At 71.7% G+C, this 57671-nt stretch carries 48 protein-coding genes and 2 pseudogenes (1 of these 50 running past the window's edge); 30 read left to right on the top strand and 20 right to left on the bottom strand.

Annotated elements, in window-relative coordinates; all coding sequences use genetic code 11:
• Positions 1–957, bottom strand: the 5' portion of a protein-coding gene (locus tag ACH4VX_RS33030) for a pyridoxal phosphate-dependent aminotransferase (RefSeq protein WP_398372708.1). It extends 252 nt beyond the left edge of the window; 957 of the gene's 1209 nt are visible here — the first part of the coding sequence; it begins with the start codon at positions 955–957; its stop codon lies off the left edge, out of view.
• 83 nt (positions 958–1040) lie between these two features.
• Between ACH4VX_RS33030 and ACH4VX_RS33025 the strand changes: the two genes are divergently transcribed.
• On the top strand, positions 1041–1667 hold the full coding sequence (locus ACH4VX_RS33025; RefSeq protein ID WP_398372707.1) for a winged helix-turn-helix transcriptional regulator: 627 nt from the start codon (positions 1041–1043) through the stop codon (positions 1665–1667).
• Between the two features lie 51 nt (positions 1668–1718).
• Here the strand turns inward: ACH4VX_RS33025 and ACH4VX_RS33020 are convergent, their stop codons facing one another.
• Genes ACH4VX_RS33020 through ACH4VX_RS33010 form a run of 3 tightly spaced genes read right to left on the bottom strand, consistent with a single transcriptional unit; the run spans position 1719 to position 5353 of the window.
• Positions 1719–2528: a hypothetical protein gene (locus ACH4VX_RS33020; protein ID WP_398372706.1), complete on the bottom strand. Its 810-nt coding sequence runs from the start codon at positions 2526–2528 to the stop codon at positions 1719–1721.
• Complete coding sequence (locus ACH4VX_RS33015) at positions 2528–3802, bottom strand: VWA domain-containing protein (protein ID WP_398372704.1); 1275 nt, start codon at positions 3800–3802, stop codon at positions 2528–2530. Before ACH4VX_RS33015 ends, ACH4VX_RS33020 begins: the two co-directional genes overlap by 1 nt.
• A gap of 45 nt (positions 3803–3847) precedes the next feature.
• Positions 3848–5353: an IucA/IucC family protein gene (locus ACH4VX_RS33010; protein WP_398372702.1), complete on the bottom strand. Its 1506-nt coding sequence runs from the start codon at positions 5351–5353 to the stop codon at positions 3848–3850.
• 46 nt (positions 5354–5399) lie between these two features.
• On the opposite strand from ACH4VX_RS33010, the gene ACH4VX_RS33005 reads away from it, so the two are divergent.
• On the top strand, positions 5400–6950 hold the full coding sequence (locus tag ACH4VX_RS33005; RefSeq protein ID WP_398372700.1) for an IucA/IucC family protein: 1551 nt from the start codon (positions 5400–5402) through the stop codon (positions 6948–6950).
• Position 6951: 1 nt separating this feature from the next.
• Here ACH4VX_RS33005 and ACH4VX_RS33000 read toward each other — a convergent pair whose 3' ends face one another.
• A complete protein-coding gene (locus ACH4VX_RS33000) occupies positions 6952–9060 on the bottom strand; it encodes an MMPL family transporter (RefSeq protein ID WP_398372698.1) in 2109 nt (702 codons plus the stop codon).
• Between the two features lie 75 nt (positions 9061–9135).
• On the opposite strand from ACH4VX_RS33000, the gene ACH4VX_RS32995 reads away from it, so the two are divergent.
• Both ACH4VX_RS32995 and ACH4VX_RS32990 read left to right on the top strand, forming a co-directional pair.
• Positions 9136–9657 (top strand): MarR family transcriptional regulator, encoded by a 522-nt coding sequence (locus ACH4VX_RS32995; protein ID WP_398372696.1) that lies wholly within the window; start codon positions 9136–9138, stop codon positions 9655–9657.
• A gap of 27 nt (positions 9658–9684) precedes the next feature.
• Complete coding sequence (locus tag ACH4VX_RS32990) at positions 9685–10611, top strand: HipA family kinase (protein ID WP_398372694.1); 927 nt, start codon at positions 9685–9687, stop codon at positions 10609–10611.
• 3 nt (positions 10612–10614) lie between these two features.
• On the opposite strand, the gene aceB is transcribed toward ACH4VX_RS32990, so the two are convergent.
• Entirely contained in the window at positions 10615–12240 is a 1626-nt protein-coding gene (aceB, locus tag ACH4VX_RS32985) for a malate synthase A (RefSeq protein WP_398372693.1), read from the bottom strand.
• A 209-nt stretch (positions 12241–12449) separates the two neighbouring features.
• The gene (locus ACH4VX_RS32980; protein WP_398372691.1) at positions 12450–13067 is read right to left on the bottom strand and encodes an NTP transferase domain-containing protein; all 618 of its coding nucleotides are present in this window, start codon (positions 13065–13067) and stop codon (positions 12450–12452) included.
• 201 nt (positions 13068–13268) lie between these two features.
• Between ACH4VX_RS32980 and ACH4VX_RS32975 the strand changes: the two genes are divergently transcribed.
• Entirely contained in the window at positions 13269–13583 is a 315-nt protein-coding gene (locus ACH4VX_RS32975) for a DUF5955 family protein (protein WP_398372689.1), read from the top strand.
• A gap of 12 nt (positions 13584–13595) precedes the next feature.
• Here ACH4VX_RS32975 and allR read toward each other — a convergent pair whose 3' ends face one another.
• Positions 13596–14402: an allantoin degradation transcriptional regulator AllR gene (allR, locus tag ACH4VX_RS32970; RefSeq protein ID WP_398372687.1), complete on the bottom strand. Its 807-nt coding sequence runs from the start codon at positions 14400–14402 to the stop codon at positions 13596–13598.
• A 242-nt stretch (positions 14403–14644) separates the two neighbouring features.
• Here allR and allB point away from each other — a divergent pair, with 242 nt between their 5' ends.
• The gene (allB, locus tag ACH4VX_RS32965; RefSeq protein ID WP_398372686.1) at positions 14645–15985 is read left to right on the top strand and encodes an allantoinase AllB; all 1341 of its coding nucleotides are present in this window, start codon (positions 14645–14647) and stop codon (positions 15983–15985) included.
• A 32-nt stretch (positions 15986–16017) separates the two neighbouring features.
• The gene (gene alc / locus ACH4VX_RS32960; protein WP_398372685.1) at positions 16018–17133 is read left to right on the top strand and encodes an allantoicase; all 1116 of its coding nucleotides are present in this window, start codon (positions 16018–16020) and stop codon (positions 17131–17133) included.
• 132 nt (positions 17134–17265) lie between these two features.
• On the opposite strand, the gene ACH4VX_RS32955 is transcribed toward alc, so the two are convergent.
• Positions 17266–18030 carry an SDR family NAD(P)-dependent oxidoreductase gene (locus ACH4VX_RS32955; protein ID WP_398372683.1) on the bottom strand — a complete coding sequence of 255 codons (765 nt, stop codon included), beginning with the start codon at positions 18028–18030 and terminating at the stop codon, positions 17266–17268.
• Positions 18031–18173: 143 nt separating this feature from the next.
• Between ACH4VX_RS32955 and ACH4VX_RS32950 the strand changes: the two genes are divergently transcribed.
• Positions 18174–18800 (top strand): dihydrofolate reductase family protein, encoded by a 627-nt coding sequence (locus ACH4VX_RS32950; protein WP_398372681.1) that lies wholly within the window; start codon positions 18174–18176, stop codon positions 18798–18800.
• Positions 18801–18828: 28 nt separating this feature from the next.
• Here ACH4VX_RS32950 and ACH4VX_RS32945 read toward each other — a convergent pair whose 3' ends face one another.
• Positions 18829–19029: a hypothetical protein gene (locus tag ACH4VX_RS32945; protein WP_398372679.1), complete on the bottom strand. Its 201-nt coding sequence runs from the start codon at positions 19027–19029 to the stop codon at positions 18829–18831.
• A gap of 179 nt (positions 19030–19208) precedes the next feature.
• On the opposite strand from ACH4VX_RS32945, the gene ACH4VX_RS32940 reads away from it, so the two are divergent.
• Together ACH4VX_RS32940 and ACH4VX_RS32935 are read left to right on the top strand one after the other, a co-directional pair.
• On the top strand, positions 19209–20459 hold the full coding sequence (locus tag ACH4VX_RS32940) for a sensor histidine kinase (RefSeq protein ID WP_398372677.1): 1251 nt from the start codon (positions 19209–19211) through the stop codon (positions 20457–20459).
• A 58-nt stretch (positions 20460–20517) separates the two neighbouring features.
• Complete coding sequence (locus ACH4VX_RS32935; protein WP_398372675.1) at positions 20518–21192, top strand: response regulator; 675 nt, start codon at positions 20518–20520, stop codon at positions 21190–21192.
• A 13-nt stretch (positions 21193–21205) separates the two neighbouring features.
• On the opposite strand, the gene ACH4VX_RS32930 is transcribed toward ACH4VX_RS32935, so the two are convergent.
• Positions 21206–22228 carry a Gfo/Idh/MocA family oxidoreductase gene (locus tag ACH4VX_RS32930; RefSeq protein WP_398372673.1) on the bottom strand — a complete coding sequence of 341 codons (1023 nt, stop codon included), beginning with the start codon at positions 22226–22228 and terminating at the stop codon, positions 21206–21208.
• Positions 22229–22344: 116 nt separating this feature from the next.
• Between ACH4VX_RS32930 and ACH4VX_RS32925 the strand changes: the two genes are divergently transcribed.
• The 5 genes from ACH4VX_RS32925 (at position 22345) to ACH4VX_RS32905 (ending at position 30440) form a co-directional block, all read left to right on the top strand.
• Complete coding sequence (locus tag ACH4VX_RS32925) at positions 22345–23094, top strand: GntR family transcriptional regulator (RefSeq protein WP_398372723.1); 750 nt, start codon at positions 22345–22347, stop codon at positions 23092–23094.
• 551 nt (positions 23095–23645) lie between these two features.
• Complete coding sequence (locus ACH4VX_RS32920) at positions 23646–24794, top strand: ROK family glucokinase (protein ID WP_398372671.1); 1149 nt, start codon at positions 23646–23648, stop codon at positions 24792–24794.
• Complete coding sequence (locus tag ACH4VX_RS32915; protein WP_398372669.1) at positions 24791–25369, top strand: sugar kinase; 579 nt, start codon at positions 24791–24793, stop codon at positions 25367–25369. Before ACH4VX_RS32920 ends, ACH4VX_RS32915 begins: the two co-directional genes overlap by 4 nt.
• Before the next feature lie 98 nt (positions 25370–25467).
• Positions 25468–28371, top strand: coding sequence for a DEAD/DEAH box helicase (locus ACH4VX_RS32910; protein WP_398372667.1), 2904 nt, complete (start codon positions 25468–25470; stop codon positions 28369–28371).
• Positions 28368–30440, top strand: coding sequence for an SWIM zinc finger family protein (locus ACH4VX_RS32905; RefSeq protein WP_398372666.1), 2073 nt, complete (start codon positions 28368–28370; stop codon positions 30438–30440). The genes ACH4VX_RS32910 and ACH4VX_RS32905 overlap by 4 nt, the downstream gene beginning before the upstream one ends.
• A 284-nt stretch (positions 30441–30724) precedes the next feature.
• Here the strand turns inward: ACH4VX_RS32905 and ACH4VX_RS32900 are convergent, their stop codons facing one another.
• Both ACH4VX_RS32900 and ACH4VX_RS32895 read right to left on the bottom strand, forming a co-directional pair.
• Positions 30725–31309 carry a hypothetical protein gene (locus tag ACH4VX_RS32900; RefSeq protein WP_398372664.1) on the bottom strand — a complete coding sequence of 195 codons (585 nt, stop codon included), beginning with the start codon at positions 31307–31309 and terminating at the stop codon, positions 30725–30727.
• Between the two features lie 186 nt (positions 31310–31495).
• Complete coding sequence (locus tag ACH4VX_RS32895; RefSeq protein ID WP_398372662.1) at positions 31496–31855, bottom strand: hypothetical protein; 360 nt, start codon at positions 31853–31855, stop codon at positions 31496–31498.
• A 1138-nt stretch (positions 31856–32993) separates the two neighbouring features.
• On the opposite strand from ACH4VX_RS32895, the gene ACH4VX_RS32890 reads away from it, so the two are divergent.
• The 3 genes from ACH4VX_RS32890 to ACH4VX_RS32880 all read left to right on the top strand — a co-directional run bounded on the left by ACH4VX_RS32890 (position 32994) and on the right by ACH4VX_RS32880 (position 34940).
• Positions 32994–33332: a MerR family transcriptional regulator gene (locus ACH4VX_RS32890; RefSeq protein WP_398372661.1), complete on the top strand. Its 339-nt coding sequence runs from the start codon at positions 32994–32996 to the stop codon at positions 33330–33332.
• Between the two features lie 244 nt (positions 33333–33576).
• Positions 33577–33780: a cold-shock protein gene (locus tag ACH4VX_RS32885; protein WP_030242128.1), complete on the top strand. Its 204-nt coding sequence runs from the start codon at positions 33577–33579 to the stop codon at positions 33778–33780.
• Between the two features lie 506 nt (positions 33781–34286).
• On the top strand, positions 34287–34940 hold the full coding sequence (locus ACH4VX_RS32880; protein ID WP_398372721.1) for a hemolysin III family protein: 654 nt from the start codon (positions 34287–34289) through the stop codon (positions 34938–34940).
• A gap of 322 nt (positions 34941–35262) precedes the next feature.
• On the opposite strand, the gene ACH4VX_RS32875 is transcribed toward ACH4VX_RS32880, so the two are convergent.
• Complete coding sequence (locus ACH4VX_RS32875; protein WP_398372659.1) at positions 35263–36948, bottom strand: ribonuclease J; 1686 nt, start codon at positions 36946–36948, stop codon at positions 35263–35265.
• An 827-nt stretch (positions 36949–37775) separates the two neighbouring features.
• A complete protein-coding gene (locus tag ACH4VX_RS32870) occupies positions 37776–39602 on the bottom strand; it encodes a glycoside hydrolase family 3 protein (protein WP_398372657.1) in 1827 nt (608 codons plus the stop codon).
• Positions 39603–40386: 784 nt separating this feature from the next.
• On the opposite strand from ACH4VX_RS32870, the gene ACH4VX_RS32865 reads away from it, so the two are divergent.
• Positions 40387–40560, top strand: a complete 174-nt coding sequence (locus tag ACH4VX_RS32865) for a hypothetical protein (RefSeq protein ID WP_398372655.1) — start codon at positions 40387–40389, stop codon at positions 40558–40560.
• A 247-nt stretch (positions 40561–40807) separates the two neighbouring features.
• Here the strand turns inward: ACH4VX_RS32865 and ACH4VX_RS32860 are convergent, their stop codons facing one another.
• Entirely contained in the window at positions 40808–41455 is a 648-nt protein-coding gene (locus ACH4VX_RS32860; RefSeq protein ID WP_398372653.1) for an FG-GAP repeat domain-containing protein, read from the bottom strand.
• A gap of 75 nt (positions 41456–41530) precedes the next feature.
• Here ACH4VX_RS32860 and ACH4VX_RS32855 point away from each other — a divergent pair.
• Positions 41531–41931 (top strand): annotated as a pseudogene (locus tag ACH4VX_RS32855) (transposase); the annotation flags it as partial.
• Between the two features lie 39 nt (positions 41932–41970).
• On the opposite strand, the gene ACH4VX_RS32850 reads toward ACH4VX_RS32855, so the two are convergent.
• Complete coding sequence (locus ACH4VX_RS32850) at positions 41971–42936, bottom strand: glycoside hydrolase family 6 protein (protein ID WP_398372652.1); 966 nt, start codon at positions 42934–42936, stop codon at positions 41971–41973.
• 208 nt (positions 42937–43144) lie between these two features.
• Here ACH4VX_RS32850 and ACH4VX_RS32845 point away from each other — a divergent pair, with 208 nt between their 5' ends.
• Positions 43145–44158 (top strand): LacI family DNA-binding transcriptional regulator, encoded by a 1014-nt coding sequence (locus ACH4VX_RS32845; RefSeq protein ID WP_398372650.1) that lies wholly within the window; start codon positions 43145–43147, stop codon positions 44156–44158.
• A gap of 310 nt (positions 44159–44468) precedes the next feature.
• Here ACH4VX_RS32845 and ACH4VX_RS32840 read toward each other — a convergent pair whose 3' ends face one another.
• Positions 44469–46079: a glycoside hydrolase 43 family protein gene (locus tag ACH4VX_RS32840; protein ID WP_398372649.1), complete on the bottom strand. Its 1611-nt coding sequence runs from the start codon at positions 46077–46079 to the stop codon at positions 44469–44471.
• A gap of 345 nt (positions 46080–46424) precedes the next feature.
• On the opposite strand from ACH4VX_RS32840, the gene ACH4VX_RS32835 reads away from it, so the two are divergent.
• The 7 genes and pseudogenes from ACH4VX_RS32835 to ACH4VX_RS32805 all read left to right on the top strand — a co-directional run.
• A complete protein-coding gene (locus ACH4VX_RS32835; RefSeq protein ID WP_398372648.1) occupies positions 46425–48071 on the top strand; it encodes a glycoside hydrolase family 27 protein in 1647 nt (548 codons plus the stop codon).
• Entirely contained in the window at positions 48068–48277 is a 210-nt protein-coding gene (locus ACH4VX_RS32830; protein WP_398372646.1) for a hypothetical protein, read from the top strand. The genes ACH4VX_RS32835 and ACH4VX_RS32830 overlap by 4 nt, the downstream gene beginning before the upstream one ends.
• A gap of 608 nt (positions 48278–48885) precedes the next feature.
• A complete protein-coding gene (locus ACH4VX_RS32825) occupies positions 48886–51099 on the top strand; it encodes an MMPL family transporter (protein WP_398372644.1) in 2214 nt (737 codons plus the stop codon).
• A 96-nt stretch (positions 51100–51195) separates the two neighbouring features.
• On the top strand, positions 51196–52428 hold the full coding sequence (locus ACH4VX_RS32820) for a sensor histidine kinase (RefSeq protein WP_398372642.1): 1233 nt from the start codon (positions 51196–51198) through the stop codon (positions 52426–52428).
• Entirely contained in the window at positions 52425–53120 is a 696-nt protein-coding gene (locus ACH4VX_RS32815; protein ID WP_398372640.1) for a response regulator, read from the top strand. Before ACH4VX_RS32820 ends, ACH4VX_RS32815 begins: the two co-directional genes overlap by 4 nt.
• Positions 53121–53447: 327 nt before the next feature.
• Positions 53448–53615, top strand: coding sequence for a transposase family protein (locus tag ACH4VX_RS32810; protein ID WP_398372638.1), 168 nt, complete (start codon positions 53448–53450; stop codon positions 53613–53615).
• A 225-nt stretch (positions 53616–53840) separates the two neighbouring features.
• Positions 53841–53951 (top strand): annotated as a pseudogene (locus tag ACH4VX_RS32805) (3-oxoadipate enol-lactone hydrolase); the annotation flags it as partial.
• A 492-nt stretch (positions 53952–54443) separates the two neighbouring features.
• On the opposite strand, the gene ACH4VX_RS32800 reads toward ACH4VX_RS32805, so the two are convergent.
• Positions 54444–55043, bottom strand: coding sequence for an RHS repeat-associated core domain-containing protein (locus ACH4VX_RS32800; protein WP_398372636.1), 600 nt, complete (start codon positions 55041–55043; stop codon positions 54444–54446).
• A gap of 479 nt (positions 55044–55522) precedes the next feature.
• Here ACH4VX_RS32800 and ACH4VX_RS32795 point away from each other — a divergent pair, with 479 nt between their 5' ends.
• On the top strand, positions 55523–55963 hold the full coding sequence (locus tag ACH4VX_RS32795) for a DUF4158 domain-containing protein (protein WP_398372635.1): 441 nt from the start codon (positions 55523–55525) through the stop codon (positions 55961–55963).
• Here ACH4VX_RS32795 and ACH4VX_RS32790 read toward each other — a convergent pair.
• Positions 55864–56307 carry an Rrf2 family transcriptional regulator gene (locus ACH4VX_RS32790; protein ID WP_398372633.1) on the bottom strand — a complete coding sequence of 148 codons (444 nt, stop codon included), beginning with the start codon at positions 56305–56307 and terminating at the stop codon, positions 55864–55866. The two genes, ACH4VX_RS32795 and ACH4VX_RS32790, sit on opposite strands and share 100 nt — an antisense overlap.
• A 160-nt stretch (positions 56308–56467) precedes the next feature.
• Between ACH4VX_RS32790 and ACH4VX_RS32785 the strand changes: the two genes are divergently transcribed.
• On the top strand, positions 56468–56938 hold the full coding sequence (locus ACH4VX_RS32785) for a nuclear transport factor 2 family protein (RefSeq protein WP_398372631.1): 471 nt from the start codon (positions 56468–56470) through the stop codon (positions 56936–56938).
• The last annotated feature ends 733 nt before the right edge of the window (positions 56939–57671 follow it).

The following is a 57671-nucleotide window of genomic DNA, read 5'->3' as shown; positions in this document are numbered from 1 at the left end:
GGGGATCTCGTTCAGCTTCTCCCAGGCCACGTCCCGCTGTTCGCGCAGCCGTCCGCCGGGCGCGGTGAGCTCGTGGATGGACTGCCGGCCGCCGAGCGCGGCCTGGATGGCGTACTGGGCGGGCGCGTTGGGACACAGCCGCATGGAGGCCAGCATGGTCAGGCCCTCGAGGTAGTCCTTCGCGTGCTGCTTGGGGCCGGTGACCACCAGCCAGCCGGATCGGAAGCCCGCCACGCGGTAGGTCTTGGACAGGCCGCAGAAGGTGAGGACGACCAGGTCGGGGGCGAGGGCGGCGGCCGAGTGGTGCACGGCGTCGTCGTAGAGGATCTGGTCGTAGATCTCGTCGGCGAACACCATCAGGCCGTGCCGGCGGGCGAGGTCGAGGATGCCCTCGACGATCTCCTTCGGGTAGACCGCGCCGGTCGGGTTGTTGGGGTTGATGATGACCACGGCCTTGGTGCGGTCCGTGATCTTCGCGGCCATGTCGTCCAGGTCCGGGTACCAGTCGGCCTGTTCGTCGCACAGGTAGTGGACCGCCTTGCCGCCGGCGAGGTTCGTCACGGCGGTCCACAGGGGGAAGTCCGGTGCGGGGATCAGGACTTCGTCGCCGTCCTCCAGCAGGGCCTGTACGGCCATGGAGACCAGTTCGGAGACGCCGTTGCCGAGGAAGACGTCGTCGACGTCGACCTCCAGGCCCAGGGTCTGGTAGCGCTGGGCCACCGCGCGGCGGGCGGAGAGGACGCCCCGCGAGTCGGTGTAGCCGTGCGCCCGGGGAAGCATCCGGATCATGTCCTGGAGGATCTCCTCCGGTGCCTCGAAACCGAACAGGGCCGGGTTGCCGGTGTTCAGGCGCAGCACGCTGTGCCCCGCCTCCTCCAGCGCGTTGGCGTGCTCGATCACCGGACCGCGGATCTCGTAACAGACCTCGCTGAGCTTGCTCGACTGCCGGAACTCCATGCGCCGCTTCCCCTCACGTCGTGTTGCTTGGTTTTACCAAGTAGGAGCTTGGAAAGTCCAACAACATGTCTAGACTGCGTCGCATGTCACCACGCCGAAGCTACGACCAGTACTGTTCCGCAGCCCGCGCGCTCGACGTCGTCGGCGACCGCTGGACCCTGCTGATCGTCCGGGAACTCCTCGCGGGACCGCGCCGCTACACCGACCTGCACGCGGACCTGCCCGGCGTCAGCACGGACGTACTGGCCTCCCGGCTGAAGGACATGGAACGCGACGGCCTCGCCACCCGACGGCGACTGCCCCCGCCCGGAGCGGCGTACGTCTACGAACTCACCGCACGCGGGGGCGCGTTGCTGCCCGTGCTCCAGTCCCTCGGCACCTGGGGCGAGGCCGAACTGGGCGAGCGACGGCCCACGGACGCGGTACGGGCCCACTGGTTCGCGCTGCCCCTGCTGCGCGCCCTGGAGGGCGAGGGACTCGTCGAAGTCCACCTGGAGGAAGGCAGGTTCCACCTGCACGTCGGCGCCGGGGACGGTCCCGTGTACGGCGACGGACCCGCTCCCGGGGAACCCGACGCCCTGCTCTCCCTGGACACCGCCACCTGTACGGTGATCAGCCGCGGCGAACTGACCCTGGCCGACGCGGTCCGCGCGGGGCGGGCCGAGGTGACGGGCGAGGGCACGCTCGCCAAGGCGCTGCGGGAGGCGTGAGACGAAAGGCGGAAGGCCCGCACGGGGCGGGCCTTCCGGAAGGACGTCACGTCACGCGGTCGGCGGCACCCCGGGCGGACGCCCGGACCCCCGCGTCAGCCGGTAGCCGGCGACACCCGCCAGGGCGGCCAGCACACCGCCCGCCGCCGTCCACGTCCAGCGGTCGGACCACCAGCCGGAGGTCCAGCCGTCCTCGGGTTCCAGATCGGCCAGGACAGCGGTGGGCGAGTCGTCGTCGTTCTCCAAGTCCGACTCGGTACGTACCGCGATGCCCGGCACCAGCGGTTCGGCCAGCGCGCCGTCCACCGCCGCCGCGCCGCCCATGTCCTCGGACCCGACCCGCAGTTCGGCGTCCACCGGCTGACCCAGGTCGGCCGTGGACAGCCGCAGCGCCGTGAGACGGACGTAGTACGTGCCCGGCAGCGGGTCGTCGGCCCACGGCTCCGACCAGGCGCGGACCGTGCGCAGCACGCACTCCAGCTCCACGGAGGGCGCGTCCGCCCCGGCGGTGCGGGTCTGCGCGCCGTACTGGCAGGCCTGGCGGCGGCGCAGACCGTCGTACACGTCGATCTGCCAGGTCTCGGCCGCGTGGCTCTCCGGCAGTTTCACCGTCGCGTGGACGGTGGGGCGCTGACCGGCGTCCGCCGGGAACGACCAGTACAGGTAGTCGCCCGTGGAGGCACGCGCGGTGGCCGTCTGCCCCTGCTCGACCTCCGTCGCCGTACGGAACGAGGTGCCCGCGCGGGTGGGTGCCCCGTCGTCGTCCGACGCGCCGGGGGAGGGGGAGGAGTCGGCCGCGGCGGGGGCGGCGGCCAGCCCGAGCGTCAGCAGGGCGGCACTCAGTACACGTAGCGCGCGCATCAGTTGGTCCTCCAGACAGCGAGCCGCCAGCGTGACAGCCAGCCCCAGACGAGACCGGCGAGGAAGCCGGTGAGGATCAGCGCGCCGAGCAGCCACCAGCCCCGGCCGAGACCGAAGGAGGCCACGTCGTCCGCCCCGTCCGGACCGTCCACGACGTCGACCGTCAGTTCCAGCGGAAGACCGGGCGTGGTCTTCACCCCGGAGTCCGCCGAGAAGGAGTTGGTCACCGCCAGGCACACGACCTCGGCCGCGGGCTTGTCGCTGTCGTCGTCGTCCCGTTCGGGCTTCGGGTACCGCAGTCCGGTGGACAGCACGTCCGTACGGCCGTTGCCGGTGGCCTCGCCGCGCACGATCTCCCGGTCGTGCACGGTGACGGCCCGCAGCAGCACGCCGTAATCCGGGCGTACGGCGCGGTCCGCCGCCACGCTCACCGAGGCGCGCAGCTCCTGCCCGGAGAACAGTTCCACGCGGTACCAGCGCTGCTGCCCGAACTCCTCACGGTCGGTGTACAGACCGGACTTCAGCACCGGCGCCTTGTCGCACGAGTCGGCGCCCTGGGTGGCCACCGGCGTCACCACCGGCTCGGCCGCGCGGTCCACCAGCTCGTTCACCCGGTCGGTGAGCTCGTCCTGGTGCTCGACCGAGGTGTACGTACCGCCGGTCGCCTCGGCGATGCAGCTGAGCTGCCGGCTCAGTTTGGCGTTCGGCACCAGGCCCAGCGTGTCGATGACCAGGCCGATGCCCTTGGCCGCGATCTCCCGGGCCACCTCGCACGGGTCGAGCGGGGCGCAGGTGTCCTCGCCGTCACTGATCAGCACGATCCGCTTGGAGCCGTCGCCGCCGTCGAGGTCGTCGGCCGCCTTCAGCAGGGCGGGGCCGATCGGGGTCCAGCCCGTCGGTACGAGGGTGGCCACCGCCGTCTTCGCCTCGGTGCGGTCCAGCGGGCCGACCGGGTAGAGCTGCGCGGTGTCCTTGCAGCCCTCCTTGCGGTCGTCGCCGGGGTAGTTCGCGCCCAGCGTGCGGATGCCGAGCTCGACCTCCTCCGGCGTCGCGTCCAGCACCTCGTTGAACGCCTGCTTCGCCGCCGCCATCCGGGACTGGCCGTCGATGTCCTTGGCCCGCATGGAGCCGCTCACATCGAGGACCAGGTTCACCTTGGGGGCGTCCTGGCCCGTGGGTTCACCGGCGGCCGCCCCGGCCGGGAAGGCGAGCCCGGCCGTCAGTGCGGCGAGCAGGGCGCAGGCGCCTGCCACCGGCCGTTTTCTTCTGATCATCGGCGGATCCTATTGATCAGAGGTGTCATGCTCCAAAACGGGACGTCACCTGGACCCGTACCGCAGCGGATTGGGAAGTTCCGCCCATTGGTCCCCCGCCGTCCGCGGCGACAGCCGCATCAGCGTCAACGCCTTCGCCGGCAGCGGCTCGTCGAGCAGGGCGGTCAGGTCCCGGGTGCGCGGCAGATGCGGTACGGCGCTCTCCAGGGCCGTCCGCAGGGCCGGTCCCGACCCCGCCGTCCCCGCCAGCGCGCCGGCCACCAGAGAACCGAACAGCTTGCGCCGCAGGGTGCGTTCGTCGTCCGTGACCATGCGCGCGGGCAGTTGCCCGGGAAGTGGGACGCCGTGCCGGGCGAGGCGGGCGGGGCCGATCCGCAGATCGGCCAGATCGCGGTAGACCAGCCGTACCGGATCCCCGCCGGGCGACAGCACCACGAGCAGATTCTGGCCGTGCGCCTCCAGGGCCACCCCCAGCTCCAGCAGCCGCAGCCCGACCGTGAGCGCGAGCCGCGCGAATCGTCCCAGCCAGGCGGGGGAGCCGGGCAGTCCGGTGGTCGCCAGCGCCGCCACCGGGACGACCCGCTCCCCGGGCGCCGTGTACTCCTCCGGGGACTCGCGCAGCACCGCCGCGAGATCGGGGGACCCGGCCGCCACCGCGCCCAGCGTGCGGGTGATGTGCAGCAGCCCGTCCGTGCGCGCCGCCACCGCCTCACCGAAGTCCGACAGCACCGCCGACGCGGCCACCGACCCGAGCGAGATGTCCCGCACCGAGGACGTCAGCCGGGCGCTCAACGCCGTCTTGACGTGCGGTCCGCCGGGCAGCGCCAGGGTGCGCAACGCCATCAGCGGATGCGCCGCGAGCCGCCGCTCGCCCGTCCGCTTCAGCACGTGCGCCGCCTGCCAGGGATGCACCGGGACCACCACCCGCCCCGGCTCCCGCAGCCACCCCGGCCAGACCCCCGTCACCAGGCACCCGGCCTCCGGTACGGGCACCAGTGCCAGCTCCACGACCGGCCCGTGCTCGGGCCCGTGGGCGAGCTGCTCGGCCACCGAGAAGCCCGGTCTGGAACGGCAGTTGGGATGGAACGGATGCCCGTCGACCACCCGCTGCTCCCACTCCCAGTCCCGGGCGGGCCACTTCGGCGGGTGACCCGCCCCCGCCCGGGACAACGCCAACGACGCCACACTGTGCCCGAGTTCGGCGGCGAACACCGCCGAGTGCGGTACGGCGAGCTCCGTCATCAGCCGCGCCGGATCGTCGTACACCGCCTCGTCCAGCCGTACGGCGGTGACGTACGCACCGGTCGCATACGGATCCGCGTGCGGTCCGCGCAGCCGCCGGCCGTCCGCCAGCCGCAGGGCGAACCCCTCACGGTCCGCTTCCCGGCGGACGATCCACGGCAGCGGCTCGTGCGCGAGGCCACGCCACAGCCGGGTCAGCACGGCCGCGCGGGCGCCGGGCAACTCGTCGGCGTACCGGTGCACGAGGCCGGGCCGCACGACGGCCAACTCGTCGGCGACATCGGCCTCGGCGGTGGGGGGACGGTGCACGGGCGGGCTCCTCGGTGACGCGTGGAGTGGGGCGTACGGGTGGACGATGACAGACATACTGATCGTCCCCGCCCGGACAGACCGTAAGGAACCAGAGGAACGCGTGGACCTCATCACCCCGCCCGCGGACGACGACGCGGCCCGCCGCGCCGACGCGTACGCGGCGGTGCCGCTGTTGAACTGCCTGCTGCGCGAAGTGGCGCGGCCCGTACCGGGACCGGGGGCGCGCCCGACGTACCGCCTGCCCGGCACGGACCGCCTGCTGCGGGTGCGCGGCACCCGGCGCCCCGCCGAACCCGAGGTCCACGCGGCGGGCGCCTGGCACCGCGTCGGCCACACGGAGCTGGTGAAACTCGTCGCCGAGGAACTGCGCCGGCACACCGGTCTGTCCAACCACGAACTGCCCGCCGAGATGCTCGACAGCCGGGAGGCGGTGGCCGCACTGCTCGCCGCCCGCGCCCGGGCCACCCCGCCCGACGACCCGTATCTCCGCTCCGAGCAGGCCCTCGTCACCGGCCACACCCACCACCCCGCCCCCAAGGCGCGGGGCGGCGGCCCGGCGGCGGCCTGGCTGCCGTACGCGCCCGAGGCGCACGCCCGCTTCCCGCTGACGCTGCTGGGGCTGCGCGAGGACACGGTGGTGCAGGAGGGCGACACCGCGGCCCTCGACGTCCTGGGCACCGCACCGCCCGGCTACCGTCTGCTGCCCGCGCACCCCTGGCAGCTGGACCTCGCGGCCCGGGACCTCGCCCCCGCCTTCGCCGACGGCCGCCTGGTCCGGCTGGGCACGACCGCCTTCCCGGTGTGGCCCACGGCGGCGGTCCGCACCGTGTACGCGCCCGAGCACGACCTGTTCCTGAAGTTCAGCCTGGATGTGCGCATCACCAACGACATCCGCCGGCTGTGGCGCCACGACCTGCTGAGGCTCCGCGCGACCGACACGGCCGTACGCGACGCCTTCGCCGGGTCCGACGCGGTCTGGCAGAGCGACCGGGGGCACCGCACGGCGGACTTCGCCTACGAGCAACTGGCCGTGGTCGTACGCGACGGCCTGCGCGGCCACCTCCCACCCGGCGCGACCCCGTACCTGGCCGCCGCCCTGGTCGAGGGCTTCGACGGCAACCCGCTGGCCACCGCCGCCGCGCCGGCCGCCTGGTGGGAGGCGTACCTGTCGGCGGTGGTCCCCCCGGCCCTGACGGCCTTCGCGGAGCACGGCGTCGTCCTGGAGGCCCACCTGCAGAACACGCTGATCGCGGTGAACCCCGACGGCCTGCCCGTCCGGGCCCTCTACCGGGACGCGGAGGGCGTGAAACTCCTGCCCGCGGTGACGAGGGAGGCCGGCTGGCAGCGCCTGGTCTACTGCCTGGTCGTCAACCACCTCATGGAGATCGCCGCCGCCCTCGCCGAGCACCACCCCGGCCTCGATCCCTGGCCCGCTCTCCGCCGCGAACTGGCCCGGCACGACCTCCCCGAGATCCCCGCCCTCCTCACCGCCCCCACCCTCCCGGCCAAGACCAACCTCCTCCTGCGCTGGACCGCGGCGGACGGCGCGGACGCCCGCTACCGTCCGCTGCCCAGTCCGCTGGCCGACGGGTGAGTCAGCTCCGCTCCGCCTGCGGCGCACCCTCCGCGCCGTCGCGGGCCAGGGCCCCGGGCCACCACGCCCGGGGCCCGATGTCGATCACCAGCGCGGGGACCAGCAGCGAGCGGACCACGAGCGTGTCGAGCAGCACGCCGAACGCCACGATGAAGGCGATCTGCACCAGGAAGGCCAGGGGGATGACCATCAGCGCGGCGAACGTCGCGGCGAGCACCACACCGGCCGAGGTGATCACTCCGCCGGTCGTGGTCAGCCCGCGCAGCACGCCCCGCCGGGTGCCGTGCACGAGTGCCTCCTCCCGTACCCGGGACATCAGGAAGATGTTGTAGTCGACGCCGAGGGCGACCAGGAACACGAACCCGTACAGCGGGACCGACGCGTCCGTGCCGCCGAATCCGAGAAGGTGCTCGAAGACGAGTGTCGAGACGCCGAGGGTCGCCAGGAAGTTGAGTGCGACGGTCGCGACCAGCAGCACGGGCACGAGCAGGGAGCGCAGCAGCAGGACGAGGATCAGCAGGATGACGGCGAGCACGACCGGGACGATCAGGGTGCGGTCGTGGGCGGCGGTCTGCTGGGTGTCGTACTGCTGTGCCGTGTAGCCGCCGACCAGCGCGTCGGCTCCGGAGACCGCGTGCACGTTCTCGCGCAGCCGCTCGACGGTCTCCTTCGCGGCGTCGCTGTCCGCCGCGTCCTCGAGGGTGGCGTCGATGCGGACGCGCCCGTCGACGACCAGCGGCTCACCGGTCCCCGGCCGTCCCGAGGCGGAGACGGCGCCGGCCGAGTCCACGCCCTCCGTCTTCCTCGCCGCGGCCGTCACCTCGGCGCCGCGATCGGCGTCGGCGATGATGACGGCCGGGTTCCCGGACCCGCCGGGGAAGTGCTCGCCGAGCGTCTCCTGGGCGGCGACCGAGGGCGCGTCGTTCACGAAGATCTCGTCGAGCGGCACCCCCTTGGCGGACAGGGAGGGAGCGAAGGCCGCGAAGACGGCGAGGACCAGCGCGGTCAGCAGCCACACCCGGCGCGGCCGGCGGTCCACGGTCGCGGCGACCCGGCGCCACACGCCGTGCCCCTCCACGGACGCGTCCGACGCCTTCGGCCGGGCGGGCCAGTACGCGGCCCGGCCCAGCAGGGCCAGCACGGCCGGCAGGAAGGTGAGCGTGGAGAGCACCGCGCACACGATGCCGATGGCGCCGACCGGTCCGAGGGCGCGGTTGTTCGTGAGGTCACTGGCGAGCAGGGCCAGCAGCGCGAGCGCCACGGTGGCCGCGCTCGCCGTGATGGCGCCGAAGGACCTGCGCACGGCCGCCGACGCGGCCGCGTACCGGTCGCCGCGTTCGGCGAGTTCCTCGCGGAAACGGGCCGCGAGGAGCAGGGCGTAGTCGGTGGCCGCGCCGATCACGAGGATCGAGAGGATGCCCTGCACCTGGCCGTCGACCCGCACCACGTCCCGGTCCGCCAGCGCGTAGACGACGGCACAGGCGAGTCCCAGGGCGAAGACGGAACCGAGGATGATCAGGAACGGCAGCAGGACGCTCCGGTAGACCAGCAGCAGGATCAGCAGCACGGCGCCGAGCGCCACGCCCAGCAGCAGTCCGTCGATGCCCGCGAACGCGTCCGACAGATCGGCCTGGGTCGCGGCCGGGCCGGCGATCCGCGCCGTGGCTCCGGACACGCCGTCCGCCGCCCGGCGCACCTCGTCCAGCACCTCGGGCAGCTCGTCGCCCAGGTCGGGCTCGAGCTGGACGACGGCCTGCATGGCCTCCCGGTCCTCGGAGACCAGTGCCGGAGAGGGCCGGCCGACGACACCGGCGCTGCCGGCGAGGGCGCCGACCGCGTCCGAGGCGGCGGCCTGCTGGACCTCGGTGACGCGTCCGCCGTCCGCCGTCCAGACCACGACGGCCGGCATGGTCTCGGACTGGTCGAACGCCTCGCGGGCATCGAGGACCTGGGTGGACTCGGCGCTCTGCGGGAGGAAGACGGCCTGGTCGTTGGTGGCCACCTCGCCCAGCTTGCCCGCGTACGGCCCGAGTGTTCCGCCCACACCCAGCCAGACGATCAGCAGGGCGAGCGGGACGAGCCACCGGGCCCGGCTCGGTGCGTTCTTCATGTGGATCCCCATGAGCCGAAGAAGTAAGTCGATGATTAAGTATCTTAATTATCGAGTGATCTTATACTGGCCGACATGAGCGGTTCCGGTACCCCCTCGCCCCTTCCTCAGGCGGACGACCCGACAGGGCTGCAGTCCTTCGCCGTCCAGCTGCGCCGGATGAACAACGAGTTCAACCGCATCGCCCAGGAGTTCGCGCACGCGCAGGGCCTGCACCCCACCGACATGCAGGCCCTGATCGCGATCCTGGACGCCGACGCCGACGCCGACGCCGACGCCGACGCGCCGGACGAGCCCATGACACCCGGCCGCCTGCGCAAGCAGCTCAACCTCACGTCCGGAGCGGTGACCGCGTGCCTCGACCGCCTGGAGCGGGCGGGCCACATCCGGCGCGTCCGGGCGGCCGACGACCGCCGTGTGGTGCACCTGGAGTACGCGGAGCGGGCCAGGGGCCTGGCCAGGGAGTACTTCCGGCCACTGGCGCACGGCACCGACACGGCGCGCGGCCGCTTCACCCCGGAGGAACTGACGGTGATCGTGCGGTTCCTCACGGAGATGAACCGTGAACTCGTCCTCCTGCGACAGCACGCGAGCTGACGGAAGGCCGCGGGTAGGGTTCGGGACATGCTGACCGAGGTCACCGCCACCCGCTATGTCACACCGCTGCGTCAGGGTGGCTCCGTGCCCGGAGTCTTCGAGGCCGATGATCTGGGGACGTACGTCGTCAAGTTCACCGGGTCCGCGCAGGGGCGCAAGGCGCTGGTCGCCGAGGTGGTCGTGGGGGAGCTGGCGCGGGCTCTGGGGCTGCGCTTCCCGGAGCTGGTGCTGGTGCACTTCGACCCGGCGGTCGCGGACGGCGAGCCGCACCAGGAGGTGCGGGAGCTGCACGCGGCCAGCGCCGGGGTGAACCTCGGCATGGACTACCTGTCCGGTGCGAAGGACTTCACCCCCGAGATCGCCCAGGCCTTCCCCGTCGATCCGCTGGAGGCCGGGCGGGTCGTCTGGCTCGACGCCCTCACCGTGAACGTGGACCGCACCGTCCACAGTTCCAACCTGGTGGTGTGGCCGACCCTGGGCGTCGCGCCCCCGCGGCTGTGGCTCATCGACCACGGGGCCGCGCTCGTCTTCCACCACCGCTGGGAGGGCTCCGACCCCGGCAAGGCGTACGACTTCCGCCACCACGCCCTCGGCCACTACGGACCCGACGTACGTGCCGCCGACGCCGAGCTCGCGCCGAAGGTGACCGAGGAACTGCTGCGGTCCGTCACCGCGGAGGTCCCCGACGACTGGCTGGCCGACGACCCCCACTTCGCCACGCCCGACGAGGTCCGCGAGGCGTATGTGACGTACCTGCACGCGCGCGTGCGGGCGTCCGGGACGTGGCTGCCCACCGACTTCCCCGGCCGGGACGAGCTCGCCGAGGAGAACGCCCGGCGGGCGGCGAGGACGCGGCGGGGACGCCCCGACTGGCTGAAGCGGGTTCCCGACCTGCACGGCAAACCGGCGGCGGCCCAGGACTGGTCGGTGCACCTGGGCCGCTCGGAGACGTAGGGCTCAGCCCTTGAGCTGCTCGTACGCCGGCAGGGTGAGGAAGTCGGCGTAGTCCTCGTCGAGGGAGACCTTCAGCAGCAGGTCGTGCGCCTGCTGCCAGGTGCCGCCCGCGAACGCCTCCTCACCGGTCTCCGCGCGGATGTTCGCCAGTTCCTCGGCCGCGACCCTGCGGACCAGCTCGGCGGTGACCCGCTCGCCGTTGTCGAGGACGACGCCCGCGTTGATCCACTGCCAGATCTGGGAGCGGGAGATCTCGGCGGTGGCGGCGTCCTCCATCAGGTCGAAGATGGCCACCGCGCCGAGCCCGTTCAGCCACGCCTCGATGTAGCGGATGCCGACCTGGACCGCGTTGACCAGACCCGCGTACGTCGGCCTGGCGTCCAGGGAGTCGATGGCGATGAGGTCCTCCGCCTTGACGTTCACGTCCTCGCGCAGGCGGTCCTTCTGGTTCGGCTTGTCGCCGAGCACCCGGTCGAAGGACTCCATGGCGATCGGGACCAGGTCGGGGTGGGCGACCCAGGAGCCGTCGAAACCGTCGTTCGCCTCACGGTCCTTGTCGGCACGCACCTTCTCGAACGCCACCTTGTTCACCTCCGCGTCCCGGCGGGACGGAATGAACGCCGCCATGCCGCCGATCGCGTGCGCGCCGCGCCTGTGGCAGGTACGGACGAGGAGTTCGGTGTACGCGCGCATGAACGGGGCGGTCATCGTCACCGCGTTGCGGTCCGGGAGGACGAACCTGGCCCCGCCGTCACGGAAGTTCTTGACGATGGAGAAGAGGTAGTCCCAGCGGCCGGCGTTCAGGCCGGAGGCGTGGTCGCGCAGTTCGTAGAGGATCTCCTCCATCTCGTACGCGGCCGTGATCGTCTCGATCAGGACGGTGGCGCGGACCGTGCCCTGCTCCACACCCAGGTACTCCTGCGCGAAGACGAACACCTCGTTCCACAGCCGGGCCTCCAGGTGGGACTCCGTCTTGGGGAGGTAGAAGTACGGTCCCTTGCCGAGCTCGATCAGCCGCTTGGCGTTGTGGAAGAAGTACAGGCCGAAGTCGACGAGCGCGCCGGGCACCGGGGTGCCGTCGGCGTCGGTGAGGTGCCGTTCGTTCAGATGCCACCCGCGCGGGCGCATGACGACCGTCGCCAGCTCCGCGTCCGGGCGCAGGGCGTACGACTTGCCCGACCTCGGGTCGGTGAAGTCGATGTTCCGGGTGTAGGCGTCGATCAGGCTGAGCTGGCCGGTGACCACGTTCTCCCAGGTGGGCGCGGAGGCGTCCTCGAAGTCCGCGAGCCAGACCCTCGCGCCCGAGTTGAGGGCGTTGACGGTCATCCTGCGGTCGGTGGGACCGGTGATCTCGACCCGGCGGTCGTTCAGGGCCTCGGGGGCCGGGGCCACCCGCCAGGAGTCGTCCGCGCGGATCGCGGCCGTCTCCGGCAGGAAGTCGAGCGTCGACGTACGGGCGATCGCGTCGCGGCGCTCCGCGCGGCGGGCGAGCAGCTCGTCACGCCGGGGCGTGAACCGCCGGTGCAGCTCGGCCACGAAGGCGAGCGCCGCCTCGGTGAGGACCTCCTCCTGCCGGGGCAGGGGCTCGGCGTCGACGACGGCCAGCGGGGACGGCGCTGGTGCGGACATCGGCTGTCACTTCCTTCGGCGTGCGGGGCACCGGGTGCCCGTCGACCCGGGTACGGCGGTGGACGCCCGTACGGAAGCCGGGCGCTTCTGAGCAGTGGATAGTAGTTTCCTCATGGTGGAAGTTCAATGTTCTGTTGATGTCGAGATCCTCCGGGCCGGGGAAGGCGGCGCTCGTGCCTCCCCCACCGTTCACCCGCCGCCGACCCGGCTCATTCAAGGTGCGTCAGATCCGCCTCGGTGTCGATGTCGTACGCCTCGGCCACGTCGCCGCACTCGACGAGCGTGAGCTGTTCCGTGTGTTCCTCCAGGTAGGCGCGTGCCCCTCGGTCGCCGGTCGCGGTCGCGGCGATCCCGGCCCAGTGCGCGGCGCCGAACAGCACCGGGTGGCCGCGCACGCCGTCGTACGCGGCCGAGGCGAGCGACTCGGGGGAGTCGTGGGCGCCGAGCACCCGGGCCACCGCCTCCGGTCCGATCCCGGGCTGGTCGACCAGCGAGACCAGCGCGGCCCGCGCGCCCGTACCGGCCAGCGAGTCGAGACCGGCCCGCAGGGAGGTGCCCATGCCCCGCTCCCACGCGGGGTTGTCGACGAGGACGCAGTCCGGCAGGAGGGCGCGGGCGCGCACCTCGTCCGCCCGTGCGCCGAGCACCACGTGCACCCGCGCGCAGCCGCCCGCGTGGAGCACCCCCACCGCGTGCTCCACCAGCGGCCGTCCCCGGTGCGTGAGCAGCGCCTTGGGCCGCCCGCCGAGCCGCCGCCCGCCGCCCGCGGCCAGCAGGAGTCCCGCGACCTCCGTGGCGGCGTCCCCGCCCCTGTGATGTGTCGTCATGGGTCCTGCATACCGCACCCGTCGCGGGGTATCGGGAGGGCGCGAGGTGGATGCCCGGGGCCACCATGTCACGCTGCGGAGCAACTCGATGACGCAGCGGACTGGCGCGAGGGGGCCGGGGTGGCGTTTACTGGCGCGACCGGCCGGCGGGGCGCCGCGGCCGGTCGGGGAGGCGCACAACGACGTGCCAGGGGGAGGACTGTGTTGCGCAGCGTGGAGCAAAGGCGTGTGCCCGGCAGTCAGGTGGACCCACGGGTGACGGAGCTGCGCTCCGCCGTGTCCCGGTTACGCCGTCAACTCGCCGCCCATCCCGGGGACTTCCGGGACCGGAGCATCGCGGAGGAGGAACTCGCCGCGCTGGCGGGGGCGGCCGTCGCCGGCGACCCCGAGATCCCCCGGCTGCGCCGCTCCCTGCTGCTGATCGCGGGCGCGATCGGCTCGGTGAGCGCGCTGGGGCAGGGCGTGCGCGAACTGCGCGAGGCGGTGGACCTGTTCGGCCCGTCGCCACGCGGCTGACGCACGCCCTGATCAGGTGGTGGGGGTGGTGCCCTGCGTGGTGAGCGCCTCGGAGAGCTCCGCCGCGACCTGCTGGAGCACCGGCACGATCTTCTCCGTGGCCGACTCCGTGACCCGCCCCGCCGGGCCCGAGATGGAGATCGCCGCCGCCGTGGGGGAGTCCGGCACCGGCACGGCGAGGCAACGGACGCCGATCTCCTGCTCGTTGTCGTCCATCGCGTAGCCGAGGCGGCGTACGTCCTCCAGTGCCGCGAGGAAGCCGTCCGGTGTGGTGATGGTCCTGTCCGTCGCGGCGGGCATGCCGGTACGGCCGAGCAGGGCCCGTACCTCCTCCGGCGGGAAACCGGCCAGCAGGGCCTTGCCGACGCCCGTGGAGTGCGGCAGGACGCGCCGGCCGACCTCGGTGAACATCCGCATGGAGTGCTTCGAGGGCACCTGTGCCACGTACACGATCTCGTCCCCGTCGAGCAGCGCCATGTTCGCCGTCTCGCCGGTCTCCTCCACCAGGCGGGCCAGATGCGGCCGTGCCCAGGTGCCCAGCAGCCGGGAGGCGGACTCGCCGAGCCGGATCAGCCGCGGGCCGAGGGCGTAACGGCGGTTGGGCTGCTGGCGTACGTAGCCGCAGGCGACCAGCGTGCGCATCAGGCGGTGGATGGTCGGCAGGGGCAGCCCGCTGCTCGCGGACAGCTCGCTCAGGCCGACCTCGCCGCCCGCGTCCGCCATCCGTTCGAGCAGATCGAAGGCGCGCTCGAGGGACTGCACGCCGCCACTGGCGGCGGACCGGGCGGAGTCGGTGGTGCTGGCGCTGGACGTCGGCACGGCGCGTTCCTTTCGAGGCCTGGCAGGAAGGGCAGAAGCCTACCCGGCAGCCGGTCGACCGCCCGCTTGTGCATAGCCACGTTCTGCTTGCCGAAAGCATAATTCCGCTTTGTGGAATCGTCCAGAGGTGTTCGTCGGCCCGGACCGTACGGGAAGAGGCCCCTTGACGGGCCGGGAGCGCGGGTGAAGACTCCTTCAACAGAACGTTGAATCCATCCCGGCGGAAGGTCAGGAGGATCCGGGTGTCCGACGCCGAACCGATGCTGCGCTCCACGCGCGTCATCACTCCCGGGGGAACGCGCGCCGCGTCCGTCACGGTCGCCGACGGCACGATCACGGCCGTCCTGCCGTACGACGCACCCGTCCCCGAAGGCGCCCGCCTGGAGGACCTCGGCGACGACGTCCTGCTGCCCGGCCTGGTCGACACCCACGTGCACGTCAACGACCCCGGCCGCACCGAGTGGGAGGGCTTCTGGACCGCCACCCGCGCGGCGGCGGCCGGCGGCATCACCACGTTGATCGACATGCCGCTCAACTCCCTCCCGCCCACCACCACCGTCGACCACCTGCGCGCCAAGCGGCGGGCCGCCGCCGGCAGGGCCCACATCGACGTCGGCTTCTGGGGCGGTGCCCTGCCCGGCAACGTCAAGGACCTGCGCCCGCTGCACGAGGCCGGCGTCTTCGGCTTCAAGGCCTTCCTCTCACCGTCCGGCGTCGACGAGTTCCCGCACCTCGATCAGGAGCGACTGGCCCGTTCCCTGGCCGAGATCGCCGCCTTCGACGGGCTGCTGGTCGTGCACGCCGAGGACCCCCACCACCTCGCCGCGGCCCCGCAGCACGGCGGCCCGAGGTACGCCGACTTCCTCGCCTCCCGCCCTCGCGACGCCGAGGACACCGCCGTCGCACACCTCGTCGAGCAGGCGAAACGCCGGCGCGCGCGAGTGCACGTGCTGCACCTCTCCTCCAGCGGCGCCCTGCCCCTGATCGCGGCGGCCAAGGCGGACGGCGTACGCCTCACCGTCGAGACCTGCCCCCACTACCTCACCCTCACCGCGGAGGAGGTCCCGGACGGCGCCAGCGAGTTCAAGTGCTGCCCGCCCATCCGCGAGGCCGCCAACCAGGACCTGCTCTGGCAGGCCCTGGCGGACGGCACCATCGACTGCGTCGTCACCGACCACTCACCGTCCACCGCCGACCTCAAGACGGACGACTTCTCGACCGCCTGGGGCGGCATCTCCGGCCTCCAGCTCAGCCTGCCGGCCGTCTGGACCGAGGCCCGCGGCCGCGGCCACGGCCTGGAGGACGTCGTGCGCTGGATGTCGACGCGCACGGCCCGGCTGGCCGGCCTCGACACGCGCAAGGGCGCCATCGCGCCCGGCCACGACGCCGACTTCGCCGTCCTCGCCCCCGACGAGACCTTCACCGTCGACCCGGCGGCGCTCCAGCACCGCAACCGCGTGACGGCGTACGCGGGCAGGACCCTGTACGGCGTCGTGAAGTCCACCTGGCTGCGCGGCCGACGCATCGTCGCCGACGGCGTGTTCACCGAACCGAAGGGCCGACTGCTCACCCGCTCCCACTGACACCGATTTCCGAGAGGCAGGACCGGATCACCGTGACGGCGATCGAGAGCTTCACCGGCGACGCGCCCCCCTACGGCGGCGGTGACCCGTACGCGGACTACCGCACCGCCGACTTCCCCTTCACCCACCTCGCCGACCTCGCCGACCGCCGGCTCGGTGCGGGGGTCATCGCCGCCGACGACGAGTTCTTCGCCCAGCGCGAGAACCTGCTGCTGCCCGGACGCGCCGAGTTCGACCCCGAGCGCTTCGGGCACAAGGGCAAGATCATGGACGGCTGGGAGACCCGGCGCCGGCGCGGCACCCGTGCCGACCACCCGTGGCCGGCGGCCGAGGACCACGACTGGGCGCTGATCCGGCTCGGCGCGCCCGGAGTCGTCCGCGGGATCGTCGTGGACACCGCCCACTTCCGCGGCAACCACCCACAGGCCGTGTCCGTCGAGGGCACGTCGGTGGCGGGCTCCCCGTCGCCCGAGGAACTGCTCTCGGACGACGTGAAGTGGACGACGCTGGTCCCGCGCACCCCGGTGGGCGGCCACGCGGCCAACGGCTTCGCCGTCGCGGTCGAACAGCGCTTCACCCACCTGCGCCTCAAGCAGCACCCCGACGGCGGCATCGCCCGGCTGCGCGTGTACGGCGAGGTCGTGCCCGATCCGGCGTGGCTGGCGGCGCTCGGCACCTTCGACGTCGTCGCGCTGGAGAACGGCGGCCGGGTCGAGGACGCCTCGGACCGCTTCTACTCACCGGCCACCAACACCATCCGGTCCGGCCGCTCCCACAGGATGGACGACGGCTGGGAGACCCGGCGCCGCCGCGACCGGGGCCACGACTGGATCCGCTACCGCCTGGTGGCCAGGGCGCGGATCCGCGCCCTGGAGATCGACACGGCGTACCTGAAGGGCAACAGCGCGGGCTGGGCGTCGGTCTCGGTGAAGGACGGCGACGACGCCGACTGGCGGGAGATCCTTCCCCGCACCCGCCTCCAGCCCGACACCGACCACCGCTTCGTCCTCCCGGAACCGGCGGTCGGCACGCACGCGCGCGTGGACGTCTTCCCCGACGGCGGTATCTCCCGGCTGCGCCTGTTCGGCTCCCTGACCGAGCAGGGAGCGACCGCCCTGGCGGTCCGCCACCGGGAACTGGGCGGCTGACCCGCCGAGAACGCGCGGGGGCGCACCAGCCGTTGCAGTGCCGGTGCGCCCCCGCGCGGGATGTACGACGGGTGTCACGTGCCGTGCCACGGCGGGTGTCACGTGCCGTGCCCTGCTACCCCACGTCGGGTGTCACGCCGCGTGTCCGCCGTCCACCGAGAACTCCGCGCCGGTGATGTACGTGGCCCCCGCCAGGTGGGCGATCGTGTTCGCCACCTCCTCCGCCTCGCCGAAGCGCCCCAGCGCGGTCATCGTCGCCTGGCCGGACGCGTAGGGGCCGTCCGCCGGGTTCATCCCGGTGTCGATCGGGCCCGGGTGCACGATGTTCGCCGTGATCCCACGCTCGCCCAACTCCCGTGCCAGAGCCTTGGTCAGACCCACCAGCGCCGACTTGCTCATCGCGTAGAGCGTGCCGCCGGGACCGGGCACACGCTGGGTCATGCAGGTACCGATGGTGATGATCCGGCCCCCGTCCGTCATATGGGCGACGGCCGCCCGGGAAGCCAGAAAGGCACCCCGCACATTCACCGCGAGCACCCGGTCGACGTCGGCGAGGGACAGCGTCTCCACCGGGCCGAGCACGCCGAGGCCCGCGTTGTTCACCAGGATGTCGAGCCGGCCCAGCTCCCGCGCGGCGGCCGTCACCGCCCCGGCGGCGTCCTCGGGGTCACCGGCGTCCGCACGCAGGGCCACCGCGCGGCGCCCCAGCGCCTCCACGGCCCGTACGACGTCCTCGGCCGCCTCCTTGCCGTTCACATACGTCACTGCCACGTCCGCGCCCTCCCGCGCGAGCCGCAGCGCCGTCGCCGCGCCGATCCCACGGCTGCCGCCGGTGATCAGGGCCACCTTGCCGAGCAGGGCCTTCTCAAGCTTCTTCACAGATGTGTGGGTTGTCATGTGTCCATCCCAGCGCCCCCGTCCCCGGCACGCTGGCGGCGAACGGACGTCGACCTGGCGTACGACCGATGAGTTGCGGGCACCGCCGGGGTCTGAGCTGATGACGTCACATCCGCCCGCTCACCGAAAGACAGGAACCCGTCATGGGCAAGCTCGTAGTCACCACCTTCGTCACCCTCGACGGCGTCTACCAGGCCCCCGGCGGCCCCCAGGAGGACACCAGGGACGGCTTCGAACAGGGAGGCTGGAGCGTCCCCTACGGCGACGAGGACTTCGGCCGGTTCGTCAACGGGGTCTTCTCCCGCGTGGGCGCCTTCCTCCTCGGCCGTCGTACGTACGACATCTTCGCCTCGTACTGGCCGAGGATGACCGACCCCGCCGACCCGGTCGCCGGCAAACTGAACGCGCTGCCGAAGTACGTCGCCTCCGCCGGCCTCACCGACCCCGAATGGGCCGGCACCACGGTGATCCGCGGCGATCTCGCCAAGGAGGTCACCGCCCTCAAGGAGCGCACCGACGGCGAGCTCCAGCTGCACGGCAGCGGTGCCCTCGCCCGGTCCCTGTTCGCGCTCGACCTCGTGGACACCCTGCACCTGCTGACCTTCCCGGTCGTCCTCGGCGCCGGGCGCCGCCTGTTCCCGGAGGGCTCGATGCCGAGCGCCTTCCGGCACACCGGCGGAGAGATCACCGCCGCCGGCGTGTCCATCCAGACCTACGACTTCTCCGGCCGCCCCGAGTACGGCACGTACGAGCTCCCGGAGAACGCCTGACACCGGCCCGCACGGCGGACGCCGGCGGTCAGCCGGGCTTCCGGCTCTCCGCGGCGGCGAACAGGGCGCCGCCCAGCACCAGCAGGGCGATGCCCGCGTAGACCTCGTAGCCGTCGAGGAACCCCACCCGCTGCACGAACCCCCAGTGCCAGTCGGTGAACCCGGACACCAGACCCGCCACCCCCTGCACCACGGCGAGGAAACCCATGACCTCCAGCAATTGCTTCATGCCACCGACTCTCGCCCCGCGGACCCCCCACCCACATCGGCCGCGGGACGAGTCCTTCCCGACGGAAGACCGCGATCCGCGCCGGCCGGAGCGCCGAAAGTCTGCGATGCCGCGACTTCGGTAGGAGATCCCGTCCGTGAGGCGGCGCGGGGAGGCGCCCTCGCATAGATTCGTCGACCGTGACTGGTGACAAGGCGGCGCAGACCGCCCCGGTGTTCACGGGGCGCCGATGGTTCTTCCCGTCCGCCCTCATCCACGAACTCGACCCCGACGCGGCCCGCTCCGGGCGGCGGCCCCGGCGCACCGCGCGCGACTGGGTCGTCGACTTCGCCTGCTTCCTGCTGGCCGTCCTGGTGGGCCTGCTGGGCGCCCGGACGCTCAACGGCAACCACGACATCCCGCACGCGCTGGCCGTCGCCGACCAGGTGCTCGGCGCACTGTCGTGTGCCGCGATCTGGTTGCGCCGGCGGTGGCCGCTCGCCCTGGCCGCCGCGATGGTCCCGGTCGGCTTCGTCTCGGAGACCTCCGGCGGCGTGGCGCTCATCTCCCTGTTCACGCTCGCCGTGCACCGCCCCTTCCGGTACGTGGCCTGGGCGGGCGGTGCCCAAGCAGTGCTCGTCCCGCTGTACTTCTGGTGGCGGCCCGATCCCGACCTGCCGTATCTCGCCTCGGTCGTCCTCTTCGTGGTGCTGGTGGTCGCACTCGTCGGCTGGGGCATGTTCGTACGGTCCAAACGGCAGCTCATGCTGAGCCTGCGGGACCGGGCGCGGCGGGCCGAGACCGAGGCGCGGCTGCGGGCCGAGCAGGCGCAGCGGCTCGCGCGGGAGGCCATCGCGCGGGAGATGCACGACGTGCTCGCGCACCGGCTGACGCTGTTGAGCGTGCACGCGGGTGCCCTGGAGTTCCGGCCCGACGCCCCGCGCGAGGAGGTCGCGCGGGCGGCCGGCGTCATCCGGGAGAGCGCGCACGAGGCGCTGCAGGACCTGCGGGAGATCATCGGCGTACTGCGGGCCGGCGACTCCGACGACGCGGGCCGGCCGCAGCCGACGCTCGCGGCGCTCGACACCCTGGCCGCCGAGTCCCGGCAGGCCGGCACGAAGGTCACCCTGGACCGGCGGGTCACCGACCCGGCCGGCGCCCCCGCCTCCGTGGGCCGCACCGCCTACCGGATCGCCCAGGAGGGCCTGACCAACGCCCGCAAGCACGCCCCCGGCACGGAGGTCACCGTGTCGGTCACCGGCGGCCCGGGGGAGGGCCTCACCGTGACCGTGCGCAACCCCGCGCCGGAGGGGGACGTACCGCACGTGCCCGGCGCCGGGCAGGGTCTGATCGGTCTCACCGAGCGGGCGACCCTGGCGGGCGGCGCCCTGGAACACGGGCCCACGCCCGACGGCGGGTTCGAGATACGGGCACGGCTGCCGTGGGGCTGAACCGGGTTCGGCCGCTCCGTCTGTCCTCGCTCCGCCCGGCCGTGATTACGTACGGCCCATGACTGCCATCAGAGTGCTCCTCGTCGACGACGATCCGCTGGTGCGGGCCGGGCTGTCCTTCATGATGGGCGGCGCGGACGACATCGAGATCGTCGGTGAGGCCGCCGACGGCGGCGAGGTCGAGGCGCTCGTCGACCGCACCCGGCCGGACGTCGTCCTCATGGACATCCGGATGCCGACGGTGGACGGCCTCACCGCCACCGAGTCGCTGCGCCGACGCGAGGACGCCCCGCAGGTCGTGGTGCTCACCACCTTCCACGCCGACGAGCAGGTGCTGCGCGCGCTCCGCGCGGGTGCCGCCGGGTTCGTCCTCAAGGACACCCCGCCCGCCGAGATCGTCGCCGCGGTGCGCCGGGTCGCGGCCGGTGATCCGGTGCTGTCGCCCACGGTCACCCGGCAGCTGATGGCACACGCGGCCGGCACCGCCGCCGACACGCGGCGCACGCGCGCGCGTGCGCGCGTCGCCGGCCTCAACGACCGTGAACGCGAGGTCGCCGTCGCGGTCGGCCGGGGCCTGGCCAACGCCGACATCGCCGCGGAGCTCTACATGAGCGTGGCCACCGTCAAGACCCACGTCTCCCGCGTCCTGGCCAAGCTCGGCCTCAACAACCGCGTGCAGATCGCCCTGCTGGCCCACGACGCCGGTCTCCTGGAGGAAACCGAGGGCCACTGAGCCCTCCCGTGCGTCAGGTGTACGCCGCCGTCGCCCCGCTCAGCAGCTCCGTCGGCCGGACCGGTCTGCGCTCCCGCCGGGACAGCTCGCACGCCTCCGCGATCAGCAGCGCCTGAAGGGCCTCCCGCCCGTCGCACGGGTTGGCCCGCTCGCCCCGCACCACCTCGACGAACGCGATCAGTTCGGCCTCGTAGGCGGGCCCGAACCGCTCCAGGAACCCGGTCCACGGCTTGTCCGCGGCCGGCGGCCCGGTCGGCTCGGTGGACGCGATCGGCGTACGGTCGTCCAGGCCGACGGCGATCTGGTCCCGTTCCCCGGCGAGCTCCATGCGGACGTCGTAGCCGGCGCCGTTCAGCCGGGTCGCCGTGACCGCGGCGAGCGTGCCGTCGTCGAGGGTGAGGAGCGCCGCGCCGGTGTCGACGTCGCCCGCCTCGCGGAACATCGCGGGCCCGGCGTCGGACCCGGCCGCGTAGACCTCCGTGACCTCCCGGCCGGTCACCCAGCGCAGCATGTCGAAGTCGTGGATCAGGGTGTCCCGGTACAGCCCGCCGGACTGCGGCAGGTACCCGGCCGGCGGCGGCTCCGCGTCACCGGCCATCGCCCGTACGGTGTGCAGCCGCCCGAGCCTGCCCGAGCGCACCGCCTCCCGCGCGCCCGTGTAACCGACGTCGAAACGGCGCTGGAACCCCATCTGCAGGACGGTCCCGGCCGTCTCGACCTCCGTGATCGCCTGTAACGTGCCCGCCAGGTCCAGGGCGATGGGCTTCTCGCAGAACACCGGCAGCCCCGCGCGTGCCGCCCGGCCGATCAGATCGGCGTGGGCGGACGTGGACGCCGTGATCACCACGGCGTCCACTCCCCAGGTGTAGATCTCGTCCACCCCGGGTGCCGCCGTCTCGCCGAGCCGGTGGGCGAGGGCCTGGGCCCGCGCCGGATCGACGTCCGTGAGGATCAGGGAGCCGACGTCGCGGTGTCTGCTGAGTGTGTGGGCGTGAATGGTGCCGATACGGCCCGTACCTATGACCCCGATGCGCATGGAAACAAAGTGGGGCCCGCGCCGCTCCCTGTCAATGCGCATGTCCGGACAACCGAACTACACAACTTCCCGTCAACAGCGCACGGGGCTACGCTCGGCCCGTGCCGAAACCAGAAGTGGACCCGACCGTACAGCTGGAGCTGAGCGTGGACCGCGGCTCCCCCGTGCCGTTGTACTTCCAGCTGTCCCAGCAGCTGGAGTCCGCCATCGAGCACGGCGTGCTGACCCCCGGCACCCTGCTGGGCAACGAGATCGAGCTCGCCGCGCGGCTCGGCCTGTCCCGCCCGACCGTCCGCCAGGCCATCCAGTCCCTCGTCGACAAGGGACTGCTGGTGCGCCGCCGCGGGGTCGGCACCCAGGTGGTGCACAGCCAGGTCAAGCGCCCCCTGGCGCTCAGCAGCCTCTACGACGACCTGGAGGCGGCCGGCCAGCGCCCCGCCACCAAGGTGCTGGTCAACACCGTCGTGGCGGCGTCCGCCGAGGTCGCGGCCGCGCTCGGCGTGGCCGAGGACAGCGAGGTGCACCGGATCGAACGGCTGCGGCTCACCCACGGGGAGCCGATGGCGTACCTGTGCAACTACCTGCCGCCCGGCCTGCTCGATCTCGGCACCGGGCAGCTGGAGGCCACCGGCCTGTACCGGCTGATGCGGGCCGCCGGGATCACCCTGCACAGCGCCCGCCAGACCATCGGTGCCCGTGCCGCCACCGCCGGCGAGGCCGAGCGGCTGGGCGAGGAGGCCGGCGCCCCGCTGCTCACCATGCAGCGCGTGACCTTCGACGACACCGGCCGCGCGGTGGAGTTCGGGACCCACACCTACCGGCCCTCCCGCTACTCGTTCGAGTTCCAGCTGCTTGTACGGTCCTGACAATCCGACGCGCCGTGCGCCCTGTGCCGTCATAATGTCAGGACAATGTGACCGGCTTTTGGTCCCCGCGCGGGGACACCCGGTGCCCGTGTTCAACAGTGGGGCGTTCGGGGCCGGTGTGATCACCGGCCCCTTGCATACGCAAGAGCATGGAAGGAAGGGCAAGTCCTCGGGTCACGGTTTCCGGCCCGGGCGGACGTCGCTCCGGCGGAGCGCCGGGTCTCCCGCTCACCGGACGCGGCGGTACCGGCGGCAAACGGGCGGTGGCCGCCCGCGCGGCGGCGACGGCCGGGGGAGGGCGGCGGTGAACACCCCGCCGGACCTTCGCGACGATCACCCACGCGGGAGACGGCGACGCCTTGCGGGACAACGTCCGCCTCCTCCGCGCCACGCACCGCAGCGCGCCCGACAGGGGTGCGGGGCCGTGCGGATGCGCCGCTCCACCGCGCGGGCGCGACCAGCCCCGGCGCACCCGCACCCGACAATGATCCGCACCACGCCCCCGGGATCTGTTCGGCACCCGGCGGAGCCGTGCGGCACAATCGCACACGATGAGCACCTACCGCGACTTCACCGCTCCCATCGGCTCCCGCAGCGCCCCGGTCCTGAGAACCGTCGGCACCCGGGAGCGCCGCTCCCACCTGACGGCGCCCCGTGTCCCGACGGTGGGCATCGACATCGGCGGCACCAAGGTCATGGCGGGCGTCGTCGACGCCGACGGCAACATCCTGGAGCGGCTGCGCACGGAGACCCCGGACAAGTCCAAGAGCCCCAAGGTCGTCGAGGACACCATCGTCGAACTGGTGCTGGACCTGTCCGACCGGCACGACGTGCACGCGGTCGGCATCGGCGCGGCCGGCTGGGTCGACGCCGACCGCAACCGCGTGCTGTTCGCCCCCCACCTGTCCTGGCGCAACGAACCGCTGCGCGACCGGATCGCCGGCCGCCTCGCCGTCCCCGTCCTGGTCGACAACGACGCCAACACCGCCGCCTGGGCCGAGTGGCGCTTCGGTGCCGGCCGCGGCGAGGACCACCTCGTCATGATCACGCTCGGCACCGGCATCGGCGGCGCGATCCTGGAGGACGGGCAGGTCAAGCGCGGCAAGTACGGGGTGGCCGGCGAGTTCGGCCACATGCAGGTCGTCCCCGGCGGCCACCGCTGCCCCTGCGGCAACCGCGGCTGCTGGGAGCAGTACAGCTCCGGCAACGCGCTGGTCCGCGAGGCCCGCGAGCTGGCCGCCGCCGACTCACCGGTCGCCTACGGGATCATCGAGCACGTCAAGGGCAACATCGCAGACATCAGCGGCCCCATGATCACCGAGCTGGCCCGCGAGGGCGACGCCATGTGCATCGAGCTGCTCCAGGACATCGGGCAGTGGCTCGGCGTCGGCATCGCCAACCTCGCCGCCGCCCTCGACCCCTCCTGCTTCGTCATCGGCGGTGGCGTCTCCGCCGCCGACGACCTGCTGATCGGTCCCGCGCGGGACGCCTTCAAGCGGCACCTCACCGGTCGGGGCTACCGTCCCGAGGCCCACATCGTCCGCGCCCAGCTCGGCCCCGAGGCCGGCATGGTCGGCGCCGCCGACCTCGCCCGGCTGGTCGCCCGCCGCTTCCGCCGCGCCAAGCGCCGCCGGGTCGAGCGGTACGAACGCTACGAGCGGTACGCGGAGGCCCGCCGTACCACCCAGGAGTCGCTGTGAGCGACGAGTTCCCCCAGCAGGCGGTTCTCCCGGGCGCGCCCCGCCCGGCCGAGGACCGGCGGCACATGATCCGCCGCAGGGCACTCACCCTGCTGATCATCGTGCTGCTCATCGGCATCCCGGCCGGGTATCTGGTGATCTCCGCGAACCAGAGCAGGGCCAGCGGCAAGGACAAGGAGGCGAAGTACTCCGCCACCGGCCTCACCGAGGGCTGGCCGTCGAAGGTGCAGCGCCGCCTCTACCAGGTGCCCGTACCGCACCCCGCCTGGTGGGTGGCCTCCTACGAGACCAACAACTGGAGGACCAGCCGCCTCTACGTCGAGTTCGAGACCACCGACGCGGGTCTGAGCGCCTTCCTCACCAGTCTGGGCGTGCAGCAGAACGACCTGGAGCAGGACGAGGTCACCATCGGCGAGCGCGACCGGGACATCACCGGCTGGACCTTCGACGGACCCGGCACCTGGTCCGGCCTCGTCCACGAGCAGAAGGACCCGGCGCCCACGCACGACGTCGTCGTCAACCACGACAAGCCGGGCTACCCGAGGGTGTACGTCGTCTCCCGCACCGTGCCCTGAGCCCGCCCGTCCCACCGGTCGCCGGGACCGATTGTCAGACCTCGCCCGTAGAGTCGGGGACGACTGATCCGACGGACGGGTGGGAGGTGACAGGACGTATGAGTGAGCGGACCGTGACGGCCGGGCGGGACACCGCCGGGCCCGGCGGCGCGGACGGGACGGACGTCCCCGTCCGGCTCGCGGCCGTCTTCCTCCCGGCGCCCCTCCCGCGCGAGGGACGCGTCGCCTTCTACGACCCGGAGGGCGGCTCCGACGGCGAAGGGCTGCCCGGATCCCCCGACGCCTCCGTACCCGCGCCGCGCACCGACCTCACCGTCGTCCGCCCGCACGGCACGGGGGTGCGGCGGCGGACGGCCCCGGCGTTCTCCCTCCCCGTCGACGAGGCCCTGCCGCTGCTGGTCCGTGCCCGGCACGATCCCGCGGCCCACCCCGCCACCGCCTGCTGGGGCGCCGCCGCCCTGCACGCCCTGCGGCTCACCGCCCGCGGCCGGCTGCTGCCCGGCCTGACCGCCACCGGCCACGACGCCTGGCGCGCCGGCCCGCTCGACCCCGACGACGTGGCGCACCTGCGCGCGGTGGCCGCCGCCCTGCCCCACGAGGGCCATGCCGTCCCGCTGCCCGGTCCCGGCCCCCTCCGGCTGCCCCGGCCGGAGGGGCTGGTGCGCGCCTTCCTGGACGCGGTCGCCGACACCCTGCCCCGCACCCCGGCCGCGCCGTACGCCTCGGGGCTGCCGTTCGCCGCGCGGAAGGCGCAGCGGCTGCCCGACGCCCACGACTGGGCCGCCGAGGTCGCCGCCGGCATGGACGCGGGCGTACGGATCTCGCTCCGCCTGGACCTGTCCGCGTACGACCTCTTCGACGCCGGTGAGGGAGCCGGCGGGGACGGAAGCACCGCGCGGAGCGCGGGAGCCGCGATCGTGCAGGTGCACAGCCTCGCCGACCCGACCCTGGTGGCCGACGCGACGGCCCTGTGGACGGGTGCGGCGGACAGCTCCTTCGGCCCCCGCGCGCGGGTGGACGCCGCCCTCGCGGTGCGTCGCGCGGCCCGCGTCTGGCCCCCGCTGGACCGGCTCTCCGACCAGGACGTGCCCGATGTGCTGGCCCTCTCCGAGGAGGAGCTGAACGAGCTGCTGGGCATGGCGGCCACCCGGCTCGCCGCGGCCGGGGTCGCCGTGCACTGGCCCCGGGACCTCGCCCAGGACCTGACCGTCACGGCGGTGGTCCGCCCCGCGCCCGGCTCGGCGACCGACGGCACCGGCTTCTTCGAGAGCGAGGACCTGCTGCGGTTCGGCTGGCAGCTCGCCCTCGGCGGCGACCCGCTCACCGAGGCCGAGATGGACACCCTGGCCGAGGCCCACCGTCCCGTCGTACGGCTGCGCGACCAGTGGGTGCTGGTCGACCCCGCCCTCGTCCGCAAGGCCCGCAAGCGGGACCTGGGGCTGCTCGACCCGGTCGACGCGCTGTCCGTCGCCCTCACCGGCCACGCGGAGGTCGACGGGGAGACGGTCGAGGCGGTGCCGGCCGGTGCCCTCGCCGCCCTCCGCGACCGCCTGACCGCCGGGGTACGGCCCGCGCAGCCGCCGCCCGGCCTCGACGCCACCCTGCGCGACTACCAGCTCCGGGGCCTGGCCTGGCTGGACCTCATGACCTCCCTCGGTCTCGGCGGCTGCCTCGCCGACGACATGGGCCTGGGCAAGACCGTCACCCTCATCGCGCTGCATCTGAAGCGGGCCCGCACCGAGCCGACCCTGGTGGTCTGCCCGGCCTCGCTGCTCGGCAACTGGCAGCGGGAGATCACCCGGTTCGCGCCCGGCGTCCCCGTGCGCCGCTTCCACGGCCCCGACCGTACCCTGGACGACCTCGACGGCGGCTTCGTCCTCACCACCTACGGCACCATGCGCTCCGCCGCCCCGGACCTGGCCGGGCGGACGTGGGGCATGGTCGTCGCCGACGAGGCACAGCACGTCAAGAACCCCCACTCCGCGACCGCGAAGGCACTGCGCACGATCCCGGCCCCCGCGCGGGTGGCGCTCACCGGCACCCCCGTGGAGAACAACCTCTCCGAGCTGTGGGCCCTCCTCGACTGGACGACCCCCGGACTCCTCGGCCCGCTGAAGTCCTTCCGCGCTCGGCACGCGCGCGCCGTGGAGACCGGCGAGGACGAGGAGGCCGTCGAGCGCCTCGCCCGCCTGGTCCGCCCCTTCCTCCTGCGGCGCAAGAAGTCCGACCCCGGCATCGTTCCCGAACTGCCGCCCAAGACCGAGACGGACCACCCCGTACCGCTCACCCGTGAACAGGCCGCGCTGTACGAGGCCGTGGTGCGCGAGTCGATGCACGCCATCGAGAGCGCGCAGGGCATGGGCCGGCGCGGACTGGTGCTGAAACTGCTGACCTCGCTCAAGCAGATCTGCGACCACCCGGCGCTCTATCTGAAGGAGGAGCACGCGCGCGCCGGAGGCGACCGGCTCGCGGCCCGTTCCGGCAAACTCGCCCTGTTGGACGAGCTGTTGGACACCCTGCTCGCCGAGGACGGCTCAGCCCTCGTCTTCACCCAGTACGTCGGGATGGCCCGCCTGATCACCGCGCACCTCGCCGAGCGCGCGGTTCCCGTCGACCTCCTCCACGGCGGTACGCCGGTGGCGGAGCGGGAGCGCATGGTGGACCGCTTCCAGAGCGGCGCGACCCCGGTCCTGGTGCTCTCCCTCAAGGCCGCCGGCACCGGCCTGAACCTCACCCGCGCGGGTCATGTCGTCCACTTCGACCGCTGGTGGAACCCCGCGGTGGAGGAGCAGGCCACCGACCGCGCGTACCGCATCGGCCAGACCCAGCCCGTCCAGGTCCACCGCCTCGTCACCGAGGGCACGGTCGAGGACCGTATCGCCGAGATGCTGGAGTCCAAGCGCGCCCTCGCCGACGCGATCCTGGGGTCCGGCGAGTCGGCCCTCACGGAGCTGTCCGACCGCGACCTGTCCGACCTGGTGTCCCTGCGGAGGCCGGCATGACCCCCCGCCCCTCCGACGAGGCCCGCGAGGCCCTGCGCGCGGCCCGCGCACGGACGACCCTCGAACCGACGGCCACGGACACGCTGGAGCACCGGCCCACTCCTGATCAGCCGACCGCCGGACAGTCCGACCGCCTCCGCCGGCCCGACGCCCGGGAACCACGCCCGGGTGACGTGGCCCGCGAGGCGCTGCGGCAGGCGATACGGGCCCGGCACGGTACGGCGGGGCCCGCCGACGCCGCAGACCCGGACCACGAGGACACCGACGCACCGGCAGCGCACCCTCCCGCGGAGGACGCGACGGCGGAGGACGTGGCAGCGGAGGACGAGGCACCCCGTGAAGAGCGGCCGCACGGCGACGGACCGCCCCCTGCCGACCCGTCGACCGGGGACACGGCGGCCGTCGGCGATGCCGCCGGACACCGCGTGACACCGCGCCCCGGGGACATCGCGCGGGAGGCGCTGCGCTCCGCGCGCGAGGAGGCGCTGCGGGCGCGCCCGGCGCCCGGCGACCGTGCGACGGGCACCGAGCCCGGTGAACGACACGCTCCGTCACCCCGGGTCCCGCGCACGACCCGCGGCGACCGGGCCGCCGACGCCCGGGTCCGTGAGCTACGGGAGTCGCTCACGGACGCCTTCCGCATGCCTGAACCGGATCCGGACACCGACGTCACCCCCGGCCCGCCCGGCACTCCGGCGTCCCCCGACAACTCGCGCTCGCACAGCGGCCCTTCGACCCCCGGAGCCCGAGACGGGGCCTCCGCGGGCGCCGCACCGCCCGCACCCGTCACCCCCCGCTCCATGGCCGCCCCCGCCCGCGACGGCGACCTGCGCCGCACCTTCCCGGCGTTCCCGCCCCGAGCCTCGGACCGCGAGGGCTTCGCCGAGACCTGGTGGGGTGACGCATGGGTCACGGCGCTGGAGGAGGGGGCGCTCGACGCCGCCCGACTCGCCCGCGGGCGCGGGTACGCCGAGCAGGGACATGTCGACGCCATCACCGTCACGCCGGGACTCGTGCTCGCGTATGTGCGGGGCAGCCGCCCGCGGCCGTACCGCGTGCAGGTGCGGCTGCGGACGTTCGCGGACGCCGACTGGGAGCGGTTCCTGGACGCCGCCGCCGACCGTCCCGGCCACATCGCGGCGCTGCTGGACAAGGAGATGCCCCAGTCCCTCGCCGACTGCGGGGTCCCGCTGCTGCCCGGTCCCGGCGACCTCGCCCCGCAGTGCAGCTGCCCCGATTCCGGCCACCCCTGCAAGCACGCCGCCGCCCTCTGCTACCAGACGGCCCGGCTGCTCGACGCCGACCCGTTCGTGCTGCTCCTGCTGCGCGGACGCGGTGAGCGCGAGGTGATCGACGCGCTGTCCCGGCTCAGCGCCGCCCGCGCGGCCCGCGCCGCCCAGGGGAAGGAACCGGAACCCCTGCCCGGCATCCGGGCAGCCGATGTCCTCGCCCGACGCGACCACGCCCTCCCCCCGCTCCCGGCCCCGCTGCCCCCGCCGCCGCACCCCGAGCAGCCGCCCGCGTATCCCGCGTCCCCGGGCGGACCGGACCCGTTCGCGCTGGACCAGCTGGCCACCGACGCCGCCGCCCGCGCGCACGCCCTGCTCACCACCGGCCGTGACCCGGTCGGCCGGCTCACCCTCTGGCAGGACGCGGTGCGGCTCGCCGCCGCCCGTCCCGGCTCCGGCCTGACCGCGGCGACGCGCGCGCTGTACTCCTCCCTCGCCAGAGCCGCCGGCCGCACCCCCGCCGAGCTGGCGCGCGCGGTCGCCGCCTGGCGCCAGGGCGGTCCTGCCGGCCTCTCCGTCCTCGAGGAGCCCTGGGACCCTCCGGCCGGCCGCTTCGACCGCGCCCGTCCGCTCCTCCTCGCCGCCGACCTCCCCGCCTTCCGCCCCTGGCACAACCACCTCACCCATCCCCGGGGCCACGTCCAGCTCCGCCTCGGCCGCGACCACCTCTGGTACGCCTACGAGTCCGAACCGGACCACGACGACTGGTGGCCCCGCGGCACCCCCGACCCGGACCCCGTGGGCGCCCTGACCGGTCTGGACACACCTCACGACCTGTGAACCGGCCTGCTGGTGCCGGGAGGTGCCGTGGCCGTCAACGAAAGCGCATCAGTCGCCCCGCGAGTCCGCACCGGGCGGTGCGGGCAGTTCGCCCGCGCGGGCGACCAACCCTCCGCACCCGCGAGGCCGGCCGTCGGACGCGGGGCGTCGCCGGAGGTGAAGCGACCCGAGGCTTTTGCGGGATCCTGTCAGTGGTGCCGTCCGTACACCCGGCGCCGGCGCACACGCCGCGATCGGGCGGTGGTGCCCGGACCGTGCCCGGACCGTGCACCACCGCACCGGCTTCACCGGGCGGAAGCCGCCACCTGCTTGCGCGCGGCAGCGATCTCCTTGCCGTGCTGCTCCTTGATGCCGGTCAACCGGCTCCTGTCATCGGCGATCTGCTCGTTCTGGATCGCGGACTCCACACCGAACCAGATCTTCACCAGATCCGTCTGCTTCTTGCAGTCGATGTCGTCGACCGCCAGAGCGATGGACTCCTGCGACGGCACCCCGTCGTCGGTGACACCCTGGTCCATCGCCTTGTACGGATCGGCAAGTCCCGGGTGTCCCTTGCCGTCCATGCACGAAGACCACGCGGCGACGGCCTTGACGACCTTGTCGTCCTTCATCGACTGCATCAGGCTGTCCCCGGCGAGCTGCGCCACGGTGATCGGGTCGGCCTCTTCCACACCGAGTTGGCCCTTGGACCAGCCGATGCAGCCGCCCGTCCTCAGCTTCTTCCCGTTGTACTCCGCCCGCGCCGGCTTCATGCCCTGGCCAGGGGCGGCGAACGGCTCTCCCGCCTTGGCTCCCTCGGGGGCCTTGACCGGTTCGGGCATGGTGTGGCCGGTCAGGACCTCGACCTCGACACCGGACAGATCACGCATGGTCTGCTCGGTGTGCTCCTGCAGCGCCGGGGGAGCTCGTAGCCGTACTTCCGTCCACCTCACCCGTGACCGCGACGGCCGAAGCCGGGCACGCGGTGCGCCCCCGGCCGGCGCGCGCCGGCCGGGGGCGCACCGCGTGCGACTGGTCCCCGTCGTCGTGTTCGCTCAGTGGTCGGAATAGGTCGCTCAGTGGTCGGAATAGCTGAAGTCGCCCACGGTCCAGGCGCTGACGTCCTCGATCGCCACCCGGTACATCCCGCCCGTCTCCGGGATCCCCACCGGGCCCTGCAGGATCCGGGCGACATGGAAGTGCAGATGGGCGGGCGGCTCGTCCTTCTTCACGGGGGTGCCGAAGACGGCGGAGAACTCGCCCAAGCGGGCGGAATCCGTCAGCACCTCCGACACCCTCTGCCTCCAGACCGCTTCGGGAGCCAGTCGACCGGTGATGACAGCACCACCGGTGACCACGGTCAAGGACATCTGATTGTTCTGCCCGGATTCCACCAGGGTGGCGATGTCAACTAGCAGCTCGTCAGGCTTCGGCATGAGGCAGAGTATATTTACCGGCCGTCCGGCTGCTTGCCCGGTATCGCCACCGGGCAGGACGAGCACTCACGGACTTGCCGCCGGAGGCTCGGCGGGTGCCCGAGGCGGCGCAGGCGAGGCGGTTGACCGTGCTCGGCCCGAGACTCCTGCCCACCCCTGCGCCCCGCCCCTCCACCCGCCGACCCGGCAGAGCCGCAGGGCTTGCCCAAGGGGACCGCGAGGACCACAGCCGACGCCTGGCGGCACGCTGCCGTGAGCCCGTGAGCCCGTGAGCCCGTGAGCCCGTGAGCCGTGAGCCCGTGTCCCGGCGGCCCACGGTCTGCTCGAGTCCGGGGGCCGTGGGACGAGGAAGCGGATCCTCGTCAGGGCGCTGACGCGGCAGCGGGAGCGTCGGCCTGCGGATCGCGGTACCTGCGTGCACGCTTCCACGAGTTGCTCGATCATCCCGGGATCGTCGGGGGCGGCGCAGGCCCTCGTGCCACGTCTGTCACCGGCAGACCTGCGGGGCGTCACGGCCGGAGACGTCCGTGCCGGCCCAGGCGGGTTTCCTCATCCTCGAGCGCGCGGAAATCTATGCCAGCCAGAGTAGACATTGGGTGGTGTTGTGGTTATGGTTTCTCTCGTAGCCGAGATCCGGAAAGGCCCGGCAGAGATGAACTGCCGGGCAGCAGTACACGCAGTTGCAGTGCGCAGGACGGTGCGGTGGTGGAGTTCCGAAGCCAGAGCGGTTGCAGGACGGTGACGGGACTGACGACCGGACCGGGTGGCCCGCAGTGATCAGGGGCTGCCGTGAGCAGTAGTTCCGTAAGTGCAGTTCGCAGTACCAGCAGTACCAGCAGTATCGGCAGTACGCAGTTCCCGTCAGTGAGTAGTTGATCAAGAGGGAAGAACGGAGGAGCCCCGCGCCATCAGGATCGCCCGGGAGGAAGTCCTGGACCCGGGTACCGCAGGACATCGATAGTGAGGTGGTCTCCGGTCGAGCAACCGCGATCCCCGCAAACCCGACAGCATTCAGGTCGGGGCTGCGAAAACAGAGGGCCGGCGCAGTATCAAGGCCGGCCGATGGTGTAGCAGTTCCTTCGGGGTCCTGGTGCCGTACGGCACCAGGACCCCTCCACGCGTTCCACAGAGAGGTGCAATGACCGCAGACGACTCGTACGGCCGTCTCGACGACGACGACTACCCCGCCTACACCATGGGCCGGGCCGCCGAAATGCTCGGCACCACCCAGGGCTTCCTCCGCGCCATCGGAGAAGCCCGCCTCATCACTCCACTCCGCTCCGCAGGCGGACACCGCCGCTACTCCCGCTACCAGCTGCGCCTCGCCGCCCGTGCCCGGGAACTCGTCGACCACGGCACCCCCATAGAGGCCGCCTGCCGCATCATCATCCTCGAAGACCAGCTCGAGGAAGCCCAGCGCATCAACGCCGAATACCGCCGTGCCGCCGAATCGGTGAACCCGACGGCAGCAGCATGAAATGAGCGTGCCCGTCCGCGTCGGCGGGCACCGCACGCACGGTCGCGGTGTGCGATGTGATCGTTTCCTGTGGTGACGCGGTGTGCGGGCGTGTAGCGTCTGCGTCAGCTGTCGTGGTTCGGAGTTCTCTCTTGCCCGCGCCTTTGGTGTGGGCGTTTTGCTGTGCTGTGCCGCAGGGACCAGGGCGATCACCTCCGCCTGCCACATGGAGTGGGAGGCGTTCATCGACCGGAAGGCATGAGACATGGCAACAGGTACTGTGAAGTGGTTCAACGCGGAGAAGGGCTTCGGCTTCATCGCCCAGGACGGCGGCGGCCCGGATGTCTTCGCGCACTACTCCGCGATCAACTCCTCGGGCTTCCGTGAGCTCCAGGAGGGCCAGGCCGTGACGTTCGACGTCACCCAGGGCCAGAAGGGCCCGCAGGCCGAGAACATCACCCCGGCCTGACCTCGCAGCCCTGCTCGAGGGATCGCGCACACTGCGTCCGGTGACCGCCTCCACCCGTGCGGGCCCTGCCGCCCACCCGGGCGGAGGCGCCCGCTCCCGGGCCGGGCGTGCACAGGATCAGGGGTCGTGCAGCAAAGGCTGCGCGGCCCCTGATCCGTTGAGGCGCGGGGCCAGGCCCGATCGGCGGCAGCGTCGACGGGGCTGGAGTCCGCACGGTGACGAACCGGCCCATGCCCGGCGACGCGGCCCCGGGGTTCTGGACCGGCCTCCCCTGACGCTGCCGGAGTGAGGCCTTTTAGCATGACGGCATCGCTACCGGTGAGGCCCAGTTGCCCGAGGGAGGACGAGAGGCTGTGTCCCGCGACGCCGCTGAAATCGAGTATGGTCACGTCGCCCCAGTGCGTGGAGAGCACCGTCCAATGCGTGGAGAGCACCGTGAAGACGAGCCACCCGGCGGATCACAAGGTGGCCACGCGGGGGAGGAGGCTCACTCGGTTGCCGCTCTGGTGGAGCGGGCGGCCGACCTGGCCGAACCGATCAAGCCGAGGTTGCGTGGCTGGCTCCATGCCGGAATGGTCCCCGCCGCACTGATCGCGGGCGTCGTACTCATCTGTCTGGCCCGTACTCCGCAGGCAGTCCTGGCCTGTGCCGTGTACGCGGTCACCGCCTGGCTGCTGTTCGCGACGAGCGCCATATACCACCGTGGCACCTGGGGACCGCTGGGCGAGGCTCTTCTGCGACGACTCGACCACGCCAACATCTTCCTGATCATCGCCGGCACCTGCACTCCCCTGGCCGTGCTCCTCCTCCCGCCGGAACAGCGGTCCGTGCTGCTGTGGATCGTATGGGCGGGCGCGTTGGCCGGCATCGTGTTCCGGGTCCTGTGGGTCGGAGCCCCGCGCTGGCTGTACACCCCGTGCTACCTGGCCCTGGGGTGGGCACCGGTGCGCTACCTGTCCGACTTCCTGCACACCGGCGGAGCGGCCGTGGTCGTCCTGATCGTTGTCGGCGGTCTCCTCTACAGCGCGGGCGCGGTCGTCTACGCCCTCCAGCGCCCCGACCCCTCACCCCGCTGGTTCGGTTACCACGAGGTCTTCCACGCGTTGACCGTGGCGGCCTTCACCGCGCACTACATCGCCATCTCCATGGCCGCCTACTGACCGCGACGGCTTTCGGGCCTGCGCCGCTCGGCACACACGGTGCCGTGTACCGGTCCGTGACGGGCCGGGCGGTCGTCGGGGCATCGCCCCGCGGAGAAGGACGAGACAGCGGCCTTCAGCCGACCTGCGACGGCGAACCGCTCGCGAAGGACGAGAAGGCGGTCCTCGCGCCTCCGGTCCTCGGGAGGTGTTCCCGAGGACCCATCATGTGGAGCGCGTCGCCACCCCGGTCTCCCCCCGGGCGGCTGCCGGCCCCCGTACCCGACGTCGACCCCCTGCGGGGCCGCGACCGGAACCGGGGGCCGCGCCGCCGGGCCGTGGCTCAGGCGTCGATGATGACAGGAATGATGAGGGGCTTGCGGCGGTGGGTGCGGAACGCCCAGTTCGCCACGGCGCGGGCAAGGAGCTGTTCGAGTTGGCGCGCGTCCCCGACGCCTTCCTTGGCCGCGGTGGCCAGGGTCTTCTCGATGACGGGGACGACCGATTCGAAGGTCGTGTCGTCGTGGACGAAGCCGCGGGCCAGGAAGTCGGGGGCCTCGGCGAGGGCGCCGGTGTCCGCGTCGACGATCGCCACCACCGTGACGACGCCTTCCTCCGCGAGGGTGAGGCGGTCCTTGAGGGAAGCTTCGGTGGCGCCACCGACTTCCATGCCGTCCACGTAGACGTTGCCCGCGGGGACCTTGCCGGTGATGGACGCGCGCCCGCCGACGAGGTCGACGACGACGCCGTCCTCGGCGATGACGACACGTTCGGGGGAGACACCGGTGCGGATGGCGAGGTCGCCGTTGGCCCGCAGGTGGCGCCATTCGCCGTGCACGGGCATGACGTTGCGGGGTTTGACGATGTTGTAGCAGTAGACGAGTTCGCCGGCGCTGGCGTGCCCCGAGACGTGCACCTTGGCGTTGCCCTTGTGGACCACGTGGGCGCCCCACCGGGTGAGTCCGTTGATCACCCGGTAGATGGCGTTCTCGTTGCCGGGGATGAGGGAGCTGGCGAGCAGGACGGTGTCGCCCTTGCCGATGCGGATCATGTGGTCGCGGTTGGCCATCCGGGACAGCGCGGCCATCGGTTCGCCCTGGGAACCGGTGCACACCAGGGTGACCTTGTGGTCCGGGAGCTTCTCCAGCTCCTTCGTGCTCACGACCAGACCGGACGGGACCTTCAGATAGCCCAGGTCACGGGCGATGCCCATGTTGCGGACCATCGACCGGCCGACGAAGGCGACCTTGCGGCCGTGCTGGTGGGCGGCGTCCAGGACCTGCTGGATGCGGTGCACATGGCTGGCGAAGCTGGAGACGATGACCCGGCGCGGCGCGGTGCGCATCACCTGCTCGATCGCCGGGTTCAGCTCACGCTCGGAGGTGGTGAACCCGGGCACCTCGGCGTTGGTGGAGTCGGTGAGGAACAGGTCCACGCCCTCCTCGCCGAGGCGGGCGAAGGCGCGCAGATCGGTGATGCGGTCGTCGAGAGGGAACTGGTCCATCTTGAAGTCGCCGGTGTGCAGCACCATCCCGGCGCCGGTGCGGATCGCGACCGCGAGGCTGTCCGGGATGGAGTGGTTGACCGCCACGAACTCGCAGTCGAAGGGCCCGAAGCTGCGCCGGTCGTCCTCGCGCACGCGCACCGTGCGCGGCCGGATGCCGTGTTCCTTGAGCTTGGCCTCCAGGAACGCCAGTGTCAGCTTGGAGCCGACGACGGGAATGTCGGACCGTTCGCGCAGCAGGTACGGCACGCCGCCGATGTGGTCCTCGTGTCCGTGGGTGAGTACGACGGCCACGATGTCGTCCAGCCGGTGCCGGATCGAGGTGAAGTCCGGCAGGATCACGTCCACACCGGGTTGGGTCTCCTCGGGGAACAGCACGCCGCAGTCGACGATGAGCAGTTTGCCGGCGTGCTCGAAAACGGTCATGTTGCGGCCGATCTCACCCAGGCCGCCCAGGGCGACGACCCGCAGCCCTCCTTCGGGAAGGGGCGGGGGGGATTTCAGCTCGGGGTGCGGATGACTCATACCCTGACGTTACCCGGAGAGCGGGCGGGGTGATCCACTGCCTGTGTGATCTCTCCTTCCCCGTGCCCCGACCACACGGCCTGTCCGACAGCTACGGCACCCACGACGCCGCTGATCCGCTGGGCCGGATCGGCCCGGTCGCCGTGACCGCACCGCCGCGGCTGAAGGAGGTGCCGACCGCCGGCGACGAGTGGACCCGGCTTCCACGCCGCCCTCGTGGAAGCCGCCGGCGCCATCAGCACACCGCACGAGGCGTGGGAGAAGAACGAGGCGACCACGCACCACATCGTGATGCTCCTGGACCGTACGAGCCCGTCGGCAGCATCGGCCCTGCCCCCGCCGGTCGGCATCTCCGCCGTGAACCCCCACGACAGCCAAACCCCGATCCCGCCGCCTGCGGCGCCGGGCCGCCTCCGCGGAGGAGAGCCCGGCAGCCTCCACGCCGAAGTGTTCCAGCGCCTCGGCGGAGGGAAGGGCGTACCAGGGCTGGATCCCCGTTTCCTCGGGCAGGTGCGCTGCCATTGGCCCATGCTGTCCCCACGGCGCCACCGGGCCAAGGGCGCCACACGGCCGCACGACGACCGTACCCTGCCGGCGGATGTGCGGCCCCCGCCACAAACCGTGACGGCAGCGGACGGGGATGCGGGGAGGAGCCCCGTACGGTCCCTGTCCCCGCTTGCCCCCGCTCGCGTCCACGTGTGGTGATCGCCAGGGAGGCGTTTCACCTGATCCTTCGTCCACCGGCACCTCGACCCGGCGGCCGCGTGCTCCGGGCGCCTGCACGTGTTCCGCTCCCGGCCGTCCACCTCGGTACGGGGACGCGGACGTCAGTGGTCGTACGACAGGCCGTGCCCGGAGCGGAAGAGGACCTCGGTCGGGTCGTCGGCCCGCTGGACGGGCACGGGCAGCTTGCCGCGTGGCTCGACCCGGCCGGCGATCACCCGGGCGGCGGCGCGCAGTTCGACCTCGGTCCAGCAGTAGGAGACCAGTGAGGCCGGGACGTCGCCGAGGTGGGCGATGTCGTAGGGGTTGCGCACCGCGAGGTGGACGACGGGGACGCCCGTCGCGAGCAGCCGGGACACCAGGGTGCGCTGGGCGCTGGTGGCGCCGACGTTGTCGGTGGTGACCACCACCGCGTCCCGTCCCCGTGCGGCGGCCACGGCCTCGTCGATCTTCGCCGCGTCGGGCGCCCGGCCGGTGGCGAGGTGGATGGTGTCGTAGCCCAGCTCGTCGAACGCCTCGGCCAGCTCGGGCACCGTGGTGCGGGTGTCGTCGGTCGGGAAGGCCGGGCTGGCGCCGACCACGAGCAGCTTCCTCTGCCCGCGGCGCAGTGGGAGCGCCTCGTCCTCGTTGACCAGCAGGGTGGTGGTGCGCTCGGCGATCCGGGCGGCGGCGCGCCGGTGCCTGCGGGCGCCGACGACCCGGTCGACCTCCTTCGGGGAGACGTAGGGGCTGCCGCTGAGCAGGCCGACCTTGTCCTTGACCCGCAGGATGCGCAGGACCGACTCGTCGAGCCGGTCCTCGGTGATCTCTCCGCTGCGGACGGCGGCCAGGACGCCGTTGTAGGCGACGTCGATGTCCGGCGGGAACAGCAGTTGGTCGGCGCCGGCCTTGAGGGCGAGGACGGGCACGCGGTCGTCGCCGTACTTGGTGCGCACACCCTGCATGTTGAGGGCGTCGGTGACGATCACGCCGTCGAAGCCGAGTTCGTCGCGCAGCACGCCCTGGAGGATCGTGGGCGACAGGGTGGCCGGTTCGTTGCTGGGATCGAGCGCGGGGACCTGGAGGTGCGCGGTCATGATCGAGTCGACGCCGGCGGCGATCGCGGCCTTGAAGGGCGGGGCGTCGATGCGGTCCCACTCCTCGCGGGTGTGGGTGATCACCGGCAGTCCGGTGTGGCTGTCCTCCCCGGTGTCCCCGTGGCCCGGGAAGTGCTTGGCGCAGGCCACGACGCCGACCTGCTGGTAACCCGTCACCTGGGCCGCCACCATGCGACCGACCTCGCGGGGGTCGGCGCCGAAGGAGCGGACGTTGATGATGGGGTTGGCCGGATTGACGTTGACGTCGGCGACCGGGGCGAAGTTCTGATGGATGCCCAGGGCGGCGAGTTCGGTGCCCGATATCCGTCCGGCGGTGCGTGCGTCGGAGGGTGAGCGGCCCGCGCCGAGCGCCATCGCGCCCGGCAGCTGGGTGGCGCCGCTGCCGATGCGGACGTTGACCCCGTGCTCCTGGTCGATGGAGATCAGGGACGGGACGGGGGTGGGCAGGGCGAGCGATGCCCGCTGCACGCCGTTCGTCAGGTCCGCGATCTGGCGGGGGTCCTGGATGTTGTTCGTCCAGCCGGAGAAGTAGATGACACCGCCGATGTGGTACTTGGCGATGAGCTCGGCCACGGTGCGGACGCCGAGTTCCCTGAGGTTGCGGTCCTGGTCGAACCGGCTGGGAGAAGTCGCCGACGCACCGTAGAAGTACGGCACGAACAGCTGGCCGATCTTCGCCTCGACGCTCATCCCGGAGATGGTTTTCTTGAGGCGGTTGTCGCGCTTGTGCGCGACCGCGGGGGTGGCCGTCAGGCCCACGACGCCCGTTGCGCTCGCAGCGGCCACCGTCGCGGAGGCGAGAACGGTTCGTCTGGACAGACTTCGGTCCTGCATGCGGACGTGCTCCTTCCAGCCTTGCCCAGCAAGGGAGTTGAAGGAAACGTGAAGTGCTCCGAACAGCGGGAAACGTAGCCCGCGGATCCTGGACGGGGCAAGAGGTCTAGACAAAATAGGTCCGGACGAAATGTGGGTGCCCTGAGCAGGGCTGACACGTGAAACACGTCGCTTCCCGTGATCCTTGGGACGCCCGGCCCGGTCTTTGACCTGTGCGGCGGGGTCGCGGGGCGGCTGACTCCCCGGGGCGTGTGCATGCCGTAGCGGGGTGTCGGCCGGGTGTCGTCGACCGCGACATGGCGGCGGCCGGGGGCGCCGCTCATGTCCCGGGGCCGTCCGGCCTCGCACTCACGCCGGGCTGGCGGCTCCGTGCCGTGCTCCCCCTGCGGCCCGGGGCCCCTTGCCCCTGGAGGACGACCGCGGGCCGGGGGACGCCGTAGTTCTTCCGGGACGCAGGACGGATCACCGTGATCTCGTGCGCCGGGGCCCTGTCGGCCTGCCGCCGCGCTTCGCGCGCCTGGCGCCCGGCCGCCCACGCGTAGTACGTGGACCGGGCCGTCCTCATGACCCTGCACAGCAGCGTGACCGGGCAGTTCGCCTTCTCCGCGTGACCGCCCCCGCGAGTGCCTGGGATTCCGCACCCCGGCCGAGAGTGTTGCCATGACCGGTTGAATCCAGGCTTCCCCGCCACACAGCCCTGCGCACCACCTGCGCCCTGCTGGCCGCCGGCCTGGCCCTCGGCCGGCTGTCGGACCGCCTCGGCCTCGCCAACCCCGTCGTCCGGGTGGCGGACAGAGCCGGAGCACACACCTCGCACCTGCTGTTCGTCCTCACAGCCGGCGCCCTGCTCGCCACACTGCGGATGGTCACCGTCCGTCGTCGCGGCCGCACGGCCCCGGAGGGTGCCGGCACGGTTCCCGAGTCCGCCGCCGACGCGGGAACGAGGATCCGGGCGTGAGAGGCCCGGCGCCCGCCCGCCGGGCCGTTCCCGGCCGAGGCGCAACGGCCCGGCGCATCCGAGGCAGGCTGCGGATACTCGCGGAGCGGTGAAGGAGCCGGGGGTGCGGCACATGCCTGCCGCGCCCCTGCCGCACGGATCGCCGCCGCGCCGGTCAGGGCACGGCGGCGATCCATGGACCGGCCTTCCGGTCAGCTGATGTTGCCGCCCCGGTTGAGCCAGCACCGGATGGCACCGCCGTCGTAGATCACGACGTAGTCGGCCTTGCCGTCCCGCTGACGTCACGGAAGGTCGACTTGGCGCCGGGGTAGCCGGTTTCGTTGACGAAGTAGAGATGTTCGGTGAAGCCACCGCCGCCGCCTCCCCCGTCGTTGAAGTACGCGTGCACGGCTCCGCTGTTGCCGACCATCAGGTAGTCGGCCTTGGCGTCCCCGTTGACGTCGGCGAGCCGGAGCTTGTCCCGGGAGCCGTAGGAGACACCAGGAGCCCAGTTGAGGTGTTCCTCCCAGTGGATGTTGGTCGCGCCGACGGTGTTGACGTAGGCGTGCACCGAACCGTTCTCGCCGGTGCGGAGGTAGTCGTCGCGGCCGTCTCCGTTGACGTCGGCGAAGCGTACGGCCTCCGGCCGCACTCCCTTGATGCCGGGTGCGACCACCCTGCCGTGGTTCCAGTCCCCGTCCGCGCTCTGGTACCACGCCTCGACGGAGCCGTTCTCGCCGAGCAGCAGGTAGTCGTCGACGCCGTTGCCGTCGAGGTCTGCGAACCTGACCCTGTCACCGGTGCCGGACTTGGGCCTGGGCGAGGGGACGAGCCCTCTATCGACCCAGTGCGGCTTGCCGGGCTCCCCCACGGTGTTGATGGCCACCCGCACCGATCCGTCATCGGTGACGCGCACGTGTGTTGGTCATCCGGGGAGTATGTCGATCCGGCTCGGCGTGCTCAACCGGGTTCTCCGGCAAGCTGCAGCCTCGTGAACGTGAACCTTGTCCCCGATGATCCCTGGGACCGGATGGCCCCGCTGCTGCCGGTGCGCCCACGGCGGCACCGCCATCCCGGACGGCTCCCGGTGCCGGACAGGGTCGCACTGGCGGGCATCGTTTACGTCCTGCGCAAGGGCGTGGCCTGGTGCAACGTGCCAAGAGAAGTAGTGGGCCGGTCCGGGGTGACGGCCTGGCGCGGACTGCGAGACTGGACCATGGCCGGAGTCCGGCCGCGCCTGCAGTCAGCCCTGCTGACCGGGATGCGTCGCGCCGACCTGCTGGAACTGGACGACTGCTCTATAGACGGGTCACATGTCCAGGCCCTCAAAGGGGGGATCACGTCGGCCCCTCTCCGGTGAGATGGTCGGGGGGGAATGCCCGCCGCCCCGGCGGACTGCCGGTCGCCTGTGCGGGCGGCGGGAGTCCTGGATCAGTAGCCGTAGATCATCTTGTAGGCGACCTCGGGGAGGAACTGGCCGGCCGTGGAGCCGGTTCCGGCACCGCAGTTGCCGTCGGACTCGCCCGGGGTCTTGATCCACAGGAGCATCTCGGCGCCTCCGCCCGTCCGGGTGGGCGTGCCGATGCGGCGGCCGGAGGGGTTGCACCACTGGCCGTTGGAGCTGTTGCCGTTGCGGCTGGTGTCCACGACGAACGGCTTGGTGTAGCCGTAGCGGGCGGCCAGTTCGTTGTTGACGGCGTTGCCGTAGGCGGTGTTCTCGGCGGTGGTGATGTAGTTGGAGACGTTGAGCGAGAAGCCGTGGGCCTGTCGGAGGCCGGCTTCGTGGAGGCGCCGGGCCATGGTCGCCGCGTCGGCCCAGCGCGGGTTGCCGGCGTCCATGTAGACCCAGGTGTTGGGGGCTTGGCGGTTGAACTCGGCGAGGGCACCGGTGAGCATGGCCTCGCGTTCGTCGATCTGGGCCTGGGTCATGCAGCCGTAGTCTCCGAGGGAGTCCGGTTCGAGGATGACGACGGCCGGGCGGGCCGCGATGCCTCCGGCGAACTGAGCGATCCAGTCGGCGTAGGCGGACGGCGAGGCGGCTCCGCCGGCGGAGTGCCCGCCGCAGTAGTCACGGTGGTAGATGTTGTAGGCGACGAGGACGGGCAGCTTGTCCCGGTAGTCCGCCGCTCCGACGTAGGCACCTGTTGCGGTGCCGATGGTGCCGCTCCAGGAGCCGAACCAGCGGGCCATCGGTGTGTTGGCGATGGAGGCGTTGATCGCGGCGGCCCGGCCGTCGCCGGGGTTGGCGGCCGCCCACCGCCTCGCGCTCGAGTCGGGGTCCACGTAGAACCCGTTGGTCATGGTGGTGGGGTCGGCCGCGTGGGCGGAGGGTGCGGCGGCGAACGCCAGCGGCAGAGCACAGAGCGCTGCCATCAGGGTGCGGAGTCTGCGGCTCAAGACAGTACCTCGATTTCAGAGGATGTGCGCTTTGGGAGCGCTCCCACTGGAAGCGGTCCCAATCGTGTGGGTGAGTGATTGAGCTGTCAATGGTCGGCACGACATTCGACTTTCACAGGGAGACGTAGGTCCTGTAGGCCACTGCACTGGAAGCGGTCCCATCTCATGCGTCCTTGAGCGCTCCCCGCCTGTGAAAGACTCACGAGTCATGGCAGAAGCAGCGCCGCGTCGGCATCCGACGCTCGACGAGGTGGCCGAACGCGCCGGTGTTTCCCGCTCCGTGGCCTCCCGCGCCCTCAACAACGCCCCGCACGTCAGCCGCGCCAAGCGCGAGGCTGTCGAACGGGCCGTGCGGCAACTCGGTTACGTACCCAATCCGACCGCCCGCGCGCTGGCCACCCGTCAGACGGGAGCGGCCGCCCTGGTCGTCTCGGGAGAGGATCCGTCGATCTTCGCCGATCCGTTCTTCGCCCGGGTGATCGTGGGGGCGTCGGCCGCCCTGGACGAGGCGGACCTGCATCTGATGCTGTGCCTGGCCGCTTCCGACCGGGGCCGCAAGCGGGTCGAGGAGCTCCTGCGGTCCAGGGGCGCGGACGGTGTGATGCTGATGGCGCTGCGCGAGGACGATCCGCTGACCCGGATGGCCGACGAGGCGCAGATGCCCGTCGTGTTCGGCGGGCGCCCGGTCGGTTCGGCTCCCCGGTGGTACGTGGACGTGGACAACGTCGGCGGAGCGCGCGAGGCGACCGAGCATCTGGTCTCACTCGGCCGGAGGCGCGTGGCCGTGATCTGCGGGCGTCTGGACACCGAGGCCGGGCGCGCCCGGTACCGCGGCTACCGGGACGCCATGCTGGGCGCCGGTCTCGATCCGTTCCCGCCGCTGGAGGGGGACTTCACGGAGCGCAGCGGAGCCGCCGCCATGGCCGCGCTGCTGGCGGAACACCCCGACGTGGACGGAGTGTTCGCCGCCAACGACAATATGGCGGCGGGAGCGCTGCGCACCGTGCGGGAGGCCGGCCGACGGGTCCCCGCCGACGTCGCCGTGGTCGGCTTCGACGACCTGACGGTCGCCCAGATCGCCGATCCGCCGCTCACCACCGTCCATCAGCCTGTAGAGGCTCTCGGACGGGAGATGGCGCGCATGCTCGTCGCGCTCGTCAACGGGCAGGACCCCACCCCACTGGTCCTCCCCACCCGCCTGGCCGTCCGGGCCAGCGCCTGACTCCTCACTGTCCGGGAGGGGCGGGCCCCGGTCCGAACGGGTTGCTCTCGGACGCGGCGCGGGGCGTCCAGGGAGCCGGCCAGGGTGGTCGAGGTCCAGCAGCGGAAGCGGCGACCGCCGCCCGATCCGATGGCTTGGGTGCTGGTTGCAGCCTGCCTCTTTTGCTGATGCCGGTCGCGGTGCCGGGTTCATCAGGACGGTCGCGGCCGGCACGCTCAGGACGGATGCCCGGCGAGGACCGAGCTGTTTCAGCGGGCTCATGGTTCTCCTGGTCGGGGCGGGGGCCGGGCGGTGCGGTCGATGGATCGGTTCAGGGTGTGGACACCTCGAACCGCGTGACGCGGACCGCGCCGCCGAGGGCCTGAGTGGCGTGGTTGAAGAGGGCGAACCGGTATCCCATGAAGAACCGCCAGTCGTTGCCCATGGAGAAGGCGGGTCCGAGACGGGTGAACGTGATGCCGTCGGTGCTGTAGGAGAAGGTTCCGGGGCGCGGTGCGCCAGGGCGGATGTCCGCGTTCGCGCGCAGCCGGATGCGGCCGCCGGAGACGGGCGCGCTCGCGATCTCGGTGCCGGTGCCGGTGGTGTTCCAGTTGCTGTCCATGGTCAGCCCGGTGACCATCACCACCCGTGTCGCACCGCCGTCGCGCTTGAGGCCGATCCAGGCGGAGGAGTCACGCAGCAGCGCGAGCCCGGCCCGGTCGCCGTCCCGCATCGCGGAGTGGTCGAGCTGGACCGTGGCGGTGGAGGTGGGGCCCTGGATGCGGTGCGTGAGGGTGTTGCGGGCCCAGTAGAGGTCGTGGGTGACGGTCGCGGTCCGCAGCGTCAGGCCGTTGCCGGCCGACCACTTGGTGTTGTCGGGGTTGTGGTTCCACTCCCATCTCGGTTTCAGGGTCGTACCGTCGAAGGTGTCGACGCCGGTCATCGGGGTGACCTGGCGGGGCGGAGTGGGTACGGCCGGACTGGGATACGTGGTGCCCCACGCGCCGTTGACGAGCTGTACGACGGGCCAGCCGTCCGCGGTCCAGGTGACCGGTGCCAGGGCGGGCATGCGGCCGCCGGGGTAGGCGTCGACGAAGGCCATGTAGTACCAGGCGCCGCTCTGCGTCCGCACCAGCCCGCCCTGGTGGGGTACGCCGCCGCCGGGGATCGGTCCGCGCAGCTCGAGGAGGACCTGCCGCATCGTGTACGGGCCGAAGGGGCCGCTCGAGGACCTGAGGATGTACTGGCCGTTCGCGGGGCGGGTCAGGAAGATGTAGTACTGCCCGTTGATCTTGTAGAACCGGGCGCCCTCCAAGGTGCCGACGCCGGACGGTGTCCTGAACACCTCCTGCGTACGGACCTGGTTGCGGCCGTCGGGCGAGAGCTGGGCCACGCTGATGGTGGTGTTGCCGTACGCCACGTAGAGGGTGTCGTCGGTGTCGACGAGCAGGCCGGCGTCGTAGTAGGGGGTGCTGATCGTCGTCAGCCTGTTCCACGGCCCCTCCACCGCGGTGGCGGTGTAGAGGTACGTCCGGGCGAAGTCGATCTGGCCGAGCCAGTAGAAGGTCCTGTTGCTGGGCCGGTAGGCCAGTGACGATGCCCAGATTCCTCTGACATAGCCGCGGGCGCCGTTCAGGTCGTACTTGGCGCCGAAGTCGAGAACGGGTACCGAATGGCCGGCGATCTCCCAGTTCACCAGGTCGTACGACCGCAGAACGGGCGCGCCCGGCGAGTAGTGCATCGTCGAGGCCGAGGCGTAGTAGGTGTCGCCGACGCGGATGATGTCGATGTCCGCGAAGTCCTGCCAGATCACCGGGTTCGTGTACTGCGCCGCGGTCGCGAGGGCGGGCCCGGCGGGGAGGAGGGCGCCGGCGGCCAGGCCGGTGGCGGCCGCGAGCGTGCGGCGACGAGTGAGAGGTTGATGCGGACATGACAAATCCATGAAGGTGTTCGCCTCGAGTTCATCGGTCGGAGTGGCTCTGTCGCGTTCGAGATGTCGAACGTGGTGCGACTTGTCGAGCACTCTGGATGATAGGAGGTTGACGTACCCCGTCAACCCTTCTCGCGTAAGTCGTGCGCCGCTTCGAAATGTTCGAAGCGGCTGGTGCGGAGCCGGTGCGCCTCAGCCTTGCTCCCTTGCTGATCACGCGACAAATCCTGTTCCTTCAGGAGGTGTTGACATGACCGGACGCCTCTCTAGTATCCGTGGGGCATCTGAAGTTTCCGAACGTCAATCGAAATTTCGAACTTCTCCTCTCCTCTCTCTTTCCTGCCGAAGGAGTTCCGGGTGCCCAGACGATCAGGCGGACGACTGCACCGCCTCCTCACGGCCGCCGCGCTGACGGTGACCGCGTCCGTGACGGCCTCAGCGCAGTCCACCGCCACGGCCGCGCCGGGCAGTCCGGCGCTCACCCCACCGCTGGGGTGGAACAGCTGGAACAGCTTCGGGTGCGGAATCACCGAGGCCCAGGTCCGCCAGGCCACCGACGCGATGGTGGCCTCGGGCATGCGGGACGCCGGCTACCGGTACGTGGTGGTCGACGACTGCTGGTTCGACCCGCAGCGTGACGCGCAGGGCAACCTGCGGGCCAACCCGACGAAGTTCCCGAGCGGGATGAAGGCCCTCGGGGACTACATCCACAGCAAGGGCCTGAAGTTCGGCATCTACCAGGTGCCGGGCGAGCGCACCTGCGCGCAGACCGTGGGCACTTACCCGGGCGCCACGGGCAGCAGGGGCCACGAGGTCCAGGACGCCGCCACGTTCGCCACATGGGGGGTCGACTACCTCAAGTACGACTGGTGTTCCTCGAGCGGCACACGTGACGAGCAGGTCGCGCGGTTCAAGCTGATGCGTGATGCCCTGCGCGCCACCGGTCGGCCGATCGTCTACAGCATCAACCCCAACAGCTTCCACGCCATCACGGGGTCCACGTACAACTGGGGCGAGGTCGCCGACCTGTGGCGGACGACCGAGGACCTGCTCGACATCTGGCAGAACGGCAACACCAACAGCTACCCGATGGGCGTCGGCAACGTCCTGGACGTCAATGCGCCGCTGGCCGCACAGTCCGGCCCGGGGCACTGGAACGACCCCGACATGCTGGTAGTCGGCCGCCCCGGCCTGCCGCTGACCGAGTCCCGCTCCCACTTCGCCCTGTGGGCGCTGATGAGTGCCCCGCTGATGGCCGGCAACGACATCCGCACGATGTCCGCCGACGTCAGCGCGATCCTGCGCAACCCGCGCCTGCTGGCGGTGAACCAGGACTCCCAGGGCGCGGGCGGACGCAGGGTGCGCGACGACGGCAACATCGAGGTGTTCGCCAAGCCTCTGGCGGACGGTTCGGTCGCGGTGGGGCTGTTCAACCGGGGCGAGAGCGCGGCGACGGTCACCACGACGGCCGCCCAGATCGGCCTGAGCGGAGGACCGTTCACCCTCACCGACCTGTGGACCGGCGGCACGTCGAGCACGTCCGGGCAGATCTCGGCGAGCGTCCCCGCGCACGGCGTCGCCGCGTACCGGGTGAGCGGCGGCAGCCCGCTGGCCGCCACCACCTCACGCCTGCGGGGCAACGCCTCCGGCCGCTGCGTGGACGTGGACAACGCCTCCACGGCCGCCGGCGCCGCGACTCTGCTGTGGGACTGCCACACGGCCGCCAACCAGCTGTGGACCACATGGGCGGGCGGCGAGATCCGCGTCTACGGCGACAAGTGCCTGGACGCCTACAACCAGGGCACCACGAACGGCACCCGTGTCATCACCTGGCCCTGCAACGGCCAGAACAACCAGAAGTGGACCGTCGGCTCCGACGGCTCGATCCGCAACGTCCGCTCCGGACTGTGCCTCGACGCCAACGGGGCCGGCACCGCCAACGGGACCCCGCTGGTGCTGTGGACCTGCAACGGCCAGGCCAACCAGAAGTGGACCCGCGCGTGAGCGACACGGCACTGGGGCATGGCCGGAGCGACAACACCCCGGCCACGGCCTCCCGCACGGCTGCCGCATCGGCCGGCACGGCCGCCCCCGGCTCCGGCTGCGGCGGGTCCCCGGGCGTCGGTGCATCGGCTTCCAGGCCGGCCACCCACACCGGCAACACCTCCCCGCCGAGCACCTGCACCCTGCACGGCACCGCCTGCGGCTGAGCGCCGTGCCCGCCCGGGAGATCTCCGGGCGGGCACGGTCCCGGCTCAGGACGTCGTGCCCGTCACCGTGGTTCCCGACGCGGTGAGGCAGTGCGTCGTCGAGCAGCCCGCGACCGTCGGCGTAGCGCTCCCACCGCACTCTTGATGCAAGGTGTCGGGACCTGAGGGGTCACTTCAGTCCGGGCTGTCTCCTTGGCGAAGGCCACACGAGGTGGCGTACATGGCGGATTCGCCGTCGCAGTTGCCGGTCCAGGCAGCGATCCGCTGGGCTGCCTCCCCGTCGTCCATGCCGTACTCGCTGCCGCGCGCCGGCATGGGTGTACTCCCGGAAAGACAGAGAGACGGGGGAAGGCGGCACCGGTGGACGGAGACGCGCGACCCTTGCCGTCCGGACGCTGTAGCGGGATGACCGCCGGTGCCGTTCTCAGGGTTGAGGAACTCAACCCCGCGACCTGAGGCCGACCCGCTCTCGTCCCCGGGTGGGACCCGCGGAGGGCGTAGTACTGCGGATTCAGTACCGCGCAGTGTCGGCAGCCGGACGACGACAGGACACCCCCCTCTTCAGGAGGCTGGAGGCACCTTCGAAACCCGGATGTGGAGACCTCCCCGTGGCTGCTTTTCTGTATCGAATGGGCCGCTTGGCCTTCAGGCGACGCTGGACCGTCGCCCTTGTCTGGGCCGCCGTGCTGGCCGCCGTAGGACTCGCCGGCATGACCGCGCCGGAGGCGGAGGAGGAACCCTTCTCCATGCCGGGGATCGAATCGCAGGAAGCCTTCGACCTGATGGAGGAGCGGTTCCCCGGCGCCGCCGCCGACGGCGCGACCGCCCGCGTCGTCTTCGTCTCGCCGAACGGCGAGAAGGTCACCGCCACCGAGAACAAGAAGGCCGTCGAGGCCGCGATAGCCGAACTCAGGGACGGCACGCAGGTCGCGAGCACCGTCGACCCGTACGAGTCCGGCGCGGTCAGCGAGGACGGCTCCACCGCGTACACGACCGTGACCTACAAGGTCGACGCCTCCGGACTCACCGACGCCAGCCGCAGCCACCTGGACGAGTCGCTCGAGCACGCCCGTGACTCCGGGCTCACCGTCGAGGCAGGCGGCGACGCCATGGAGGACACGGGCGGACCCAGCGGCACCGCCGAGGCGATCGGCATCGCCGTCGCCGCGGTCGTCCTGCTGATCACCTTCGGCTCACTGGCCGCCGCCGGACTCCCGCTGCTCACCGCGCTCATCGGCGTCGGCATCAGCCTGTTCGCCATCACGGCCCTGGCCGGTCCGCTGGGCCTGACCGACACCACCAGCACCCTGGCGATCATGCTGGGTCTGGCCGTCGGCATCGACTACGCCCTGTTCATCGTCTCCCGCTACCGCGAGGAGCGCGCCAAGGGGCGGGCGCCCCAGGAGGCCGTCGCCCTCGCCACCGGCACCGCGGGCTCCGCCGTGGTCTTCGCCGGGCTCACCGTCGTCATCGCGCTCGCCGGTCTCTCCGTCGTCGGCATCCCGATGCTGACCGAGATGGGCCTGGGCGCGGCGGGCGCGGTCGTCGTCGGCGTCCTCATCGCGCTGACCCTGGTCCCGGCCTTGCTCGGCTTCTGGCCCAACACCGTACTGACCCGCAAGGACCGCAAGGCCCGCCGAGCGGGCGGTACGCCGCAGGAGACGCGCAAGGTCAACGGCGGCACCCGCTGGGCGAGCTTCGTACTGCGCCGCCCGCTGCCCGTGCTGCTCGCCGCCGTCGCGGGCCTCGGCGCTCTGGCGCTGCCGATGACCGACCTCCAGCTCGGTATGCCCGGCGACGAGGCCAAGTCCACGGAGACCACCCAGCGGCGGGCCTACGATGCGCTCGCCGAGGGCTTCGGGCCTGGCTTCAATGGACCGCTGACCGTGGTCGTGGACGCCGAGGACGCCGACGACCCGAAGGCCGCGGCCGAGACCGTCTCCGAGCGAATCGGCGGCACCGAGGGCGTGGTGTCGGTGTCCCCGGCCCAGTTCAACGAATCCGGTGACACGGCCGTCTTCTCCGTCGTCCCCACCACCGCGCCGACCGACCAGGAGACCAAGGACCTGGTCAACACCGTCCGCGGCGACCGGCCCGGCATCGAGTCCGAGGCCGGGGCGACCTTCGAGGTCACCGGCACTACCGCGATGAACATCGACATCTCCGAGAAGGTGCAGTCCGCGCTGGTGCCGTACCTGCTCGTGGTGGTCGGGCTCGCCGTGATCCTGCTGCTGGTGGTCTTCCGCTCGATCCTGGTCCCGTTGAAGGCGGCCGCCGGCTTCCTGCTCTCGGTGCTCGCCTCGCTCGGCGCGGTGGTCGTGGTCTTCCAGCAGGGCCACGGCGCCGACCTGCTGGGCGTGGAGACCACCGGCCCCATCATGAGCCTGATGCCGATCTTCCTGGTGGGCATCGTCTTCGGCCTCGCCATGGACTACGAGGTCTTCCTGGTCTCGCGGATGCGCGAGGCGTACGTCCACGGCGAGCGGCCCGCCCAGGCCGTGACCTCCGGGTTCCAGCACAGCGCCCGGGTCGTCGTGGCCGCCGCACTGATCATGATCGCGGTGTTCTCCGGGTTCATCGGGGAGAGCGACGCCATGATCAAGATGATCGGCTTCGGCCTCGCCTCGGCCGTCCTGCTCGACGCCTTCGTGGTCCGGATGGCGATCGTCCCGGCCGTCCTCGCCCTGCTCGGCGAGCGGGCCTGGTGGCTGCCGAAGTGGCTGGACCGGATCCTGCCCCGGGTCGATGTGGAGGGCGAGGCGCTGACCCGCCCGACCGAGCCCGAGGCGGAACCGGCCGAGAAGGACCTCGCCCGCGCCTGACCGGGTGCGCAGGAGCCGCCCGGGGTCGTCCCAGCGACCCGGGCGGCTTCGCATCGTCCACCATGGATGCCAGTCCCCTCGTCGAGAGAGCCGACCATGAGCAGCAGCCTGGAGCGCTACACCGAGCGCGTGGAGCAGTACGCGTCGCGCTTCCCGCGCTTCCTGGACGTGATGGTGGTGCTGGCCCTCATCGGCTGTGCCTCCTTCGGCACCCAGCTCAGCCTCCCCGGCGTCAACAGCCCGGACGCGGGGAAGTCGCTGGAGGTCATGCTCGGCCTGTCCTGCTTCGTCCTGCTGAAGTACCGCACCCACACCCGCACGGTCGTGGTCGTGGTCGCCGGGGTCACCATCGCCGCGATCGCGCGCGGCTACCTGCTCACCCCGATGCTGCTGGCCCCGCTGCTCGCCGCGATGTACTGGCTGGCCGTCCTGTGCGACCGCCGGACCGTCCGCCTGTACGCGCTCGTCGTCACGGTGGCCCTGCTGACCGTGAACCTGTTCTCCGACGGCATGCGCGACCTCTCCCCGGTCCTGACCGTGATCGGCCCGGTGTTCTGGATGGCCCTGCCGCTCGTCGGCGGCAGCCTGGCCCGGCTGCGCGGCGACTACCTGGAAGCGGTCAAGGCCCGCGCCGAGCACGCCGAACGCACCCGGGAGGAGGAGGCCCGGCTGCGGGTCACCGAGGAGCGCATGCGCATCGCCCGCGAGCTGCACGACGTCGTAGCCCACCACCTGGCCCTCGCCAACGCCCAGGCCGGCACCGCCGCCCACCTCTCGCGCAGCGACCCCGAGCAGAGCCGGAAGATCCTCGACGACCTCACCGGCACCACCTCCTCGGCGCTGCGCGAGCTCAAGGCCACCCTGGGCCTGCTGCGCCAGGACGACCGGCCCAAGGGCGAGGGCCTGGAACCGGCGCCGGGGCTCGCCCGCCTTCCCGAGCTGATCGACTCCTACCGCTCGGCGGGCCTGGAAGTCGTCGTCCACCAGGAGGGCGTGCGCCGCCCGCTGACGCCGGGCGTGGACCTGACCGCGTACCGGATCGTGCAGGAAGCCCTCACCAACGTCGCCAAGCACGCCCCCGAACGCGCCGCCCACGTCAGCTTCACCTACGCCGACTCCCGGCTGCTCATCACCGTCAGCAACGACGGCCCGGCCACCGCCACCGCCGTCAACGGGACGTCCGGCGGCTTCGGGCTGCGGGGCATGCGGGAGCGCGCCCAGTCCATCGGTGGCGACCTGTGCGCGGGCCCCCGCCCCGAGGGTGGCTTCGAGGTCACCACCGCGCTGCCGCTGCAACCGGCCGCCGCCGTCGAAGGAGAGTCTCCATGACCGTGAAGGTGCTGCTCGCGGACGACCAGGCCCTGCTGCGGGCCACGTTCCGCATCCTGATCGACTCCTGTCCGGACATGGAGGTCGTCGGGGAGGCGTCCGACGGGGCGGAGGCACTGGAGCTGGCCCGTACCCGCCACCCGGACGTGGTGCTCATGGACATCCGCATGCCCGGGACGGACGGCCTGTCCGGTACCGCGGCGATCTGCGCCGATCCGGAGCTGGCGGCCACCCGCGTGCTGATCCTGACCACCTTCGAGACCGAGGACTACGTCGCCCAGGCGCTGAGAGCCGGGGCCAGCGGCTTCCTCGGCAAGGACGTCACCGCGGACGCCCTGCTGGCCGGCATCCGCACGGTGGCCTCCGGGGAGGCGCTGCTCTCCCCCGGCGCCACCCGCACCCTGATCACCCGCTTCCTCACCTCCCCGGCCTCCGGCACCCACCTGGTGCCCCCGGAACGGCTCGCCGATCTCACCGGACGGGAACGGCAAGTGATGGCGCTGGCGGCCGAGGGCAAGTCCAACGCGGAGATCGCCGAGCTGCTGGTGGTCAGCCCACTGACGGCACGGACGCACATCCACCGCGCGATGACGAAGCTCAACGCCCGCGACCGGGCACAGCTCGTCGTCATCGCGTACCAGACGGGCCTGGTCCAGGCGGGAGGGGCGAACGGGGCCCCCGCCGCGGTATAGGAATTCCAACGGAACGAAAACCGGCGCTGAGCCTCGGTCGACCCTGGTGGACGGCTGACGGATCGTCGGCGGCCGGACCTGTCTGAGGTCTTCCCGCAGATAGCTGTCAACGGCCACTTCGTTCGGTTCTGATCCACTTCTTGTGGTCCGGTGACGGGCAGTCACAGACTGCTGGAAGGGTGGCCGTTCGTGTGATTGCGACGTGCTCTCGACGGTCTTTGGCCATCTGTCATCCGTGGTGGTCGAGGAGGTTGTGGTGGACGATGCCGCACTGGCCTTCGCCGCGCGGACGGTGACCCGGGAGGCGGCCTGCCCAGGCTGTGGCAGGTGTCCGCACGCGTCCACGGCGGGTACCGGCGGCGCCTGGCCGACCTGGCCATCGCCGGTCGGAGGGTCGTGATCGACCTGGCGGTGCGGCGGTTCGGGTGCCGGGCGTCGGAGTGCGGACGCCGCACGTTCGTCGAGCAGGTGGAGGGGCTCACCGAGCCGAGCTGAGACCGCTGGTGCGCAGGGCGGTGGAGGTCGAGATCAGCTATCGGCGCATCACCGCCCTGTCATCTGTTCTCGGCCACGATCCGGTCATGGAGTCGCCCACTGGGTCCGCCGGAGGGAACAGGCCAGATGTCCTCATCGCCCCGCGAGGTCTTCAACCTGGTCAGACCAGTTTTCCGCGCCCCCGCGTTATTAGGGGCGTCCGTGAGACGTGAGAGGGTCTGGGGCGTGAGCGAGACACCACCCAACACCCTGCAATACCGCTTCGACGGGCCAGAAGACGCTCCGGTTCTGATCCTGGGCCCCTCCCTGGGCACCACATGGCACAGGTTGCAGAGACCGTCTATCGGCGTCCATGCCAATCCATGGTGTGCGCGTTGTAGCAGGTCAGGGCTTTGCGGTCCGGTGGCGTCGGCGTAGCTGGTGACAGACGCGTGACAGCGCCGGTGTAGATCGAGGCCCCGCCGGGGAGCATCCTTGGCGGGCCTCTGCCCGGAGCCACGAAACGAAGCCTCACAGGAGCGCTCCGGTGAGGCATCGCTGTGAAGTTCACTGTGCGTGCCCGCGTGACGCGTTCGACTCGTCATGCAGTTTGTCTTCCAGCGCTGCCCTCGGGGACGCTGCATTTGCGATCGCAGCCATGACGGACGACGTTCCGAGCGGTTGAACACCGAGGCGTCCTTTGCCGTCCTTTGTGGAGTCGGCCCCATCGAATACTCCTTCGGCTGAAGTAGTGCGCGCCGGCTCAACCGCGGCGGCGACCGCGGGCCAACGCCGCCCTGCACCGCATCGTCTTCACCGGGCGCGCCCCGACCTGCGCACCCAGGCGTACTACGAACGCCGCGCCCAGGAGGGCAAGAAGCGGGCGTCTTCGGGGATGCGTTCGTCGACGTCTTTAAGTCGCCCTTCGTCCGCGCCGGGGACCTGCACGACGCATTCACCGGCGAGAACGGCGGAGCCAGCGCCTTCGTCGACAAGTACCTCCCCGTCCGCCCCGCCTACCGCCTCCACCGCGCCGAATCCATGCTGCGCCAGCAGGGCTGCGACGCCCTCGCCGACCTGTACGCCGAAGCCGCCGAAGAACTGACCCAGCAGATCGCCCTCGTCGGAACCGGCGGCCTGACGGGATGGCGCAGAGCCGCGGTCGAGCCGGGCGGGGGACGTTACTACGGGGAACCGAGTTCGACGCACTTCGGACTCCCCGTCGTTCGGGTCGTCGGGGGTCAGTCCGCTGGGGTCGGTGAGCAGGGTGGGGGCGTTGTCGGCGTAGACGTAGGGCGATATGTACGGCGTGGTCTGGGCGCGGGTGGCCGGGTCGGGCCGGGTGAAGCGGCCGGTGGTGGTGTCGTACTGACGGGCGTGGAGGTCGGGATTGCCGGTGGTGGTTTCGTAGCGGGCGCCGGTGCAGGAGGGAGGGCTGGCGGGGGGCACCGCCGGTGACGGTGCCCAGGACCCGGGTGCCGAACGGGTTGTAGGCCCAGCGCTGGTAGAGGGTGCCGGTGCTGTTGGTGACGTCGACCGGTGAGCCCTGGGGGTCGTGGTGGTAGTAGAAGAGCGTGCCTGTGCCGATCTTGGCGTAGGTGGGCTGGCCGAGGGAGTCGTAGCGGAAGGACTGTTTGATGGTCCAGGCGCTGTCGTATTCGGTGGCCAGGACCGGCAGTGGGGCGTTGGGGTCCCACTGGGTGCAGTGGGTGACGGCGCCGTCCCTGAGGGTGGCGACCTGGTTGCCGTTGGCATCGTGGTCGTAGGTGTAGGCGGTGACGGCGGAGATATGCCCGGCCAGGTGTAGGTGTAGGTGTCGGCGCCCTTCTTGGGGTGTGACCCGGATACGCGTCAAAGGGGCAATGAGTTGATCTTGAAGCCGTGAGCGTCCGGCCCGTCACCCGTTCGGCTCAGCGTCGTTGGTGGTGATGTTTACCATCGTCTTGGGCCTGGGGTGGGTTGTGACCTCGATCGAGCGGACCGCGTATCCGTGGTTCAAGCGGCTGATCACCGCGCATGAGCTGCATCTGTTCTTCTCGCCGACTCGTGACGAGCTGGAGTGGGCGGCCGGGGCGACGGACGGGGATAAGCATCTGCTGGCCTTGCTGCTGATGCTGAAGTCGTATCAGCGCATGGGGTGCTTTTCGGCACTGGAGGACGTGCCGGAGCAGGTGGTGGAGTTCGTGCGGTGGCACACGCTCACGTCACTCCGCCCCGGTGGGCAGAACCCACGCCGAACCCTACGGTTCGCACGGGGTCGCCCAGCTGATCAGAGAGGCTGGCGAGGTGCCGCGAGTACGTCCCGGAGTACCTTCTCGAGCGTGACGCGGGCCAGTTCGTGTCTCAGGGTCTCCTCGATGTCCTGGTAGATGCCCCGCATTGCCGGCTGGATGCCGTGACCCACCACGCATCCCTGGTCCGGAGTGGTGCGGTGCATCGCGAACAGCGGGCCGGGTTCCACTGCCTCGTACACGTCGAGCAGGGTGATCGACCCCAGCTCGCGCGCCAGCGACCAGCCCGCGCCCGCGCCCCGCCGGGACTCCACGAGGCCGGCCCCGCGCAGCTCGCCGAGCAGCCGTCTGATCACCACGGGGTTGGTGTTCGCGCTGGCTGCGATCTGCTCGGAGGTGGCGACCTCATGGCCCTGGCGCTGGTAGAGACCGATCCAGGCCAGCGCATGGGCGGCAATGGTCAACCTGCTGTTGGCGCTCATGACCCTCCTCCGGTCGCAACGCTCCATGTTACGACAGCGCAGTCGCAACAGTGAAGGTTGCGACAATCTGACGTAACAACTATCATTACGACAGCCGGAAAGGGTCAATCAAAGACAAGCGCGGACCGTGAGCGTGTTGCGAACTCAAAGGAGAACAGGAATGGAAAGTAACGAAAAGACCATTCGCGAGGCTTACAGGCTCGCGGAAGGGAGCGTTCTCGACGGTGACGGTTTCCTGGCCTTGTTCACCGAGGACGGGTCGTTCAACGACATGTCGACCTCGCAGAGTTTCCGCGGAGAGCAGATTCCTCAGGTGATCGCGGGCCTCGCCCGCTCGTTCCCCGATGTACACCGTGAGCTGTTCGAGATACATGCGTTCGGTGATGTCGTCGCCGTCGAGTTGCGAATCCAGGGCACGCATCTCGGAGGGTTTCCGACTCCGGTCGGCGAGATCCCACCGACCGGGAACCGGATCGACGTGCCGGCGGCGGACCTCTGGTACCTCCGTGACGGAAAGATCGAAAGGTTCAATTGCTACAACTCGATGAGCGTGTGGCTTGATCAAATCGGGGTCCACCCTGACTTCAGGTCCGCAGTCGAAGCCACCGAGACAGCAGCCACGACGGCGTAACTCTGCCGGTCAGCGCCGAGTATGCGACAAGACACTCCCTTCTTCGGGCCGCATACCCGGCGCTGCTTCTTGAACAAAGTTGTTGTTCGCACCCAACTGCAGACACGACCCGGCAGGCCGACTCGTCGAGTATCAGCAGTCCTGGCCGGCAGGTAGGGCAACGACCCACATCGAGTGACGTTCTCCGGGCCCGCCTCCACGAGACACACGGCTGCGACGAGACCCCACCCCAAAGATCATCGAGGTACGCGGTGCCGGACTGCCCTTCCCCATGCCGCCAAGCCCTGCGCATCCGACGCTGACCGTGGACGAGTTCCACGCGTGCGCGGACCGTGGAGGGCTCGGCCTGCCATGAGTCCGTGACGATCACGAGAACCGGCGCGGAGGCCGGCGTAAGAGACGGCACCACCCGCGCCCCTTGCTCCGCCATTCCCGCCCCGCGTACGGCGGACCAGCCGGAGCCCACCCGGTACCTCGCGGTCCTCCGGTTCGAAGAGGGCGGCCCGGCCGTCACCGGCGAATGGACCGACGACGCTCCCGCCCTGCGCACGTACCGCGGCTGGGTCGGGCTGTACGGCAGCCAGGACAGCGTGGTCATCCGCCTCATCGAAGTCAGCGACGGCCGCGAACACGTACTCAGAGGGCGTTTGAAGTGGGCAACTTGCCGTTTACGTCCTAGTACGTTCCTCGCCAGGTGGGTGTCGTCTCGTCCGTTATGCGCCTGGTGAGGTTG

Source organism: Streptomyces sp. NPDC020731 (assembly GCF_044334705.1).
Lineage (GTDB): Bacteria > Actinomycetota > Actinomycetes > Streptomycetales > Streptomycetaceae > Streptomyces.
This window is presented reverse-complemented; position numbering and strand designations above follow the sequence as displayed.

Excerpts from the sequence above, each read along its gene's own strand:
- ACH4VX_RS33025 (WP_398372707.1), top strand. The coding sequence starts at position 1,041 with ATGTCACCACGCCGAAGCTACGACCAGTACTGTTCCGCAGCCCGCGCG.
- ACH4VX_RS33020 (WP_398372706.1), bottom strand. The coding sequence starts at position 2,528 with ATGCGCGCGCTACGTGTACTGAGTGCCGCCCTGCTGACGCTCGGGCTG.
- ACH4VX_RS33015 (WP_398372704.1), bottom strand. The coding sequence starts at position 3,802 with ATGATCAGAAGAAAACGGCCGGTGGCAGGCGCCTGCGCCCTGCTCGCC.
- ACH4VX_RS33005 (WP_398372700.1), top strand. The coding sequence starts at position 5,400 with ATGACAGACATACTGATCGTCCCCGCCCGGACAGACCGTAAGGAACCA.
- ACH4VX_RS33000 (WP_398372698.1), bottom strand. The coding sequence starts at position 9,060 with ATGAAGAACGCACCGAGCCGGGCCCGGTGGCTCGTCCCGCTCGCCCTG.
- ACH4VX_RS32995 (WP_398372696.1), top strand. The coding sequence starts at position 9,136 with ATGAGCGGTTCCGGTACCCCCTCGCCCCTTCCTCAGGCGGACGACCCG.
- ACH4VX_RS32990 (WP_398372694.1), top strand. The coding sequence starts at position 9,685 with ATGCTGACCGAGGTCACCGCCACCCGCTATGTCACACCGCTGCGTCAG.
- aceB (WP_398372693.1), bottom strand. The coding sequence starts at position 12,240 with ATGTCCGCACCAGCGCCGTCCCCGCTGGCCGTCGTCGACGCCGAGCCC.
- ACH4VX_RS32980 (WP_398372691.1), bottom strand. The coding sequence starts at position 13,067 with ATGACGACACATCACAGGGGCGGGGACGCCGCCACGGAGGTCGCGGGA.
- ACH4VX_RS32955 (WP_398372683.1), bottom strand. The coding sequence starts at position 18,030 with ATGACAACCCACACATCTGTGAAGAAGCTTGAGAAGGCCCTGCTCGGC.
- ACH4VX_RS32950 (WP_398372681.1), top strand. The coding sequence starts at position 18,174 with ATGGGCAAGCTCGTAGTCACCACCTTCGTCACCCTCGACGGCGTCTAC.
- ACH4VX_RS32945 (WP_398372679.1), bottom strand. The coding sequence starts at position 19,029 with ATGAAGCAATTGCTGGAGGTCATGGGTTTCCTCGCCGTGGTGCAGGGG.
- ACH4VX_RS32935 (WP_398372675.1), top strand. The coding sequence starts at position 20,518 with ATGACTGCCATCAGAGTGCTCCTCGTCGACGACGATCCGCTGGTGCGG.
- ACH4VX_RS32930 (WP_398372673.1), bottom strand. The coding sequence starts at position 22,228 with ATGCGCATCGGGGTCATAGGTACGGGCCGTATCGGCACCATTCACGCC.
- ACH4VX_RS32920 (WP_398372671.1), top strand. The coding sequence starts at position 23,646 with ATGAGCACCTACCGCGACTTCACCGCTCCCATCGGCTCCCGCAGCGCC.
- ACH4VX_RS32910 (WP_398372667.1), top strand. The coding sequence starts at position 25,468 with ATGAGTGAGCGGACCGTGACGGCCGGGCGGGACACCGCCGGGCCCGGC.
- ACH4VX_RS32905 (WP_398372666.1), top strand. The coding sequence starts at position 28,368 with ATGACCCCCCGCCCCTCCGACGAGGCCCGCGAGGCCCTGCGCGCGGCC.
- ACH4VX_RS32900 (WP_398372664.1), bottom strand. The coding sequence starts at position 31,309 with ATGCGTGATCTGTCCGGTGTCGAGGTCGAGGTCCTGACCGGCCACACC.
- ACH4VX_RS32895 (WP_398372662.1), bottom strand. The coding sequence starts at position 31,855 with ATGCCGAAGCCTGACGAGCTGCTAGTTGACATCGCCACCCTGGTGGAA.
- ACH4VX_RS32890 (WP_398372661.1), top strand. The coding sequence starts at position 32,994 with ATGACCGCAGACGACTCGTACGGCCGTCTCGACGACGACGACTACCCC.
- ACH4VX_RS32885 (WP_030242128.1), top strand. The coding sequence starts at position 33,577 with ATGGCAACAGGTACTGTGAAGTGGTTCAACGCGGAGAAGGGCTTCGGC.
- ACH4VX_RS32875 (WP_398372659.1), bottom strand. The coding sequence starts at position 36,948 with ATGAGTCATCCGCACCCCGAGCTGAAATCCCCCCCGCCCCTTCCCGAA.
- ACH4VX_RS32870 (WP_398372657.1), bottom strand. The coding sequence starts at position 39,602 with ATGCAGGACCGAAGTCTGTCCAGACGAACCGTTCTCGCCTCCGCGACG.
- ACH4VX_RS32845 (WP_398372650.1), top strand. The coding sequence starts at position 43,145 with ATGGCAGAAGCAGCGCCGCGTCGGCATCCGACGCTCGACGAGGTGGCC.
- ACH4VX_RS32840 (WP_398372649.1), bottom strand. The coding sequence starts at position 46,079 with ATGGATTTGTCATGTCCGCATCAACCTCTCACTCGTCGCCGCACGCTC.
- ACH4VX_RS32820 (WP_398372642.1), top strand. The coding sequence starts at position 51,196 with ATGAGCAGCAGCCTGGAGCGCTACACCGAGCGCGTGGAGCAGTACGCG.
- ACH4VX_RS32815 (WP_398372640.1), top strand. The coding sequence starts at position 52,425 with ATGACCGTGAAGGTGCTGCTCGCGGACGACCAGGCCCTGCTGCGGGCC.
- ACH4VX_RS32795 (WP_398372635.1), top strand. The coding sequence starts at position 55,523 with ATGTTTACCATCGTCTTGGGCCTGGGGTGGGTTGTGACCTCGATCGAG.
- ACH4VX_RS32790 (WP_398372633.1), bottom strand. The coding sequence starts at position 56,307 with ATGAGCGCCAACAGCAGGTTGACCATTGCCGCCCATGCGCTGGCCTGG.
- ACH4VX_RS32785 (WP_398372631.1), top strand. The coding sequence starts at position 56,468 with ATGGAAAGTAACGAAAAGACCATTCGCGAGGCTTACAGGCTCGCGGAA.